This window comes from Candidatus Omnitrophota bacterium, from assembly GCA_040755155.1.
Taxonomy (GTDB): domain Bacteria; phylum Hinthialibacterota; class Hinthialibacteria; order Hinthialibacterales; family Hinthialibacteraceae; genus JBFMBP01.
Window position 1 is genome coordinate 1 of sequence record JBFMBP010000070.1, and the last position, 57,671, is coordinate 57,671.

The 57,671-nt window shown below is 51.7% G+C and carries 43 protein-coding genes; 32 read left to right on the forward strand and 11 right to left on the reverse strand.

What is annotated here, in order from left to right; genetic code table 11:
• Window positions 1-236: 236 nt before the first annotated feature.
• Window positions 237-776, reverse strand: a complete 540-nt coding sequence (gene msrB, locus AB1656_08750) for a peptide-methionine (R)-S-oxide reductase MsrB (protein MEW6235459.1) — start codon at window positions 774-776, stop codon at window positions 237-239.
• A 355-nt stretch (window positions 777-1,131) separates the two neighbouring features.
• Here msrB and AB1656_08755 point away from each other — a divergent pair, with 355 nt between their 5' ends.
• The 3 genes from AB1656_08755 (at window position 1,132) to AB1656_08765 (ending at window position 6,893) form a co-directional block, all read left to right on the forward strand.
• Window positions 1,132-3,174: a hypothetical protein gene (locus AB1656_08755; protein MEW6235460.1), complete on the forward strand. Its 2,043-nt coding sequence runs from the start codon at window positions 1,132-1,134 to the stop codon at window positions 3,172-3,174.
• A 287-nt stretch (window positions 3,175-3,461) separates the two neighbouring features.
• Entirely contained in the window at window positions 3,462-6,119 is a 2,658-nt protein-coding gene (locus AB1656_08760) for a carbohydrate binding domain-containing protein (protein ID MEW6235461.1), read from the forward strand.
• 150 nt (window positions 6,120-6,269) lie between these two features.
• Window positions 6,270-6,893 (forward strand): prepilin-type N-terminal cleavage/methylation domain-containing protein, encoded by a 624-nt coding sequence (locus tag AB1656_08765; protein MEW6235462.1) that lies wholly within the window; start codon window positions 6,270-6,272, stop codon window positions 6,891-6,893.
• Between the two features lie 17 nt (window positions 6,894-6,910).
• Here AB1656_08765 and AB1656_08770 read toward each other — a convergent pair whose 3' ends face one another.
• Complete coding sequence (locus tag AB1656_08770; protein MEW6235463.1) at window positions 6,911-9,148, reverse strand: alpha-N-acetylglucosaminidase; 2,238 nt, start codon at window positions 9,146-9,148, stop codon at window positions 6,911-6,913.
• A 218-nt stretch (window positions 9,149-9,366) separates the two neighbouring features.
• Window positions 9,367-10,515, reverse strand: a complete 1,149-nt coding sequence (locus AB1656_08775; protein ID MEW6235464.1) for an oligogalacturonate lyase family protein — start codon at window positions 10,513-10,515, stop codon at window positions 9,367-9,369.
• A gap of 130 nt (window positions 10,516-10,645) precedes the next feature.
• Between AB1656_08775 and AB1656_08780 the strand changes: the two genes are divergently transcribed.
• The 10 genes from AB1656_08780 (at window position 10,646) to AB1656_08825 (ending at window position 23,591) form a co-directional block, all read left to right on the forward strand.
• Entirely contained in the window at window positions 10,646-11,890 is a 1,245-nt protein-coding gene (locus tag AB1656_08780) for a Gfo/Idh/MocA family oxidoreductase (GenBank protein ID MEW6235465.1), read from the forward strand.
• Between the two features lie 158 nt (window positions 11,891-12,048).
• Window positions 12,049-13,101: an ABC transporter permease gene (locus AB1656_08785; protein MEW6235466.1), complete on the forward strand. Its 1,053-nt coding sequence runs from the start codon at window positions 12,049-12,051 to the stop codon at window positions 13,099-13,101.
• 52 nt (window positions 13,102-13,153) lie between these two features.
• Complete coding sequence (locus AB1656_08790; GenBank protein ID MEW6235467.1) at window positions 13,154-14,107, forward strand: substrate-binding domain-containing protein; 954 nt, start codon at window positions 13,154-13,156, stop codon at window positions 14,105-14,107.
• A 104-nt stretch (window positions 14,108-14,211) separates the two neighbouring features.
• Window positions 14,212-15,141, forward strand: coding sequence for a ribokinase (gene rbsK / locus AB1656_08795; GenBank protein MEW6235468.1), 930 nt, complete (start codon window positions 14,212-14,214; stop codon window positions 15,139-15,141).
• 291 nt (window positions 15,142-15,432) lie between these two features.
• Window positions 15,433-16,998, forward strand: a complete 1,566-nt coding sequence (locus tag AB1656_08800; protein MEW6235469.1) for a hypothetical protein — start codon at window positions 15,433-15,435, stop codon at window positions 16,996-16,998.
• Between the two features lie 30 nt (window positions 16,999-17,028).
• Window positions 17,029-18,990 carry a beta-L-arabinofuranosidase domain-containing protein gene (locus AB1656_08805; protein MEW6235470.1) on the forward strand — a complete coding sequence of 654 codons (1,962 nt, stop codon included), beginning with the start codon at window positions 17,029-17,031 and terminating at the stop codon, window positions 18,988-18,990.
• 140 nt (window positions 18,991-19,130) lie between these two features.
• Entirely contained in the window at window positions 19,131-19,346 is a 216-nt protein-coding gene (locus AB1656_08810; protein MEW6235471.1) for a type II toxin-antitoxin system HicB family antitoxin, read from the forward strand.
• Window positions 19,347-19,491: 145 nt separating this feature from the next.
• The gene (locus AB1656_08815; protein MEW6235472.1) at window positions 19,492-20,655 is read left to right on the forward strand and encodes an aldose epimerase family protein; all 1,164 of its coding nucleotides are present in this window, start codon (window positions 19,492-19,494) and stop codon (window positions 20,653-20,655) included.
• 74 nt (window positions 20,656-20,729) lie between these two features.
• Complete coding sequence (locus AB1656_08820; GenBank protein MEW6235473.1) at window positions 20,730-22,403, forward strand: sodium/solute symporter; 1,674 nt, start codon at window positions 20,730-20,732, stop codon at window positions 22,401-22,403.
• Window positions 22,404-23,000: 597 nt separating this feature from the next.
• Window positions 23,001-23,591 (forward strand): prepilin-type N-terminal cleavage/methylation domain-containing protein, encoded by a 591-nt coding sequence (locus tag AB1656_08825; GenBank protein MEW6235474.1) that lies wholly within the window; start codon window positions 23,001-23,003, stop codon window positions 23,589-23,591.
• Between the two features lie 16 nt (window positions 23,592-23,607).
• Here the strand turns inward: AB1656_08825 and AB1656_08830 are convergent, their stop codons facing one another.
• The 4 genes from AB1656_08830 to AB1656_08845 all read right to left on the reverse strand — a co-directional run bounded on the left by AB1656_08830 (window position 23,608) and on the right by AB1656_08845 (window position 25,655).
• A complete protein-coding gene (locus AB1656_08830; protein MEW6235475.1) occupies window positions 23,608-23,913 on the reverse strand; it encodes a type II toxin-antitoxin system RelE/ParE family toxin in 306 nt (101 codons plus the stop codon).
• Entirely contained in the window at window positions 23,913-24,131 is a 219-nt protein-coding gene (locus tag AB1656_08835) for an addiction module protein (protein MEW6235476.1), read from the reverse strand. Before AB1656_08835 ends, AB1656_08830 begins: the two co-directional genes overlap by 1 nt.
• Window positions 24,132-24,219: 88 nt before the next feature.
• Window positions 24,220-25,317: a tetratricopeptide repeat protein gene (locus tag AB1656_08840; protein ID MEW6235477.1), complete on the reverse strand. Its 1,098-nt coding sequence runs from the start codon at window positions 25,315-25,317 to the stop codon at window positions 24,220-24,222.
• A 119-nt stretch (window positions 25,318-25,436) separates the two neighbouring features.
• Complete coding sequence (locus tag AB1656_08845; protein ID MEW6235478.1) at window positions 25,437-25,655, reverse strand: hypothetical protein; 219 nt, start codon at window positions 25,653-25,655, stop codon at window positions 25,437-25,439.
• 734 nt (window positions 25,656-26,389) lie between these two features.
• Here AB1656_08845 and AB1656_08850 point away from each other — a divergent pair.
• Window positions 26,390-27,334 (forward strand): carbohydrate kinase, encoded by a 945-nt coding sequence (locus AB1656_08850; GenBank protein MEW6235479.1) that lies wholly within the window; start codon window positions 26,390-26,392, stop codon window positions 27,332-27,334.
• Window positions 27,335-27,440: 106 nt separating this feature from the next.
• Entirely contained in the window at window positions 27,441-28,139 is a 699-nt protein-coding gene (lepB, locus tag AB1656_08855) for a signal peptidase I (GenBank protein MEW6235480.1), read from the forward strand.
• A 202-nt stretch (window positions 28,140-28,341) separates the two neighbouring features.
• Here lepB and AB1656_08860 read toward each other — a convergent pair whose 3' ends face one another.
• The 4 genes from AB1656_08860 to AB1656_08875 form a co-directional block, all read right to left on the reverse strand.
• Window positions 28,342-29,745, reverse strand: a complete 1,404-nt coding sequence (locus AB1656_08860; GenBank protein MEW6235481.1) for an HD domain-containing phosphohydrolase — start codon at window positions 29,743-29,745, stop codon at window positions 28,342-28,344.
• A gap of 147 nt (window positions 29,746-29,892) precedes the next feature.
• A complete protein-coding gene (locus tag AB1656_08865; protein MEW6235482.1) occupies window positions 29,893-32,373 on the reverse strand; it encodes a DUF3365 domain-containing protein in 2,481 nt (826 codons plus the stop codon).
• A 274-nt stretch (window positions 32,374-32,647) separates the two neighbouring features.
• Window positions 32,648-36,739 carry a PAS domain S-box protein gene (locus AB1656_08870; protein ID MEW6235483.1) on the reverse strand — a complete coding sequence of 1,364 codons (4,092 nt, stop codon included), beginning with the start codon at window positions 36,737-36,739 and terminating at the stop codon, window positions 32,648-32,650.
• A 582-nt stretch (window positions 36,740-37,321) separates the two neighbouring features.
• On the reverse strand, window positions 37,322-38,368 hold the full coding sequence (locus tag AB1656_08875) for a hypothetical protein (protein MEW6235484.1): 1,047 nt from the start codon (window positions 38,366-38,368) through the stop codon (window positions 37,322-37,324).
• Between the two features lie 253 nt (window positions 38,369-38,621).
• Between AB1656_08875 and AB1656_08880 the strand changes: the two genes are divergently transcribed.
• The 17 genes from AB1656_08880 (at window position 38,622) to AB1656_08960 (ending at window position 57,602) form a co-directional block, all read left to right on the forward strand.
• Window positions 38,622-40,040, forward strand: coding sequence for a cytochrome c (locus AB1656_08880; GenBank protein MEW6235485.1), 1,419 nt, complete (start codon window positions 38,622-38,624; stop codon window positions 40,038-40,040).
• Window positions 40,041-40,094: 54 nt separating this feature from the next.
• Window positions 40,095-41,522: a c-type cytochrome gene (locus AB1656_08885; protein ID MEW6235486.1), complete on the forward strand. Its 1,428-nt coding sequence runs from the start codon at window positions 40,095-40,097 to the stop codon at window positions 41,520-41,522.
• A 456-nt stretch (window positions 41,523-41,978) separates the two neighbouring features.
• Window positions 41,979-42,170: a Flp family type IVb pilin gene (locus AB1656_08890; GenBank protein MEW6235487.1), complete on the forward strand. Its 192-nt coding sequence runs from the start codon at window positions 41,979-41,981 to the stop codon at window positions 42,168-42,170.
• 120 nt (window positions 42,171-42,290) lie between these two features.
• Complete coding sequence (locus AB1656_08895) at window positions 42,291-42,806, forward strand: A24 family peptidase (protein MEW6235488.1); 516 nt, start codon at window positions 42,291-42,293, stop codon at window positions 42,804-42,806.
• Window positions 42,806-43,231 carry a TadE family protein gene (locus tag AB1656_08900; protein MEW6235489.1) on the forward strand — a complete coding sequence of 142 codons (426 nt, stop codon included), beginning with the start codon at window positions 42,806-42,808 and terminating at the stop codon, window positions 43,229-43,231. Before AB1656_08895 ends, AB1656_08900 begins: the two co-directional genes overlap by 1 nt.
• Before the next feature lie 206 nt (window positions 43,232-43,437).
• Entirely contained in the window at window positions 43,438-44,301 is an 864-nt protein-coding gene (cpaB, locus tag AB1656_08905; GenBank protein MEW6235490.1) for a Flp pilus assembly protein CpaB, read from the forward strand.
• Window positions 44,302-44,465: 164 nt separating this feature from the next.
• Window positions 44,466-45,833, forward strand: coding sequence for a type II and III secretion system protein family protein (locus tag AB1656_08910; GenBank protein ID MEW6235491.1), 1,368 nt, complete (start codon window positions 44,466-44,468; stop codon window positions 45,831-45,833).
• Between the two features lie 38 nt (window positions 45,834-45,871).
• A complete protein-coding gene (locus AB1656_08915) occupies window positions 45,872-47,125 on the forward strand; it encodes a pilus assembly protein TadG-related protein (GenBank protein MEW6235492.1) in 1,254 nt (417 codons plus the stop codon).
• A gap of 4 nt (window positions 47,126-47,129) precedes the next feature.
• Window positions 47,130-47,837: a hypothetical protein gene (locus AB1656_08920; protein ID MEW6235493.1), complete on the forward strand. Its 708-nt coding sequence runs from the start codon at window positions 47,130-47,132 to the stop codon at window positions 47,835-47,837.
• Window positions 47,834-49,036: a pilus assembly protein TadG-related protein gene (locus AB1656_08925; protein MEW6235494.1), complete on the forward strand. Its 1,203-nt coding sequence runs from the start codon at window positions 47,834-47,836 to the stop codon at window positions 49,034-49,036. Before AB1656_08920 ends, AB1656_08925 begins: the two co-directional genes overlap by 4 nt.
• A 10-nt stretch (window positions 49,037-49,046) precedes the next feature.
• Window positions 49,047-50,279, forward strand: coding sequence for a hypothetical protein (locus AB1656_08930; GenBank protein ID MEW6235495.1), 1,233 nt, complete (start codon window positions 49,047-49,049; stop codon window positions 50,277-50,279).
• A gap of 180 nt (window positions 50,280-50,459) precedes the next feature.
• Window positions 50,460-51,797, forward strand: a complete 1,338-nt coding sequence (locus tag AB1656_08935; GenBank protein MEW6235496.1) for a CpaF family protein — start codon at window positions 50,460-50,462, stop codon at window positions 51,795-51,797.
• The gene (locus AB1656_08940; protein MEW6235497.1) at window positions 51,794-52,765 is read left to right on the forward strand and encodes a type II secretion system F family protein; all 972 of its coding nucleotides are present in this window, start codon (window positions 51,794-51,796) and stop codon (window positions 52,763-52,765) included. Before AB1656_08935 ends, AB1656_08940 begins: the two co-directional genes overlap by 4 nt.
• 2 nt (window positions 52,766-52,767) lie before the next feature.
• Window positions 52,768-53,688, forward strand: a complete 921-nt coding sequence (locus AB1656_08945; protein ID MEW6235498.1) for a type II secretion system F family protein — start codon at window positions 52,768-52,770, stop codon at window positions 53,686-53,688.
• 15 nt (window positions 53,689-53,703) lie between these two features.
• The gene (locus AB1656_08950; GenBank protein MEW6235499.1) at window positions 53,704-54,333 is read left to right on the forward strand and encodes an OmpA family protein; all 630 of its coding nucleotides are present in this window, start codon (window positions 53,704-53,706) and stop codon (window positions 54,331-54,333) included.
• Between the two features lie 63 nt (window positions 54,334-54,396).
• Window positions 54,397-55,785 (forward strand): ATP-binding protein, encoded by a 1,389-nt coding sequence (locus AB1656_08955; protein ID MEW6235500.1) that lies wholly within the window; start codon window positions 54,397-54,399, stop codon window positions 55,783-55,785.
• 197 nt (window positions 55,786-55,982) lie between these two features.
• Window positions 55,983-57,602, forward strand: a complete 1,620-nt coding sequence (locus AB1656_08960) for an EcsC family protein (GenBank protein MEW6235501.1) — start codon at window positions 55,983-55,985, stop codon at window positions 57,600-57,602.
• Window positions 57,603-57,671: the final 69 nt, after the last annotated feature.

Consider the following 57,671-nt stretch of genomic DNA (forward strand, 5'->3'; position numbering starts at 1 on the left):
GGACGTTGAGTTCAAACTCCATGCGCCGATGAATACGGTGGTGGAATGCGTCTACCGCAACGGGAAAGTCGAACGGCTCGCTGTAACGCCGCCGGAACGCACCCAAAACGTAGTTATAAAACAGTGATGAGTGACAAGTGGTTAGTTGTAGGGTGGGATCAAAGCGAAGCGCAGCCAACAGCGACAAGGCGACATGGAGATATGGCGATATGTCCCACAGTCCCCCAGTCCCAAAATCACCGCGTTGCCAGTTTCAGGGAAGCGGAGTTGATGCAATAGCGCAAGCCGGTGGGCTGAGGGCCGTCGTTGAAAACGTGGCCGAGATGGGCGCCGCAGCGGCGGCAAACGATTTCGGTGCGTTGCATACCGTGGCTGTTGTCGGAATGTTCTTCGACGTTTTGCCCTTGGATAGGTTGATAAAAACTCGGCCAGCCGCAACCGGAATCGAATTTTGCGTCCGAGCCAAAAAGTTCCTGGCCGCAAGCGGCGCAGATGTATACGCCCGGCGTATTCGTACTCCAATACGCGCCGGTGAAGGGGCGCTCCGTACCTTTTTCCCGCATGATATAGAACTGTTCGGGAGTGAGAATCTTGCGCCATTCTTCGTCGCTTTTTACGATTTTATCCGGCATTTTATTCTCTCCTGTTTTTGCAACGGCGGCTTGAACGGCGGAAGCGCTTTTCTTCTCCAGTTTCATTTCCTGCTTATCCGAACGGCATGCGGTTAGAGCGGCAGCTAATACGATTATCGCAAGCGCAATGTTTCGTGTCATCATCGAATCGCCTTTATTCTTTGCCATGCTTTCGCTTTCGATTTCTTTATCTTATCATCATACCATCTCATGCCGATTTCGGCCATGAGATAATCATTCATGTTATGCAGCAAGCGTTCTCTCGTCCTCATAGTTTTGTTGCGTTATTGAATCACGGATAGTACGGATTCTTTTGGATTTCACGGAAAAATCGTTCTCATAACGCGATCCTTTGCGTCAAAGTCTTTTTTTCGTGTTTTTCTTTTTCATTTCGTGGTTTCGTGATTCAATACGATAAACAAAATCCCCTTACCGTTTTTTATTGCGCGTAATATGAGTTATCATCTTTCCATCTCGCGCCGATAAATGGAGTTTAAAAATGATAAAATGCAACCTGAGAGTATTCATAATCGCCATCCTTACATTAACCGTCATCGCTTCCCAAATTCTTGCCAGCGATAATTCTCAAAATCCCGATCCCTGGCGCGCTTTGCAAACCATCGAACGCAGCGTTCCCGATGCGGGCGATCATCCTGGCAATGTGTTTTTGGAAGGCGAGAACGTCGTCATCCCTCAACCTTCCTCTCTTCCGGAAAACGCAAATCAATGGCGCATTGTTGACGATAAGGACGCCGTCATCAAAAGCGGCGACCTTCCAAAAGAAAAAGATGCTCCCATTCATTGCGGGCTTTTGGGCATTGGATGGTATCGGATCGAATGGCTGGACGAGAAGGAAAGTTGCGTCCATTGGACGGCGGCGGCGGTTTTGGCGAAGTTAAAAGCGCCGATTCCACAGGATTCGCCTGTCTGTCTAGACGGCGCTCATTCCTGGTTCGCCAAAAACGATCCAACGAAGCAGGAACAATTGTCGCGCTTGGCCGCTCTCGCGGGAGCCAACTGGATTCGCGACCGCCTGCGCTGGAGCGAAATGGAGACGGGGCCGGATCAATATGCGGAACATACGACCTACGACGACGCGGCGGAGATTCAAACGCGTTTGGGATTGAAAGTCTTGCAAGTTTTTCACGATTCCCCCGCCTGGGCTGTGGAAGAGGGATCGAATCAGGGGCGCTTTCCCCGCGACTTAAGGATTGTTTATAACTTTTGCAAAACCATGAGCCAGCGCTTTAAAAATCGCGTGTTGGCGTGGGAGCCATGGAATGAAGCCAACATAAAGAACTTCGGCGGACATACTGCCGACGAGATGTGCTCCATGCAGAAGGCGGCCTATCTCGGCTTCAAGGCGGGCGATCCTCAAGTTACTGTCTGTTGGAACACTCTGGCAGGCGCCGGAACTCCGCCTTTCGCCAAAAGCATATTGGAAAACGAGGCTTGGCCTTATTTCGATGCGTTCAATATCCATTCTTACGATTGGACGGACGCTTACGAAGCCCGCCGCCAACCGGCGTTGAAAGCCGCCTGCGGACGGCCGATCTGGATGACGGAGTGCGATCGGGGCATCCATTGGCAATCGGGAGCGCCGGAATACGACCTTTCGCGCCGCGACGAAATATTGAAAGCGGAATTCATCGGCCAATCTTATGCGCAAAGCCTGTTTGCAGGTTGCCAACGCCATTTTCATTTCATCCTGGGGCAGTATATCGAAAACAACATTCAGTTCGGCCTTTTGCGCCGCGATCTTACGCCGCGCCCCGGCTACTGCGCTCTCGCCGCCGTAGGCCGATTTTTTGCGGGCGCCAAGTGTATAGGAAAATGGAAAAGCGCTGACAATCCCGACATCCATGTCGTCGCTTTCCGCTCTCAGCCGGACGGCTCCGAGCGGGATGTCTTAATCGCCTGGACGGAAAAACAAGCCGATTGGCCGGATCGGGGAAACGCCGCCGCCGATTGGCCGCTGCCGAAAACGCTGAAGATCGAAGGAATTTTCAATTATTTAGGCAGACCTTTGGGAAAAGAAATTCCTGCAAAATTAACCTCGGCGCCGCTGTTTATCCTGCTGCCCAAAGGCGAATCGCAAAAACTGGAGTTTAGACCGCCTTTGCTCGCCAGCGATTATCGTTCCGGCGAGGCTTCGCCCATCGTCATGCAGTTGCGAATGCCTATTCCAACCATCGTTCAAATAGAATCCGGCCCCTGGATCCATGAGTATGAATACATAATCGAAACGGACAAGGAGATCGAACTGCCGCTCTATGTTTACAATTTCAGCAGCGAACCGGCGAAGGGTTCCGTCGTATTGGAACATGCGCCCGAAGGATGGAAACTGAAGCCGGAGCGTTGGGATGCTTCCATCGAACCGATGGGCATGACGCGCCTGACCGCCCATTTGCTTAAACCATCCAGCCCTAGCGATAAAAAAGCGGATACTTGGATCAAACTGCGCGGCGATTTCGGCGAAGCGGGGAAATCCACGCTTGCGTTTCGTATGATTTCTACTCCCGATGAGGGATACGACAATTGAATCTATATGGCAATTAATGGATATTGTTGACTATTTATGGCAATTCCATACCATGAGAATCCTTCATTGAATTGATTGGATGATATGTATCTCAATATAATGGAGTTATAATCCAATATATTTTTATTTTCGTCCTCCTCGAACCTTAAGATAAAAGAAATATTTCATCTATCTTTATTAAATAAATGATACTTCTCTTGACAAAGAATTCACTATTTTGGTAAATTCAGAACGATTTTGACTTAATCGGCTTAAACTTTATTACTCTAATTAAGGGAGAGAGACAAATGAAACGATTGGGATTCATGGCGGCGGCATCATTTCTATTGATTGTTTCGCAAAGCTGGGCTTGGGAATTCAACCAAGATGGAAACAAGGAAGGCTGGATGATCGGCCAGGCTATCAAAAGCCTTGAAGTCAAAGACGGCAAAATGATCGCATCGGTGGCGGCGGGAACGAACGATCCGTTTATCAACGGTCCCTTCGGTCCTTACGACGGCGACCGCATCACGGGCGTCGAAATGAAAATGAGATGGTCCGCCGACGTCTCGAATACCGGCGGCAAGTCGGTTTATTATTTTCCCGCCGCCGGTTCGCATGGCAGCGCGGATTACGCTATTCCCTATCCAGGTGAATGGATTATTGTCTATATCGATCTTTTGACGGCGCAGGGCGGCGACAGTCCCCAACCGTGGGGCGGAGAAATCAATTCCATCCGCATCGACGTCGCCGATAACGTTCCCGAAGACTACACGGTGGAAATCGATTGGGTGCGCTTCGTCGACGGCGCCATCGAAAACGACAATTTCGAACTAGGCGACCTTTATCCTTGGAAATTAGTCGGCCAGGGAACCATCGATTCGTTTCAAGTCAACGATAAGGATTGGTATTCCGAATTTTACAATGTAGAAGCAACCGGACTTGGCAGTGACAAATATCACGGCGTTTCTCAATCCATTCTCGGCGGCCTGGAATTTGCGAAAGGAACTTCCGTCGCCGTCGTCGGCGCGGCGAAAATCCCCGCTGGTTCGTGGGACGCCAATTCCACTCTTTGGTTCCGCATCAGCGAATCTAATGGAACCACGGAAAATAACAGTCCGCCTATCGAAGTCAAAGTATTCGACCAATGGTTCGAATTCGAAAGCCGCTTGACTTTGCAGTACGAACCCGCCGAGCGCAAGAAATTGGACGTAGAACTCTATTCCAAAAATCCATCGGGCAAATCCTTTTTCTTCGACGATATTTTTGTGGATATCCAAGAGCCGAAAGAAGAGGAAGAGTATTGGGCCTGGCCCAATTCCAATTGGGAATTCAATACCGACGGCGATTTCGACGGTTGGTCCAAACCAGGCTGGACTTCCATTAGTTCTATGGAAGTCGCCAACGGCGTTTTAACGATTCATATCCCCGCCGGGGCCAACGATCCCGTCATCGAAGGTCCGGCCGGTCCCTACAACGCGGATAAGATGACGGGCATCGCCGCCCGGATGCGCGTATCGTCGGGCGCCAGTCTCGCCGGATGGGCAAATTATTGGTTCCCCGTCGTCGGAGGACATGCCTCGAAAGGATATACGGTTCCCGTGGAAGGCGAGTGGTTCGTCCTTTACCAGGATTTAAGCGATACGTGGGACGGCTGGTTCAATAATATCCGTTACGATTTCGGCGATTTTTCCACGGTGGATTACACGGTGGAAATCGATTGGATTCGTTGGGTGGACGAATCGATCGACAATAACGGATGCGAAGGCGATCTAGCGCCGTGGCGGCACGAGGGCGCCGGTTCCATCGCCGATTTCGCCCTCTCGAAAGAGAAAAAGTTTTCCGGCGAATCGTCGCTGCAAATCAAAGGTCTGGGCAGCGATCAATATCACGCGGCGGTGCAGGATATCGAGAAGGGCTTGGAGATTCCCAAAGGAGCGACGGTAACATTGAGAGGCTATTATTATGTTCCCGCCAGTTCATGGGACGCCAATTCCCACATCTGGTTCCGCGTTCAGGAGTGGAACGGCAAAGCGGAAAACAACGTAGGCAGCATTCTGAAGCCGGAAGCGTTCGACGCATGGGTTCCCTTCGAGCATAAATTGACCTTGCAGTTCGATCCCGGCGAACGCATCCAGATGGCGATTCAACTCTATTCCAAAACGCCGGCTGGAACCTTCATCTACGCCGACGACCTATTCGCTACGGTTTACGCCGCGCCATTGATAGGCGGGTGGCCGGTCAACGCCGTCAAACTATCCCCGGGACAAAATATCGCCATTGACGGAAAGGTCACGCCGGAAGAATACGCTGGAGCTCAGCCGATGGTCATGAATTCGGAGACCTTGTCAGGCGCCGCAGATCCCTATTTCCCGGAATACGCGCACGCCGGAATCAATCCGCCCAGCGCCGCCAAGGCAACGTCATTGGATGATTTCAACGCCGCTTACTATTTCATGTGGGACGATCAATTTTTCTACGCCGCCGTATCGGCTCAAGACGACAATTATTCCTACGTAGGTCCCTATCCCAACGGTTCGGACGCCTTGCAATTCGTCTTCGCCGAAACGCCGGACGAAACGCTGTCAGTTATGATGTACATCCCCACTATCGCCGCTGACAAGGGCGATGGAACTATTGACGCCAAGAACGATTTCGACGGCTGGCTCAAGATCGACATCATGGCTAAATCCACTATCGCCGCCAGCCTCGATAAAAATACGCAGGATTGGGCGGTGGAGATCAAAATCCCTTGGACGGCGATGCAGGGCGATTTCACCAACGACATCTTCCCGCCTAAGACGGGAGACATGGCGGGCTTCGCCGTGCTTTCCATCGATTACGACAACGGCATTCTCGATTGGTTCGGATGCAACCACTCTTCTTTCCCCTGGCAATCGCTAGGGGTGGAACGCATCTACTTCATCGAACGTCCCGTTTCCGTGAAGGATTGGTCATTATTCTGATTTATGCAAAAAAGAGGTAAGAAAAATGGTGGGCTACGCTTCGCTTTGAGCCCACCCTACACAATTGATTCCTTGAAATCGCTAAACGAATTACAATATCCCGGACTTGCAGCGTCATGCGAGTCCGGGATATTTATGCGAGGAGAGATAATGAACGCTCAAAGAAAAGGTTTTACGCTGATCGAATTGCTCATCGTCGTGGCCATTATCGGAGTCCTAGCGGCCATCGCCGTTCCCAATTTCTTGAACGCTCAAATCCGCGCCAAAATCGCCCGGACGCATTCCGACTTGAAAGCCTTCTCCACGGCGATGGAAATGTATTTTCTCGACGGCAACGAATACCCGTGGGGCAATTTTCCCAATTCCGTCGGCGGCTTTACGACGGCGAGCCTTACTTGCTTATCTACTCCGGTCGCCTATCTTTCCTCCGTCATGCAAATAGACGCTTTCGGCGAGGGTTCCTGGACGGCGAACGGACCGACCAATAAAGATTACTACACCTACGTCAATTACAACGGCTTTTGGGCGCGCAACGATACAAGCGCCCAAGGGTATTTCAAAAACAATCATCCCTATTTCAAAGGCTACGGCATGGCTAGTTTCGGGCCGGACAAACGGGACTCCGGCGGCGTCTGGGGCACGCTGTATTATAAGATCGGCAACATGACAATATGCAATTCAACCCTGTACGGTCCATCCAACGGCCTCGTCAGCCTGGGCGATATTTGCCGCTACGGCGGCGAGGCGCAACTGACGACGGCGGGAGGTCAATAACCGCTTTCCACAATCCGTTATTCGCCGCCGGAATTGTTCTTTTCCACCCAACAATATTTCTTGAAATATTTCTCGAAGAACTTGCGCGCCAAGGCGGCGGGATCACCGGTTGGAGCGGAGGGATAGGATTCGTTTCCATGCGTCCAATTCTCTTCCCATTGCCGCACGTCCCGTTGAAACGCTTCCTCATCGAATGGTTTATTGTCTCGTAAAGACATATTCAGGCGGTCGATCAGCATCCGCCAGCGGGGAAGATAGAATCCCGTAATCAATCCAGACCATTCTTTGCGGGCGTAATCGTGCAGGTCGGAATCGCGCCCGCCCCAGAGGGTGAGCACATTGCGAGCGTTCCATTCGCATTGGCGCTTTTCTTTTTCGTCGCCGCCCCAGCGTTTGGCGTCTTCCAGCCATTTTCCCAAGAGAAATTCTTCGCGGGACGCCAATAGTTCGTCCAAGTCCTTAAAGAGTTGCAAGAAATCCTGCGAAGCCGAGGCGAAAGTTCTCTTATCCTTTTCCTGGAAAGCGGCGATCATGCGGAGGTTTAAAGGATCCGAGAGCGACGATAAAACCTGGCGAGTAACATTAACCAAATCGAATTGATAACTATCCACTTTCCCAAGTTCCCTCGAGCATTGCAGCAATTGTTCCCAAGCCAGGGCAATTGTAAGCGCTTCGGATGGAATATGCGCGGCTTCCAAAGTAGCAGTCCCGCTGGAGATGGCGGGACGGGCGCAAATCGCCGAACTCGTCCGGGACGCGCCGGAATATGCGGAATTCAGTAATAATTCCCATGCTTTTTCTGCGGGAGGAAGCCGGCGTCCGTAGCGCCGATGAGCATATTGCGCCATCCATTCGCCGAGATCGACAGGCTGACTGCGCCAAGCCATTTCCGTCATGAAATCGAAGGCGGCGGGATTGTAATCAAGTCCTTCCTGGATCATGCCGATTCCCGATAGTCTGCCGCGCTGGGGATCGTTCATGGCGGCGAAAAGGTCTTGGTTGATTCGCGGCAACCGCCCATGAAGATGAACCGTGTTTCCGAAATTTTGCAGGATGCACCAAATCCACGGCTGGCCGTAGAACGATTCCGTTTGATTCCACACCGGCGATTCGTCGCAGTAAAGATCGAGGACGATCAGCCGTTCGCCGGGGACGGATTGCAGAAACGCTTTCGCCTGCGGCGGCCGCCAAAATTCTCGATTATTGTAGAAAATCCATCCCTGCATTACCCATACCGCCAGCGGATCGGCGGCGGCCATCGCCCCGCAAATCGCTTTGCCCATCGCATCCAGAAATTGGGGATCGCTACTGGGCGGCGTCATTTCGATAAAGGTATCGGCGGCGTACAGATGATCGCTGCCGAAGAGTTTCGTCTGCGCTTCGACGAAACTCTTGCCGATGCGCGCAAACAATGGATCGAGCGGATCGAGAAAATAAGTATCCCACTCGATCCAACGAATTTTCTGCAATTTGGCGTCAGGAAATTTTTCTTGAATCGCTGGGGGAACATGGCCGGTGAATCCCTGCAAAACCGGCGTCATGCCCAACTCGCGTTCCCGCGCTAAAATTTTCTGCTGCAATTCCGCGCGCCGGTCGATCCAGTCCGCCGCCAAGGGTCCGCCCCAGCCGTCGAGACAGCCCATCCAGCCGAAGGGCAGATAAGGCGGACCGGCGAGAAAATCCTCCAGCTGCTTCTCGCTCAAACCCAAATCGCGCAGTAAAATCCGCCATACCGCTTCTTCCCCCGTAACCGCCAGCGGCATATTGATTCCATTAAGCGCCATCCAGTCGATCATGCGCTCCCATTGCGGCCAATCCCACCACGCCAGCGAATAGCCGAAGCAGCAATAGTTGAAGAAATAACGATAGCGATGGGGGCTGATTTGGCGGATTTTCTTGTCCACGGAGGGTAAGGGATCGGGAAGATTCAATTGCGAACCATTCCAGGAAAAATCGGCGCGGGCGTAATATTTCAGATACCAGTTCAACGCCGAGCAAAGAGCCACGCCATTCGAACCGCGCAAGATAATCTTATGGTCTTGGCTTTCGATTTCGAAAACGTCTTTCCCGTCTTCCTGCGAGATGGATTCCATGACGAATGCGCCAGCCTGCTTTGGAATCAATCGCGTCAACACGCCATGCGCCGCTTGGATCGCGTCCTTCTTCTCCTCTCCCTTGGCATTTAAGGCTACGACTGCCAAGCCAAGGATAGCCATAAATAGAAATGCAGTTTTTTTGTTATATTTTTTCTTCATTTTCATGAGCCTCGATTCGTACTAGATTGTTGCGTATATTGCGTTATTGAATCACGGATTTCGCGGATTCTTTTGGATTCCACGGAGAAATCTTTCGTACTGCGTGATTTCTTACATCAACCGTTTTTCTTTTCTTTTTTTCGTGTTTTTCTTTTTCATTTCGTGCTTTCGTGATTCAAACGGCAATAGTAAGTGATTCCTTAAATTACCCATTGCGCTTACATTCGATTATAAAAAAAATCTCTCGGAATTTCTACAACATAAACTTGCGAATATCCACTGCGGTCGCTGGTAAATGCAGCGTAACGGCGCGACGGGCTGAACGAGGGATGAGGATGCGTCCATTGCGGCCCGTAAACCGTATCGGTTTTCATTTCCATCCAAGTACTTTCGGCGGCGGCGCCGAGGCCGCTGCAGCGGGCGGCGGCTTCGAAATCGGCTTTCTCCGCATAGCGCGTCTTCATCCACTGCGAACCGGCATTGCTGCTTTGAGGAAAGCAAACGGTCGTGCGCTTGCCCGTGGCCGTTTCCACCAGCTGCAAGCCGATGTCGGGATGATTAGTATCGCAGAGAATATAGCGCCCGTCGCGGCTGGGGCTGATATGCCAGGCGTTGAATTCCGCAATCGTATGAATCTCGCCGTTGGATAGGTTCATCCGTTTAATGGCGTAAGGCCAATAGACGAAAACCAAATCGCCCGTATCGCCCAACCAGGTTTCATGAACGACGTATTCGTCATTAGTATGCGAGTATAAGCAACGCAGACCAGTTCCATCACGTCGGATGAGGTGCATTCGCGGCGCGGGATCTTGAGCGAATTCGATGCAATTGGAATCGGTAGGGTGGAATTGGGGATGAACAATGACGTTCCGTTGGCGATAGACGATCGACGCTTCGCCGCCCTGCGCCGAGCATACTGCAATTCCGTTTTCTCCCTTTAAGCGAATAGCGGACGTCAACCAACGCCCATCGGAGGAAAGATCGACTTCGCCCAGTCTGCCGCCGGGAAACTGCGCCAAAGTTTTTTCCGTTAGATCGTCTAAATATAGAGCGACGATTCGATCCGCTTGCGTGAAATAAACGATGGTTCCGTCATGGGAAATAACGGCGGAAAAACTGTTTATATCCGCCGCATCCGTCAATTGCAGTATCGTCCCTACGGGAAAATCCGCGCAGTAAAAATTGGCCGTTCCATTGCGAAATCCCGCAAAAAAAAGATGCTTTTCGTCCGGCGAAAAGGATGACGTTAAAAAATACAAATGATGATGAATGCTGGGATGATTCGTGATTTGCCAAACAATTGCGCCGGTGCGCTCGTCTTGCGTCCGTTGAATTTCTCGCGGCCATTCCCTGCCCTTGCCGTTCACGTTCGCAGCCTCCGTAAAAGAAATCGTCACTACTATTAACAGACGCCCTCCATATCCTTCAAGGCGCTATTACGGTAGGATAAAAAAAAATGAATGGCTATTGCCGATAACTTATTCGAGGAGAATAACCATGCAAGCGAATCATTCCACTCGCCGCGTTTTTCTATCCGCCGCCGCCGGGACGCTGGGGATGTTATCCACTACCGCCCTGGCGCCCGCCAGCGTTTTAGGCGCCAACGACCGGCTGCGCATCGCCATCATCGGCTGCGGGGGACGCGGGACGTATTTGATGGAAACGGCGCAGAGTTTGGATAAAGAATGCTCTGTGGAAATTGCAGCGGTTTGCGACGTATCCAAGAAAGCGATGCAAGCGGCGGCAACTAAGGCGGCTAATGCGGCAGGCCGCCAGCCTTTCGCTCATCAACGATATAGAGAAATCCTTTCCCGCAACGATGTGGACGCCGTCATGATCGCCACCGCCGATTTCGCCCACGCCCGCATTCTTACGGAAGCGGCGCTGGCGGGCAAGCACGCCTACTGCGAAAAGCCTATGTCCAACAACATCGCCGACGCCAACGCGGCGGTAGACGCCGTCGAAGCCAAGAAGGTCATTTGCCAGGTGGGTACGCAGCGCCGCAGCCATGTTCCCCATCATCAAGCGGTGGAATTGGTACGCTCCGGCGTTCTCGGCATTGTTTCTGAAATTGAATGCCAATACAACCGCTGCGAAGGCAGTTGGCTGCGCGATTATTCCGGCGTGCAAAAAGACGATGTGGATTGGGATCAATTTCTCATGAACTTGCCCAAACGGGAATTCGATCCTTGTCGCTACCGCTGCTGGCATTTATTCAAGGATTATTCCATCGGTCTTGCGGGTCTGCTCGGCGCTCACGTCATCGACGTCGGCCCTTGGTTCATGGACGATCCGCTGCCACTCTGCGCCAGCGCGGAAGGCGCGACGCTGGTTTGGAAAGAAAAACGCGAGCAGTACGATACATTGGAAAGCGTCTTTCAATTTCCGAAAGGCTTTCTCCTGTGCTTCACTTCCCGCCTGGGCAATTCCGCTGGAGGCACCGAAACGCAAATTCGCGGAACCAAGGGAACCTTCGATACGGCGACGCTGACGGCGTCCGGCGAGGGCGGGGGAAGAGACGCCATTAAAGAACCTATCAAGATCAATCAGGTAGGCTTCCCCGACTGGAGCGACGCCAAGCCGCATATTAAAAACTGGCTCGACTGCATCCGCAGCGGCAAGAAGCCCAACGCCGACGTCCACGCGGGATACTCGCATTCCGTGGCGTCCATCATGGCGCATCAAGCCGCAGACCTAGGCCGCCGCTTGCGCTACGATCCTGCAAAGCGGGATATCGTTTAGCGAAGATTCTTCACAAACGCCAAGACGCGAAGCGGGATGGCCTCGCTTCGCGCCGGAACGGCGTTCTAGAGCGCATTGACTCCACACCGGCGCTTTGATAATCTTGCTCGTAATTTAAAATCTTTCTCTATCATTTCCATTCGAGAATTTTTAATAGCATGATGAATATCCGGCGTTCGTTCGATACGTTTGGGATGGGGCTGATCTTCCTCGTCCTTTGCCTCTTTTTTTGGACGCAATCGGACCGGTTTCTCACGCCGCAAAACTTTTCCAACCTGCTCGTTCAATCCACCGTCAACATCATCATCGCCACGGGTATGACCTTCGTGATCTGCGCGGCGGAAATCGATCTATCCGTTGGTTCTTTACTAGCGTTATGCGGCATGATTACCGCCTTTACGCTGCGCTGCGATCCGGAAACCGGATTGAATCTGCCCATGAGTTTTGCGGGATACGTTCAAAGCGCCTTGCCATATCTTTTTCCCGGCGTCTTCGGCTGGTGGCTGTTGGCGGGAGGACTCTTTCTGGTTATATCTCTGCTGCCAGGGATTCTTGCGGGATTGTTGACGGGTTTGATGGTCGTAAAGTTCAGCGTCCCTAGTTTCATCGTCACGCTGGGGCTGATGATGATCGACCGAGGATTAGCCCGCTATCTCACCAACGCCCAGCAAATCACGGGGATGCCCTTGCCTTTCATGACTATCGGTTCGGGATGGCTGCAAATCGGAGGGCGCGATATTTTGCCCTATTCCGTTATTATTGCATTCTCCATCGTTATCATCGGCGCGTTGCTGCTTTCCCGCAGCCGGTTCGGGCGAAACATCCTCGCCGTGGGCGGCAATATCCAAGCCAGTTATCTCAGCGGCGTTCCCGTGAACCGAACCCGTTGCCTGGCGTTCGCCGTTTCCGGATTCTGCGTAGCGGCGGCGTCCATCGTGCAAACTTCGCGCATCTTCATCGGCGATCCCAACGCGGGCGAAGGCTACGAACTCAACGCCATCGCCGCCGTCATTATCGGCGGCGCCAGCCTATTCGGCGGAAAAGGGTCCGTCTTGGGAACGCTCTTCGGCGCGCTTATTATCGGCGTTCTCCGCAACGGCCTCGACCTGATGGGCGTAACCGATCACATTAAGCAGATTGTCATCGGCGCGATGATCGTGTTAGCCGTACTCCTCGATTATTACCGCCGAAAGTTATATCGTTCCGCATAGATCATTAAGACGCAATTCTTAAAGATAAGAAAAAATTGGAGGACATAGCACCATGATCCGGCGTCAATTTCTGGCAGGCATGGGCGCGGCTTTGGGATCCGCCGTCCGCGTATCCCCCGCCTCGGCCGCCAGCAAAAAATATCGCATTGCGCTCGTTATGAAAGCGCTTTCCAATCCCTTCTTTCACGCTATGGAATTAGGAGCGCGGGAAGAAGCGGAGAAGCTCGGCGTGGAACTGCTTGTGCAGGGAACGAACAAAGAAACCGACATCACGCAGCAAGTGAGCATCGTGGAGAATTTCGTCACGCAGCAGGTGGACGCCCTCGTCATTGCGCCCGCTAGTTCTTCGGGCCTGGTTCCGGTTCTCTTCCGCGCTCAGTCTCAAGGCGTTTACGTCGTCAATATCGACAATCCCCTCGACGAAGCTGCCAAAAAGCAGATTCAACTGCAATGCCCCTTCATCGGCTCCGACAATGCGCTGGGCGCTTCGTTAGCCGTCCACGATCTCATCGCCGCGATGGGAGGCGTTGGCGAGGCCGCCATTCTGGAGGGCATCCCCGGCGTCATTAACGCCGAGTTGCGCAAAAAAGGCGCGATGAGAATCTTCGACGCCGAGCCGCAAATCAAAGTCGTCGCTTCCAATACGGCGGAATGGGAGACGGAAAAGGGCTACAGCGTTTTCACCAACATCCTCACCGCCCATCCCAACATCAAAGGGCTTTTCGCCGCCAACGACAACATGGCGCTCGGCGCCATCCGCGCCATCGACGCAGCGGGAAAAAGCGGTCAGATCGCCGTCACTTCCTACGACAATCTGCAACCGGCGCAGGAAGCGATTCTGGGCGGAAAGATTATTTCCACCATCGAACAGCATCCCGAGTTGATGGGAGCATACGGGGTCAGAGCGGCGAAAGACCATCTCGACGGCAAGGAGGTTCCCAATTATATTCCCACGCCGCTGGAAGTCATCGATTACCGCTATTTGATTCTCAACAAGAAAAAATAAATTCGGCGGCGTTCAGCATGTAGGGTGGGCTCAAAGCGAAGCGTAGCCCACCAACTCCTTCTAAAGGTGTTTCAGAAGAGTAACGACGAACAAGGATTCCTTCTATGGGAAATATCTACGTGGTTGGCAGTTCCAATACGGATATGGTGGTGAAATGCAAATCCCTTCCTGGTCCGGGCGAAACGGTTCTAGGCGGCGAATTCGTCCAGGTTCGAGGAGGCAAAGGCGCCAACCAAGCGGTCGCCGCCGCTCGTTTGGGCGGAAACGTCTCTTTTTTTTGCCGCGTAGGAAACGACGCATTTGGACTACAAAGTTTGGAAGAGTATAAGAAAGAAGGCATCGACGCTTCGAACATCGTTGTCGATAACAGCGGCGCTTCGGGCGTAGCGTTGATCGTCGTCGACGGCAAAGGCGAAAACTACATCGCCGTAGCCCCCGGCGTCAACGCCAACCTGAGGCCGGACGACGTAGAGCCGCTGCGCTCCCTGTTGAAACCGGGGGACGTCGTCCTTATGCAATTGGAAATTCCGATGGATACTGTTATGCGCGCGGCGCAAATCGGCGATGAAAAAGGGGCGCTCGTCATTCTTAATCCCGCTCCCGCTCCCGCTAAAGGATTGCCAAAATCCATCTGCCATTGCCTCGATTTCATCCTGCCCAATCGCCATGAAGCGGAGGCGCTCGTCGGCGCGAAAACCGTTCCCGAAGTCATGAGCCAGGGATTATTGGAAACCGGCATTACCAACGTTATCATCACTCTCGGCAAAAGCGGCTGCATATGGTCCAACAAACACGGCGTCCAATCCTTGCCCGCCTATCCTGTGAAAGCCATGGACTCGACGGCGGCGGGTGACGCCTTCGCCGGAGGGCTGGCTGTCGCCCTCACCAAGGGATGGAGCGTTCCCAAAGCCATTCAATGGGCGCAAAAAGCGGCGGCGTTATCCGTCATGCGGATGGGGGCGCAAACCTCTCTTCCCACGCTCGAAGAAATCGATAATTACCCATTTCCTGATATCCCAGAATATAAAGAATAACCATCGATCCGAATAAAACGAAAGAAGGGATCAAACCCGCTGGCTTGATCTCTTCTTTTTTTATAGGGATAGCCTGGATCGATCCGTCTCATCCACGCTGCCCAGACGCGGCAGGAACCGCCTTCTTTACGAGAGGCGTCCCAAATTACAAGAACAGTTGACAAGACAGGATATTTTATGAATTAATCATGCGGAATGGCGATTACGAATTACGCCATGTATTCCATACAGATAAACGTAGAGGAAAGCCGTCAACCTATTCGAAATAAAACTTCGGGAAGGAGAATCGTAATGAACCATCATCCATCGCAAACAGGTTGCGCTCACTGCCTTATGAACCGCCGTAATTTTCTCGTGAAGGGCTGCCTCGCCGGCGCCGGAGCGGCTGGAATTCTGGCGAATCCCAACCAGCTGCTGGCGGAAGATAAAAAATCTAAAATAAAAATCCGGATCGTCTATTCGCTGCATGACGTGGTTCAGCCGGGACCGGATTGGCCCAACGTTGGATTCAATTTCGCGCCGGTTATGGAAAAAATCGCTAACGAGCTAACTCAACGTCTGCCTCATTTCGAGTTCGCGGCCTCGATGGCTAAAGGAGAACAGGAGGCGAAAGCGATCCTGGAGCAGGATCGCGCGGCGGACATCGACGGCTACCTGGTTTATCAGTTGAATTGCTGGAATCGCGTCGTCCAGACGATAGCGAAATCGGACAAACCGGTTCTCTACGCCGATTTCCAATTCGCGGGCAGCGGCGGATTCCTAGTTTATTCCGCGGATTTCCTGCGTCAAAAAACGGCCAATGTAGGTTTCGTCGGCTCATCGAAAATGGAGGATGTGGCGGCAGCGGTCAGATGTTTCGAATTCGTCAAAAAAGGCGGCGCTCTCGCCGACTTCGCCGAGAAGGTTAAACAAACGCGAATTGCCCGCACTCCTAAAGCCGGACATCTTTCCTGCCTGCCGGATCCGTTGAAAACGCTCGATCCCGATCATTGCGTCCAGCGTTTGAAGGAATCGAAAATCCTGGCGGTGCGCGATCAAAATTCCGGTCCCGGCGAAGCGATTTTCGGCATTCCCCTGGAAAGAGTATCCTTCGCGGAAATCAACGACGCTTGGGAAAAAGCGGATAAGGATCAAAGCCGGGAAATCGCCGCTCGCTGGCGCAAGAACGCCGCCGAAGTCATCGACATTTCCGACGACACCCTAACAACCTCCGCCGCCATGTATCTGGGCATGAAAGACGTTTTGAAAAAACATAACGCCAATGCGATCACCATCAACTGCCTGGGAGGATTCTACGGCGGGCATATTCACGCCTATCCTTGCCTGGGATTTCACGAATTGAACAACGAAGCCCTCGTTGGCGGCTGCGAATGCGACACGTCCTCCGCAGCGGCGATGACGGCGATTAGCGCGTTGACGCAAGGCCGTCCCGGCTACATTTCCGATCCGGTCATCGATACGTCCAAACGGCAGATTATTTACGCCCATTGCGTCGCGTCCAACAAAGTTTTCGGCCCCCAAGGCCAAACCAATCCATTTACGATCATGACCCATTCGGAAGACCGCCAAGGCGCATCGGTGCGTTCGATTCTCCCCTTGGATTATTTGACGACGACGATCGAATTCAACCAATCGCGAAAGGAAATACTTTTCCATCAAGGCAAAGCAGTCGCCAACGATCCCGACGACCGGGCATGCCGCACGAAACTCTGCGTTGAACCAGCCGGCGACATCGAAAAACTCTTTACCATGTGGGACAAATGGGGCTGGCACCGGGTAACGGCCTACGGGGATTTAAAAGAATCCCTCTATGCTCTCGCCGACCGAATGGAATGGAAAATCGTCGAAGAAGCCTAATAGTATGCTTCGCCAAGAAAGATCACTCTTATGTTACGTAAAACAATAAACGTCTTTCTATTCGTAATCGCCGCCTTTCTCGCATATGGCGAAAACCAAGTTCCCGCCGTCGCTAAGGAACCGACGCTGCAAACCCATTTCACGCTTCTGCCTTTGGGCAGCGTCAAACCCAAAGGTTGGCTGAAAGATCAGCTGACTGTGCAGTCCAATGGACTTACCGGCCATTTGGACGAGTTCTGGCCCAGTCTCGCCAAAACGGCGTGGAAAGGCATGGAAGGCGGAGAAGCGTGGGAGCGCGGCCCTTACTACTTGGACGGGCTGGTTCCGCTCGCCTATCTGCTGGACGACCAACGCCTCATCGAAAAAACCAAGCCCTGGATGGAGTGGATTCTCTCCAGCGGACAGGAAAATGGCTGGTTCGGACCGCCGCAGAACAAGGACCGTTGGCCCATTTCCGTGGCGCTGAAGGTTTTAGCCCAGTATTACGAAGCGACGCAAGACGGCCGCGCTTTGGAGATCATGAAGAATTATTTCCATTATCTTCATGACAACCGTCCCGACTGGCCTGATGAGGAATGGCGGGGCGTGCGCGCGATGGAAAACGCCGTTGCCGCCCACTGGCTCTATAATCTGACCGGCGAGCCGTACATCCTGGAAGCCGCCGATTCCATTTTCCGCCATAGTTACGATTGGACGGCCTTTTTTTATCGCTTCCCCTATCCCTTCCAAGTCCTCGCCGAGGGCATCCACTATGGGCATCCCTCACACATCGTCAATCTGGGCATGGCGGTTAAATATCCCGGATTGCGATATAGGGAAACGCATCGCGAATTCTATAAAGAGGCGCTTCACAGCGGCCTGGAAAGTTTGGAAAAACATCACGGCCAGGTTGGGGGGCGCTTTGCGGGCGACGAACATCTCTCAGGACGCCATCCTTCCCAAGGAACCGAACTGTGCGGCGTTGTGGAACTGATGTTCTCGCTGGAAAATCTAATCGCCATCATCGGCGATCCCGCCTTCGCCGACCGTTTGGAAATGCTGGCCTACAATTCCCTGCCTGGAACCTGCACTCCAGACTTTTGGGCGCATCAATACGACCAGCAAGCCAACCAGGTTTTATGCGACATCGGCAAGCGTCAATGGAGCACCAACGGCGATCAATCCAACATCTACGGCCTGGAGCCGAACTTCGGCTGCTGCACCGCCAATATGCACCAAGGCTGGCCTAAGTTCGTCAAGAGCCTCTGGATGGCGAACGGAGATCGCGGTCTAGCCGCCATCGCCTATGGTCCCTGCGAAGTGGAAGCGACGGTCGCCGACAGCGTGGCTGTAACTATTACAGAAGAGACGGACTATCCTTTCTCTGGAGAAGTCCGCTTTGTCGTCAAACCCAAAAAGCCCGCGGCCTTCCCCCTGCAATTGCGCATTCCCGGCTGGGCCCAAGGCGCGGTTGTGAAAATTGGCGATGCGGCGATTTCCGCCGAGCCGGGGACGTTCGTCACCCTGGAATGCAAGTGGAAAAAAGGCGATGTCGTCATCCTTTCTCTGCCGATGGATTTGCGATTGGAACATCGTTACAACAACGCCGTCTCCATCCTGCGCGGTCCCATCTACTATTCGCTGAAAATCAAGGAACGATACGAAAAGATCAAATCGTATCACGATCGCCTGCCAGCCGCCGATTGGGCCATCTATCCCGAATCGCCTTGGAATTACGCGTTATTGATCGATGCGGAAGAAAACCAAATTCATCCCATTAGCATAGAAACGCAGGCCATTCAAAAAATCCCCTTCGAGCAAAAGAACGCTCCGGTTATTCTCAAAATCAAAGGCCAGGCGCTGCCCGATTGGAAGATGGAGAGAAATTCCGCTGCCGCTCCGCCGCAAAGCCCAGCCGTTTCTAACGAGCCGGTAGCGGAATTGGAACTGATCCCTTACGGCTGCACCCGCTTGCGCATTACGGAGTTTCCTTATATTGAGGGAGGGAATTGATTAAGGCGCGTCTCTAATGCAGGGTAGGCTGCGATTCATTTTCAGCCTACCCTGCTAGAATTGAGAAATCAGGCGTAGAAAAGAATCCAGCGCTATAATAAAGAAACAGCATAGATCGATTCCCGATGAGGAAAAAAGAGATGAGAAACGAATTTACCGCGATCATTGAAAAGGATGATGAGTGGTATATTGGTTATTGTCCTGAAATTCCTGGCGCCAACGGACAAGGACGAACGCCTGAAGAATGCCGGCAAGATCTTTCGGCAGCCATCGCATTAATTCTCGAAGACCGCAGGCAGGATGTTTTACGAGCAATTCCCTCCAATGCGATCTATGATGTTGTGATCGTAACATAGAAAAAGATAAAGCGATCGTCCAAGAAAACCTTCCGGAATCCGCCTGAGAATCTTGCCATTTTTCTTCCCTTCCTCCATCATGAAGGAATAAAAGGATCGTATCCGAAAACCGGCGGCTCCGCCGCCAACTATCCGGGAGGGAATAATGAAAGTTTGGAAAAAATCCGCACTTTTCGCCATCGCCGCCATGCTATTGCTTGCCATCAGCGTTCAAGCGTCGGAATCCTCAGGAAAACAGGAGAAGATTACGTTGAACAAAGCGCCTTTTGGAAAAACCGCCGACGGCAAGAGCGTCGATCTCTATACGTTCGAAAACGCGAACGGCGTCAAAACGTCCGTCATGACCTACGGGGGCATCATTACCAGCCTCCTAGTCCCCGACAAAGACGGCCAGTTCGAAGATATCACCCTCGGCTTCAACTCGCTGGAAGGCTATTTGAAGGGGCATCCCTATTTTGGAGCGCTTATCGGCCGCTTTGGAAATCGCATCGCCAAGGGTAAATTCACCCTGGGCGGCAAAGAATTCAGCCTCTTCGTCAACAACGACGTCAACGCCTTGCATGGCGGCCAGTTCGGTTTCGACAAAAAAGTATGGAACGCCAAAAAAGTGAATGTTGACGAAGGTCCCGGCCTGGAATTGACCTACGTCAGCCAAGACGGCGAAGAGGGATATCCCGGAACGTTAAAATGCAAGGTTGTCTACAGTTTGAATAATCTGAACGAATTGAAAATCGATTATTTCGCCGAAACGAATAAACCAACGCCCCTCAACCTCACTAATCACGCTTATTTCAATTTAACCGGCCATAAAGAGATGGAAAGCATCCTCGATCACGAGTTGATGCTCAATGCGAAATTCTACACGCCGGTCGACGATACCCTGATTCCCACCGGCGAAATCGCATTCGTCAAAGGCACGCCTTTCGATTTCGCCGAACCGATGCAAATCGGCGCGCGCATCGCCGCGGACGACGATCAAATCAAGAAAGGCGGCGGTTACGATCACAACTTCGTCCTCGATAAAACCGAAGCGGACGCCCTGAATCTGGGCGGGCGGGTGTTCGAACCGAAATCGGGCCGCTTGTTGGAATTCTTCACTACGCAGCCGGGCGTGCAATTCTACACGGGGAATTTCCTGGACGGTTCCAACATCGGCAAAGGCGGACAGGTCTATAAGCATCGTTTCGGTTTTTGCCTGGAGACGCAGCATTTTCCCGATTCCCCCAACCACGCCCATTTCCCCTCTGCGATCCTGAAGCCGGGAGAATCTTACCGCGAAACGACAATATATAAATTCTCCACAAAATAAGAGAACCGCGCAACGGATAACCTCCCAACGAGGAGAGGAATAAATCTTCCAGGAAAGGGATAAGGAACGCTAGCATGAACACGCCTCCTCAAGTCGGCTTAGTTCTTCTCGATTACGTTGTTTTTTTCGCTTATTTCGCGGTAGTCATCGGCGTAGCGCTTTGGGTTTCGTTCCGGCCGCGCGGCCATGAACGGAATACGGAAGACTTCTTCCTCGCCAGCCGGGCGCTGCCCTGGTGGATCATAGGAACCTCGCTTATCGCTTCCAATATTTCCGCCGAGCAAATGATCGGCATGACCGGTTCGGCGTTCGCCGGGGGATTGGCCGTCATTTCCTACGAATGGATGGCGGCGGTAACGCTGCTCATCGTGGCCAAGTGGATGCTGCCCATCTTTCTGAAAATGCGCATCTATTCCATGCCGCAATATCTAGAGCAGCGCTTCGATTACCGCGTCAGCATGGGACTGGGCGTATTCTGGCTGTTGGTGTACGTCTTCGTCAATTTAACCTCGATCTCCTATCTTGGCTCGCTGACGCTGCAAAATTTGATCGGACCTCAATTTCTGGCGATAACGGGACATGAATTCAAACTCATTTACGGCGTAATCGGGCTGTTCGCCATTTCCTTCATTTATACGTTGACGGGCGGCCTCGCCGCCGTGGCCTGGACGGACGTCATACAGGTTTTCTTTTTGTTCGTCGGTGGTTTGGCGGTAACGTATTTCGGACTGAACCACATGACGGAAAACGGCGGAATCGTAGCGGGCTTTTCCGAACTCTGGACGAAAGCTCCGGATCATTTCCACACCGTCATGCCCTGGAATCATTCTCTGTATCCGTGGATCGGCGTTTTCATTGGAGGCATGTGGGCGGCCAACCTCAGCTATTGGGGCTGCAACCAGTACATCACTCAACGGGCGCTGGCGGGTAAGAATATTCAGGAAGCGCAGTACGGCCTGGTTTTCGCCGCTTTCCTCAAAATGATCGTTCCCATCGTCGTGCTGCTGCCGGGTATCGTGGCGTTCGCTCTCTATTCGGATCAGATTGCAAAGCCCGACAAAGCCTACGCCGTCCTGATCACCAATTTGGTTCCGGTCGGCTTTACCGGTTTGATTGTCGCCGCCATCGTTGCCGCCATCATTTCCTCGCTCAATTCGATGGTCAACAGCACCGCCACCATCTTCACGATGGACATCTATCGCAAACTCAATCCCAAAGCGACGGAAAAAAATCTAGTGTGGACGGGTCGGTTGACTTCCATCGTCGTCGTATTGATCGCGATTCCCATCGCTCCGTCGCTGGGCAACCTGGATCAGGCGTTTCAGTACATTCAGGAATACACAGGCATGGTCTCTCCCGGCGTAGTAGCCATTTTCTTCCTGGGCTTATTCTGGAAACGCTGCACGGCGGCGGCGGCTATGTGGATGGCCATCCTCACCATCCCGATTTCCGCTTTCCTGAAGTTCATGCCCATGCTGATGCGCGCCTACTTGCCGGACGTTTTCTCCGGCCTCCAAATTGCGGGATCGATCGCGGCGTTTCACGACGCGTTTCTCAATCGCATGGGCGTCGCCATGCTGCTGATCTTCCTCATCGGCTATTTCCTTTCCATTGAAACGAAACACGCCGCCCATGAAGATATAAAACTCGTAGGAACCGACGCCGCCTTCCGGACTCCGGCGTTGTTCAACGTATTGTCGATTTTAATCCTAGGTGTTCTGACAGCTTTGTATTTGCTCTTTAGGTAAGAACGATTTCTTGGGATCGAAACGAAAAAACGCCTCGCGGCGCTGGCTGCGGGGCGGTTTTTTATCAGGAACTGCTTGTTGCATTTCTTCTTACTAACTCATGTTACGCGCCTGGGAGCGCGGGCGTCTCGCCCGCAGGTTGGAAGAACCTTCCCTTAGCGGCGTAGAAGTTACATTTATGGTTGCGTTTTTGAATCGCAAAACCGCGAAAAGGCGCGAATTCCACGAAATTTTTGAATCACGGATATCATGGATTCTTATGGATTTCACGGAAAAATCTTTCTCGCAGCGCGATTCCTTACGTCGAATGTTATTCTTTTCCTTTTTCGTGTTCTTCATTTCATTTCGTGTTTTCGTGATTCAATCGAAGAGAGTAAGAGATTCCTTTAATCATCCATCGCGCGTAACATGAGTTACTAATTATTTCTGCCTTTATACGATAATAGTCTCCCTTTTCTAAGACAATTTCTATTCTTCTGGAATTGAAAAAAACTCTTGTGTTTATAATTTCTTTCCGTTACATTGGAATAAGATGATTTATGAATTCTTATTTTTTATATCTAGTTAGACCGATTTTCCAGTACGGAAGGTTGGATTATGAAAAACTCGATAGGCTTTACTTTGATCGAACTTCTGATTGTTGTGGCTATTATTGGAATTCTAGCCGCCATCGCCGTTCCTAACTTTCTCAACGCCCAAATTCGCGCAAAAATATCGCGTTCCATGGCCGATCAAAAAACAATGGAATCGGCGATCTTGCAATATATGCTCGACGCCAACGACAATCCTCCTCATTCCCATGAACCCAATCAAAATTATTGGCTGACAACGCCAATCGCTTATTTATCCAGTTTTTTATTCGATCCTTTTCAGGATACTCCTTTAGCGAAACAGTTATTTTCCTCCGACCTCACTTATCATAAGAAGCAGCATCATTGGGATCCGCTTGATAAACGATATTGGAGCAGTTTGACGCTTCAAACGCTCGATCCATCCAAGGATCCGGAGTTTACTTTTTGGCTTCAATCCATTGGATTTATTTTTGGCATGGGGCCATCAATGAAATATACAGGTTCCGCCGGAACAGGTTTTACTTTCGGCGTCGCTTTCATTCCCTATGAACCGTCCAATGGATTAGTCAGTCTAGGAATCATTCGCCGATACGTTCCTGGAAAGCCTAAATTATAATCTTCATCATAAAATGTTAGGCGTTATTCATTCTTTTTTTTGAGAGATCGGGATTTCTCTTGCCATGTATTACAGCAAGGACTATTACCTTCTCGTCAACGATAATGTATAGGATTTTGTATGGAAACTTTTTAATGAGGCATTTTCTGACGTCTTTGTATTCTATGGGGTGCGCAAAAGGGATTCTTTGTATGAAATGAAGGCTGGAATCAACTTGCAAAATAAAATCATAACCTAATCCCTTTCTTTTATCCTCATACCAAGAAAAAGCATTCGTTAAGTCATTTTCCGCCTCTGGCCTGATAATGACTACATATTTCATTATTCGCTCACGATCCTTCTATAAACGACATTCCATGGCGAACCCGCTTCCGGATTTTGGCGATATTTTTCCAGCCGCTCATCGATAATATTTTTTTCCTCTTGGGTAAGTTCCACCGAATCCGCTTTTGCGGATATCGTATCCCAAATCTCCTCGACCAATTGGATTCTTTCGGGGATAGACAATGCAAGAGCATCTGTTGCGGTTATTTTCTTCATATTTTCCTCTTTCATTTTTACGCGCCATAACGAATAAATGTTTCGTCTATTCGAAATAAGAAAAATTGCCTCTTTTCACTCATCCCATTCACCGAATCGCCAACAGCGCGCGGTAGAGATTACGGCTGTCTTCGTCGGGAGATGTCTGCGCTTGCTTGGCCAGTTGGTACAATTGGTATTGAAAATCCTTATCCGTCGCATAAATTTCGTCAATTGTTTGCTTGATTAACGGCAAGCCGCCAGCTTGATCCATCGCCTTTTGCAACGTCTTTCCCGCTTGAGAATACTGGCCGTTGGCGAACTGCGCAAAGGCTAGCCGCACCGCAATCGGCTTCGCTTGGGGATAATGCAGCGCCGCCGAGCCGTATTCCAGCGCCGCTTCCCGGTATTGCCGCCGTTGGAAGAGCGCATCCCCCTGCCGCACCAGCTGCATTACGGGGCCGGAATCGCGGTTGCTCATGGACGGCGCTGGCGCAGGAATGTCCGAGGATAGGTTTTCTGGAGGAGAAGATGGAAGATCGGGGGACGACGATTCTTCTTTTCGATCGGTAATGACATCACCTGAGGGAGACAAATCGTATTGGAGATAGTCCTGTTCGTCTTCCAAGCCCTCTTCTTCCGCGAGAGATTCCGCCGAAGAATCGTATAAAGGCCATGCCGGCCGCAACGCTTCCTGAATCCATAGGGGATAGGGAGGCTGAATCATCATGCGCACCCATTGGCTATCGACTCCCGAAGCGGAACTCCCGCCCGCGCTTTGCGCAGCGTTGCTTGGCGGCGAGTTCGACGTTCCCCCGATTCGTCCAAGTTCCCCTGCGGCTCCCCACTGGGAGGCTTCCATATTCCGTCCGCCGAGAACCATCCCATCTCTGTAACTTCCCATAAGATTTTTGCGAAGCAGAATTTCCTCGTAATTTTCGCGGTAACGTTCGCTGTAAGGGATGGTGGAGTCTTTCTTCTTACTCTTCGCCCTGGGTGGGGTGGAGGTATGGCCTCCATTTCCCTCAGAGGTGGATTTTTTCGGCGTTTCTATCCCGGATGCGGTTTTTTTGCTGTTTCGAACGCTCGGCGACTCCATGACGCTGCGGCCTTCCCTGTATCCAACTCCCAACTGCCCCGAACCATTGGCCGGAAAGAATAAAAGGCACATGGCTATAGCTACTATGGAGAAAAATCGATTCGCCATGATCCAGCTCCCTCCATCAAGACGCTTTAGAAAAGCCGCCGCATCCGGCAATCCTCTCGTCCTTTCTTTTTCAATCCAAAACAATTAGTAACCATCAATTTCAATATTATAGTGAAGATTCAATCAAATTTATATTCCGTTTTTTCCCCTTGCTCCAGTTCTTTGATTCCTATCAATATCTCTTTAATAAGCGAATGCGTCAAATCCGGATTCTCTTCGGCGCATTTGCCCAGACGCGCCCAATGCTCAATTTGGCCATCAATCGATCGATGATCTATCTGGCCAATGGCTTTGGCCTCATTAATAAGTTCATCGAAAATCTTTACGGCTGTCGTCATGATCTTTACCTATCACTTAATTATAGCATTTTGATATTATTATTCACTTTTTAGTTGTCAACGATTCAGTTTGCTCACTCAGGATATTGGTTCAATACCGCTCGAAAATACGGCGAAAAGTCATGAGTGATACTAGGGGCAGCATATCCAGCGCGATGAGTAAGAACATCCATTCTGACAACGCGTATCTCTGGATGGTATCTATCCGGATAAGCCGATGGATGATCGTACATCTGCTTCAATACGTGGATTGGAATGAGATACCAATGTTTCTCATCACCGCAAATCCATAACTCGTATTGGGCACGCAAAGTATTTGGATTAATATTAAATTTGTAGTTACCTGTTCCAGGACTACAGTATCAAGCATGGACAAATACGCCTCGCAACTGGTACGTCTCGCGACCGTACAGTACTGCTGTTGATCTTGGAGCGATCATTTCGAAAACCGCCTCTTTAATTCGGATTTGCTCAGGTTGTGATGATTTATACGCCATCGGCGCCTCTCGCGATTGAATTACTTTCTATTCATCCGCCCATTTTCATTCTTCTTCAATAATTATAATAGAAAAAAAACGGTATTTAATCAATTCAATATTGCTACTGATCCCGAACCCCCGTCTCTTTCAATCTCAATATGAAAACATTGCGGCTAGCAGTCCATTTTCCCCATAGAAGCCAGGCGCCGATTCATTATAGAATAAAGCATATACTTATTACGGGGAGAATCGATTATGGAAACGAAAATCGTATTGGCGATCGGCGAGACGCTTTGGGATTTGCTGCCCAGCGGCGAAGCTTTGGGCGGAGCGCCGTTCAATTTCGCATACCGGGTCAACTCGCTAGGACATAAGGGCATGATGGTCAGCCGCCTGGGACGAGACGATCTCGGCCTTGAAGCGCATAAGAAAATCCTGGAATTGGGTATGGACGATTCCTTTATGCAATGGGATAAGGAACTGCCCACCGGAACTGTGCAGGTGAACCTGGCCGATCAAAACCATCCCGATTTTTACATCGTTCCCAACGCCGCCTACGACCGGATCGAAATCACCAGCAGCCTGCTGGAAATGGCGGAAAGAGCGGATTGCGTCTGTTTCGGGACGCTGGCCCAGCGCTCGCCCGTCTCGCGGCGCACGGTGATGAAATTGTTGGAGGCGGCGGGAAACGCCCTTAAACTTCTCGACATCAATCTGCGCAAGAATTGTTACGGCGAAGAAACCATCGCCGCCTCGCTGGAAATGGCGGATATTCTGAAACTGAACGATTCCGAAGCCGGCTATTTGCGGAAATTGTATTCCATACAGGCCGCCGGCATAGACGGCTTTTGCCATGAGATCGTCCAGCAATGGTCTTTATCCCATTGCCTGGTTACTCTGGGCGAGAAAGGTGTATTCGCCCAGGCCAGAGATTGCGAAGGCATCTACGTTCCCGGCTTTCAAATCGAACTAGCCGATTCCTGCGGATCCGGCGACGCCTTCGCCGCCGGCTTCATCGCCCGCTATCTGGAAGGGAACGCGTTGGAGGAATGCTGCCTTTTCGGCAACGCTTTCGGAGCGTTGACGGCCGCCCAATCGGGAGCGACGACGCCCATCGCGCCAGAAGAGATCGAAGCGTTTCTCAATGCGGATATTCCCCGCCTCTCCGATCCGGAGTTGGACTATTTTCGCGTAGGCTGACGCCGCCATCGATTGCGCATCTTTCGAATCGCGTGTTACAATACCTCAAGGGGAATCGTTTTGAGAAAAAATGCGTTTGGAAACGGACATCGAAAGAGGGCAGCTTATGACGAGCGAACTGCGGAAAAAAATCTGGAATTTTTGCCGGGAATGGGTTGCGCCATTTCTTCTCATCGCGCTGGTTGTTACTTCGTTTCGTTCCGCCATCGCCGATTGGAACGACGTGCCCACAGGTTCCATGAAGCCGACCATCCTGGAAGGCGACCGAATTTTCGTAAACAAACTCGCCTACGATCTGAAGATTCCCTTTACCACCTGGCATGTAACGGAATGGAGCGCCCCGGCGCGGGGGGATATCGTGGTTTTCTTCTCGCCGGAAGACGGCAAACGATTGGTCAAGCGCGTCATCGCTCTGCCGGGCGACATCGTGGAATTGCGAGACAATATGTTGTATTTGAATAACCTGCCCTTGAATTACGAACCGTTGGAGAAAGAAACCATCGATCAAGTCGAACCGGATTTACAATCCCGCTGCCAATTTTTCTGCGAGAATCTTATCGGTATAAAGCATCCCGTCATGATCGATCCCTCCCGCCCGGCCATGCGCAGTTTCGGTCCCGCCGAGGCGCCGGATAATTGTTATTTCATGATGGGAGACAACCGGGACAATAGCGCCGATTCGCGATATTTCGGCTTCGTCGAACGCCGCCGCATCGTGGGCCGCGCCAGCCGCGTGGCGCTTTCCGTCGACCGCAACGATTATTACCTGCCTCGCTGGGATCGATTCCTGCGCAAATTGCCTTAAGCGGATTTATAGAAACGCATTGTAAAATTAAACGATAAATTCCCTCGCTGGAACAATTCGGGAAAAGATCAAAGGCAGGCTGCGCCATGCCTTTGCCACCCCGACAACATCTTTGAGGGGAGGGCGAGGCTCCTGCCGAGCTGTATAGATACAATGGTTCGCCAGGAGGCTCACCCTCCCATCGCTATAATAGTATCATGATTTATATTTTATCGGCGTCGTCAAACAAGGGCGCTTTCAATTGCAGGCAAGCGTCAACGACTTCCGGATCGTAAAGAACGCCCCTATTCTTCACGATCTCCTCAAACGCCTTTTGCTCGCCGAGGGCGGGCCGGTAGGGACGATGGGAAGCCATGGCTTCCACCACATCCGCCACGCCGATGATTTTCGCCTCCAGAATAATATCGCTCCCTATAAGTCCATTAGGATATCCCGAGCCGTTCATTCGTTCGTGATGCTGCAAAATCATGCGATCGATCGGCCAAGGAAATTGGACATGCTTCACGATTTCATATCCTTCCCGCGCGTGCATCTTTATCAAGTTGAATTCCTCTGCTCTTAATTGGCCGGGTTTGCTCAATATTTCGCTGGGGACGTAAATCTTGCCGATATCGTGAATCAAACAACCTAAATTCAGCCCTTCGCGGCGCTCGCCATTCACCCCCATGACTTTAGCGATTTCCACGGCGAGACGGGCGGCGCGCTGTTGATGGCCAGCTGTGTAAGGATCGCGTTTTTCCACCGTCATGGCCACCATTCGAATCGTATGTATCAACGTCGTATGCAGCCGGTCGAAATAATGGCGGCTTTCTTCTTCCAGCCGTTTGCGTACCGTGATATCCCTGGCGATGGCGGCGACGTATTCTCCCGTTTCCAGTCCTACGTAAGCCAGCGAGATTTCCACGAAGAAATTTTCGCCGGATTGGCGATGGAAAAGGGTCTCTATTTCCGGGAGTTTACCGTTTTGCAGTCTCTTAACCGTCTCCTCCCACGTCGCTTGATTGAAAGTGGGCGAGAGATCGAACATATGTTTTGCCAGCAATTCTTTTCGCGAATATTCCAATTTCTCGCACGCCGATTCGTTGCAATCGGTAATTTGGCCGGTGCGCGCATTGAGTATAAAGATGAGATCGCTGCTCAGTTGGATGATGGCTTGAAATTCCTTGTTGGCCCGATCGATATCCCGAAAGGTTTTTTCCCGTTCGCGGCGGATATGCAAGCCCCAAAGGCGGCTTTCGTGATACATGGCGGCATGTTTCAAAGCGCGCTTCAAACCTTCGATTTCAATCGTATCTTTTTGAATGTAATCGAAGACGCCTTCTTTGACGGCTTCGACCGCCCGATCCATTTCGGCGTAACCCGTAAGTATAAGAATGGCGGGAGCTTCCTCGCGCTCCATGATCTTCCGCGCCAGTTCGATCCCCGAAGGAGCGGGCATCTTCACATCGAGAACGAAAACCTGATGCGATCGTTCGCGAACGCGCTTCAAGGCCTCTTCGCCATTGGCGGCAAGATCGACGCTCCACCCCAATTCCAAGCCAACTTTCTCGACGATCGAACGGACGAACGAGTCGTCATCGGCAATGAGAATACTGTACGATTTCATAGGCTTCCCTTTTCTCAACGCCTTAATCTTCGGTCATAGGCATAGAAGAAACCAATAGTGTGATCCCTCTCATTCTAAGCATAGAAATAATTCATTCCAGTACACGATCGACAAATCCTGCCCTATCTTCACGAATGAATTCCATGCTTATTGTATTTGTCTATTCCCATCTTTCCTCGGCAGAATAATCGTGAATTTCGTTCCTTTCCCCGTTTCGCTTTCAACCCTGACTCCGCCGCCGATTTGCTTGACAATTCCATAAACGGTAGAGAGACCGAGACCCGGCCCTTGCCCCACTCCCTTTGTAGTAAAGAAAGGTTCGAAAATGCGGGGCATAATTTCCCGATCGATTCCGCAGCCGGAATCCGCTACCGTCAATATTACATAGTCGCCGGGTTGGATATCTTCATCGGAGGGTATGTCTTCTTCGCGATAGGAAACGTTCTTCGTTTCCAGAAATATTTTCCCGCCCTGCGGCATGGCTTCGCGGGCATTGAGAATCAGATTTACGATGGCGTGTTCCACTTGTCCGCGATCCGCATCGATTAGTCCCAGTTCGGAATCGAGATGGAAGATTATTTCGACGTCGTCTTTAACCATAAGGCGCAGCATACCCTTCATATCGTTCAATAAGTCGTTCAGATTCGTCCGTTTCAATTGAATAATCTGTTTGCGACTGAAGGCCAGGAGATGCCGGGTGATGGCGGCGGCGCGGTTTCCTTCATTCAGCACGTCGTTGAGATCCTGATAGAGAGGATCGCTGGGATCGAGTTTCTGCAAGGCGAGCGTGGAATAGCCGATGACGGCCATCATGGAATTGTTGAATTCGTGCGCTACGCCCCCGGCGAGTCTTCCGACGGCTTCCATTTTTTGCGCTTCGATGAGCCGCGCTTCCATTCGCTTTCGTTCCGTAATATCGCGGGCGATGCTCAACGCCGCTTGTTTTCCTGAATATTCCACAAGGCAGCTCTTCACTTCCACGGGAAAGACATCGCCATTTTTGCGCCGATGCTTCGCTTCGAAGAAAAGACATCCATTCCGGCGCAACTCGTCGAACGCTTTCGGGGCATTTTTATCGATTCCCTCCTCGACGATGTCCTGCAACAGCAAGCCCAGTAATTCCTCGCGGTTGTATTGCAGACTGTCGCAGGCCGCTCGGTTGACATCGAGCATAGACCCGAACAAATCGTGAATAAAAATGGCGTCGCTGGCGCTGTTGAATAAGGTTCGATACCAGTGTTCCGACTCCCGCAACGCTTGTTCCGCCTTCATTTTTTCGGTTACATCGTCATAGATGGCGATAATCTCATCGTTTGGCAGTTTATAGACATAATTTTCCACCCATTGGGATATCCGCTCATCGCTATAAAGCGAGAGCGGGTGGCGAATCGGTTTGCCGGATTTCCATACTTTCTGGAATACTTCGAAAAGCCCCAATTGGCAGACGCCGGGAAACACGTCTTTTACGCTTTGGCCGACAATTCGATCCCGCTGGACTTGACTGGATTTTGCGCCCGCCTCGTTCATATCCACAAAAATAAAATCGCCGCCGTCATCCTCGGCTCGATAAACGGCGGCGCCGCTTCCCATATTGTGAAAGAGTTCCCGATAACGCGCCTCGTTATCTTTGAGTTCTCTCTCCATGCGCCGGCGTTGTTCCATCTCCTGCGTGAGTAGTTTATTGGCGTTCAGAAGATTGGCGGCGCGCTCTCGGATTTTATCCTCCAAATGATCCATGTGGTGGCGCAGATTCAAAGACATCGCATTGAACGCTTGCGCGAATTCTCTCAATTCTTTGCCGAAGGGAAGCGGGATTTCCTTGCCGAGATGCGATTCGCCGGTGGAAATTTTCAACGCCTCATCGCGGATCGACGATAAAGGCGCAAAAAGAAACCGGCGATTCAACCAATATTGGAAAAGAAAAAGAAAACCGAGAAGCAGCAAGAGCAGACTGGAAAGCGCCCAGGAGAATCGTCCGGCCTCGCGATACGCCTCGGATAAGGGAATGCGCAAGGAAACGGCGGAAACCACTTCCCCCACATGGCGTTGGAAACTTCTATCCGCGCCATACCGATCGATCATCTGCCGGGGCGCATTCGCCGGCTCGCTATGGCAACGGAGACACGATTCTTCCATCGTTTCTCCCCGGCGCAGAAAAACGAAATAAGGCTGGCCGTTATAACGGCGGATGTCGGACTGCTCCAACAATTTGGGATTGGTATTTAAATCGCTGAGGAACGATTTCTCGTATTCGTCCGCTTCGTTTTCGGGACTGCGCGCATTAATCGCGCATTCTTTATAGTAATAATCCGTATCCGTCAGTTCGTCGAAATATTTTTTAATGATCCGGATGGCATAGGTCGAAGACATCCAAACCGGTTCGAAATAATCCTCTCCTCGAAAAGGTTCGCTTAATTCGAACAATTTCGGCTTTAAATCGCGAGCGAAAAAGGAATGGATCGCCAAATTGTGTTCCAGAAGCAGCCGGGCTTTGAATTCCGCTTCCATCAACGCCTGCCGCCGCATATTGATATTGACGAGAATGACAACCAGTACGGCGGCGGCTAGAAAAACGAAGGCAGTAACAATATTGACAATAACGCGAATATTCCATTGTGTTCCATACATCCGCATTCTTATTCCTCTATCCTCTTTGCCTTCCAACAGCATAATAATACCAACCTGCATTGAGATTGTCGCTTTTTATCCCTCTCCCAAGATTGGGAGAGGCTAGGTGAGGGTAGATAGGATTAGACTTTTATTTCCCTCACCCTAGCCCTCTCCCAAAGGGCGAGGGAATTTATAAGCAACAAACCTCACGCAGGCTGGTATAACATTCTTCTTATAAACAGCCGTCCTGCGGGCGCGCCGATTCCTGCTTCCATCGAGTTATGGAGAATAATCACGAAGCCTCCAGCGTTTCCCTCACCTTGCGCAGCAGGTCGTCCACGATAAACGGTTTTTGCATAAAGACGAGGTTCTCCTCCAGAACGCCGTGATGCACAATGGCATTTTCTGTGTAGCCGGACATAAAAATCGTTTTCATTTCGGGGTAGCGCGCGAGAAGTTGGCGGGCTAAATCGCGTCCGTTCATGCCGGGCATCACGACATCCGTTACTAAAAGATGAACCGGCCCCAGGTATTTTTCGCAGATTTGGAGAGCCTCGCCGCCGGAGTTCGCCGTTAAAACCGCATAGCCTTGATAATTCAGCGACCGCGACACTAAATTCCGCACCGACGCTTCATCCTCGACGACCATAACGGTTTCCCTGCCCTTCAACGACTCAAAAGGCGTTGGCGGCGCCAATGGTTTCTCTTCGGCGCCCTCAATTCGAGGCAAGTAAATTTTGAAAGTCGCGCCTTTCCCCGGTTCGCTGTAAACCCAAATATATCCATCGCTCTGCTTGACGATGCCGTAAACGGTGGCCAATCCCAATCCCGTTCCCTTCCCGACCTCTTTTGTAGTGAAGAAGGGTTCGAAAAGACGAGAACGAGTCTCTTCATCCATGCCTTTTCCCGTATCGCTGATGGCCAACATCACGTAAGGTCCCGGCTTGACATGGATATGCGAGAAAACATACGCTTCGTCCAAAACGACATTTTGGGTTTCGATCGTGAGTTTGCCGCCTTGAGGCATGGCGTCGCGGGCGTTGACCGCCAGATTCATGATGATTTGTTCGATCTGTCCGGGATCGGCTTTGACGATTCCCTTCGCAGGATTCGGCAAGGTCGCTAGTTCGATGTCTTCTCCAATCAATCGCCGCAGCATTTTATCCATACCAACGATCACACGGCTCAGATCGATGTATTGCGTCTGCAAAACCTGTTTGCGGCTGAAAGCCAGAAGTTGGCGGGTGAGGGCGGCCGTGCGGTCGCCTGCTTTTTTGACTTCCAAAATATCCTCTTGCGCCGGATGATCCTCCGCCAGTTTCTTCAAAGCGAAATCGCAATAGCCTTTGATAGCCATGACTAGGTTGTTGAAATCATGGGCGATGCCCCCCGCCAAGCGGCCAACCGCTTCCATTTTTTGGGCTTGTCTATACTGTTCCTCCAGCAACTTACGATCCGTAATATCGAATACATAACCTCGGATCCCGGTTAATTCGCCATTTTCTCCGAATATTCCGATGAGATTTTCGATAGTATTGACGATCTTGCCATCCTTGCGGCGGAGAGTTCTTTCGAAATTGAGCAACCTTTTCTTTTCTTTAAGAAAGTCCAAAAATTGCACCCGATCTTTAGGATTGAGATAAATGTCGCGCGCATTCGAACCAAGGGCCTCATCAACAGAAGCGAAGCCGAAGATGCGGACGTAGGCGGGATTGCAATCGATGAGGCGGCCGTCGGCGGCGTTGATGAAGTCGCCGGTCAAATCGTCCTCGAAAAATTGGCGGTAGCGTTCTTCGCTCTCCCGCAAAGCGTCCTCGGAACGCTTCTGCTTCGTAACATCCCAGAAAAGAATCTGAATGCCGACGATTTTTCCCGCCGCATTATATAAGGGCGTCTTCATCACCTGGACATAAATTCTTTCGCCGCCGGGAATTTGATGCTCCTCCACGGTTTCGAAAATCTCGCCGGTTTCGATGACGCGCCGATCGTCGCGCAAATACTTATCCGCCAATTCGGGAGGGAAGAAATCGTAATCGGTTTTGCCGACGATCTCTTCCAACGATTTCCCCATCTCCTTGCAGGAACGCTTATTGGCGAAAGTAAAATGGCCTTGCAAATCTTTGCGCAGAATGCATTGGGGCAGATTTTCCACAAGGGAATGATAAAGCGCTTCAGAATCCAAGATTTTTCTTTTCACGAGTTCGCGGTCGGTGATGTCTTGAACGGTTCCGATCATGCGCACAGGTTCGCCGGATGATCCATACATTATTTCCGCATGTTCATGAACGATCCGCTCGGATCCGTCGGGACGAACGATTCGATGATCGAGATCGTAGGGCTTGCCTTCGAAACGGGCGGCCAGAGACGATCGTTCCACAAATTCCCTGTCTTCGGGATGAATTATCTCCAAAAACATTTCATAAGTCAGGAAGCCGTCTTGCGGAGGCAAGCCGAAAATGCGAAACACTTCATCCGACCAGTGAAGTTGGCCTGTGGCTTCGTCCCATTCCCAATGGCCGAGATGGGCGATGCGCTGCGCTTCGGAAAGGCGCGCCTCGTTTTGTCTTAAAGCATCCTCCATCTCCTTATGCTCTGTAATATCGAAACAAGAACCGATATATCCGGCGAATTGGTTGTCCAAATCGCAATAAGGCCGGCCAATATCGAAAATATATCGGTACTCGCCATCGTATCGACGTAGGCGGTATACCATTTCAAACGGTTCACGGTTACTAAATGCGCCAAGATAAATACGCAGACACCGATCAATGTCGTCAGGATGGACGCCCTCAGCCCAACCATCCCCTATTTCTTGTTCCATAGTCCTCCCAGTGAAAGATAGCCATACTTTATTGAAATAATTGCATTTCCCGTCTATTCCCGAACGCCAAATCATAGCGGGAAAATCTTCAAATAATTTGAGATAGAATTCGCGGGCTTGAAAGACGGATTCCTCCAATTTGCAGCGCATCTCTTCCATCTCGATATTGTAAAGAGCGAAGGCGATGTCGTCGGCGATTTCTTGGATCAGGGATTGATCTTCTACCTCGGCGGCATAATTCTCCGGTTCGGCTACGCTCATCAAACCGTAAATCATCCCTTCGTGTTCCAAACGGATCGTCAGAGCTAAACGGCGGGAATTATCCGTTTTGGGAATAACGCCGCAGAGGGAATAGGGATCGTCGGATACGAAGACGCCAGGTTGGGAAAGCGCCTTGCGCGCGCATTCTGGCGCGTCGCCCCGATCCATCCGTTCCAGCATCCGTTTAAATTCTTCGCCCAAACCCGCTGCCGCCGCTATTTGAATTTTTCCGTCTTCATCCATCAAAACGATACAGGCGTGATGAAAACCCTGCGCCTCCACAAAACAAGCGCAAGTTTTATCCAGAAGCTTTTGTCGATCTTTTTCTTTCGTAATGATTTGATTGATCTTACGGATGGCGCGCAGAACGGAATTGAGATGCAGGATTTTTCTCTCCGCGCGCTTGCGCTCGGTAATCACGTCGAATACGGCGACAATGTACTCTTTTTGCGGACTATAGACCGAGATCGAAAACCACATATTCAGAGCATCGACATACGTTTCAAACTTTTCGGGAACGCCGGTTAGAGCCGTTCGCCCGTAGATTTCAAACAGATTAGGATCCTTTTCTCGTATTCCCGGAATGACTTCGGATACTTTTTTCCCAACGACATTTTTCAATCCAGTAAGAGTCTCAAAGTTCCGATTCACTTCAAGATAAACGAAGTCAACCGGTTGATCATGCTCGTAAAGCATCTTGCAAAAGGCGAATCCATTCAGCATGTTCTCGAATAAAGAACGGAAATGCTCTTCGCTATCCCGCAGCGTCTTCTCCGCCCGCTTACGCTCGGTAAGGTCGCGGAAAATGCCTTGGATCAGTTTCTTGCCCCCTAGTTCGATGACGTTGGAACTGATTTCGACGGGGATTTGGCGGCCATCGCGATGTTGGATGTAATATTCTTTTGTAACCAATACATTGGATTTTTGGGCGGCGTCTTGAAATCCGCGTTGGATTTCTTCCATTTTGTCAGGAGGATGCAAGTGACTGTAATGATGGCCAATTATTTCCTGCGCCGGACGTCCGATTAATTCCTCCGCTTTCTTATTCGCTTCGAGGATGATGCCCTTCTCCGCGTCGGCGACGAAAATGGCGTCATTGGCGGACTCCATTAAAATCCGGTATTTTTCGTCCGTACGATCCATTAATTCCTGCATACGGCGCCGCTCGTTTTCTACAAACGCCCTCGAACAAACGAGCGCCTGCTCTTCCAATTTCAATTCGAACTGGCGGCGTTCGGATTGCGCAATTCGCAATTCTTCCTGAAGATTTTGGATCAGTTCTTCGGCTTCGTTTAGTTGCATGTTATTTTCCTAGGCTCATCAGGAACTACCGCCTTTTTGGCTTTTGTTGCGAATGGAGAATTACAACATTGATTTTGGGATTTTCTGGATTGAAATGAAAAAAACTAAGGATAATTAATTACGAACATCGTAATACAGAGAATGTCGCCAACGAACACAACCAAATATGCAGAAATCCCTTATACCCCAAAATTTAGAAAATTTGGGTAATGAATTACGAACAATTTATTCTTGATCTTGAGGCTCTTGCAAAAAGGATAAAGTCTACGCTTTATTTCTCCCCCCAAGTTTGGGGGGAGTTAGAGGGGGGGTGATTTTATTAGGCTTAAGAAAACCCCCTCCTAAACCTCCCCCACGCTTGGGGGAGGAATTATGGAGTTTTGCAAGAGGCTCGATCTCTATAATAAATTGTATCTCATCGATGGGAAAAGACTAATTTTCTTTATAAAAATCGAGAATAATAATTCCAAAAAGATCGTATCGGCGCAAATAATAGAAAAGAGACTCTCAAAGAAAGAATCGGAAAGGAGGGAAAATTCGCGTTGTACGCAAAAAAAGCGCCCACCGCGGGCGTCCGGCGTTTTACCCGCGCCAAGGACGGGGGCGATTTTTCACTTCTGCTTTCGCCAATGTTTTTTGGGCGATGAGAACGTCTTCCACGATCTGAAAATCGAACATGCCGACGGCTAGGAAATCGGCGCCGTTCTTAAAGCAGAATTCGAATGCGGAATCGGGGCGGATGGCGCCGGCGGCTAAGGTTTTGAACGCAATCCAAGGCTGCTTCTTTTTGGCCATGATTTCGACGGTTTTATCCGGGAATAAGTCGAAGATATTGTCGTGAAATTTGTTGTGATCCAGATAGTGCGTACTGTCGACCGACCACGGTTCGCGTTGTTCGCGGGGTTGCGCCGACCAGTATTGGTCATGGTGGAAGGTCTTGAAATAATAATCGGGCACGATGCCGAAGGCTTCGGCCTTTTCGATTGCTTTAACGTCATGGCAGCCAAGACCGGCCAAGTAACCCTGTTTTTTTATGTATTCGACGCCTTTGGCGATAATTTCAAGTTTCTTAGGATCGCCGCTTCTAATCGTATGTTCAGTATAGCCGCCCTGGGTGTAGAGCGTGGTCGCGCCTTTATCGATGCTCATGTCGATCCACTCTTTAAAGCCTTCCCAGAAGGGATCGTCTAAGTACTTCCAATCCTGCCGCACGCCGACGATCGTCTGGATTCGGCCTCCTCTTTCTTGCTTGTATTGATTGATAAAGTCCAATTGCGTAGGATCGGGCGAGCAGGTATTTATGCCGTATTCCTCCATCATTTCCAGAGTATCGAATTGTTTTTCCTGAGTCAAATAATGGCCCGCCAGCTCGGAAACGTAAAGCAAATCCCGTTGATGGCACCAACCGCTGATAATATTGCCGCCGCCGATGAGGCGGCTAATGGTCAAATCGCCGATCTTCCCCGCCGGCATTTTAGCGTCCGATGAAATCGGCTTCGCATCTTTGGCTTCACTGGGATTTTGCAGCATTGCCAACAATTGCCGTTCTTCCGGCCCGCGCACGCCCAACGCGGCTCCGGCGACCATGGATTTTCCCAAAAAACTGCGGCGATCGATCCGGCATGCCATTTTCTTGCCTCCAAAGCGGATGAAATGAGTTCCCAAAATCGTTTAATCATCTCACAGAATCCCCTTGCCCGTCAATTGTTTTCTTCTCCAGAAAACGGGAACCAACAATCCAGGCGATAAAACAAGAGCGTCATGTTTCTTTTTGAATAGTATTTTTCAATTTCTTCTATTATCATATATCTTTCATTTTGAAATTTTTTCTCCATCTGGCAAAACGAACAAAACCATAAAAAAAGAAGGAGCGTTCCTCTTCATGGACTTGCCGGTATTTCATCTCGATTTTTTCGGCAATCGTATCTTGATCGGAATCATTGCCATCGTTCACGTCTTCATTAACCACCCCATGGCCGTAGGAGCCATGCCGCTGATTACGCTGATGGAGTGGACGGGAAAACGAACCGGCGACCGCCGGTGGGACGATTTGGCGTACAAAATCCTCACCGTCTGCTTTATTGTCACTACTAGCCTCGGTGCGCTTACCGGCGTGGGCATCTGGTTTTCCACATCGCTCGTCAATCCCTACGCCATCGGCAGTTTGATTCATATCTTCTATTGGGCATGGTTTACGGAATGGATCGTTTTCTGCGTCGAAGTGATTTTAATTCTCCTTTATTATTTATTATGGAAAAAATGGGAAGGGCCTTTAAAGAACCGCCATATTATCCTTGGCGCCGTTCTCTCTATCTCTTCCTGGCTGACGATGGCCATTATCACCGCCATCCTGGCTTACATGATGGATATCGGCGATTGGAGGTTGGGAAAAGGGTTGCTCGCGGCGATCATGAATCCCCTCTATTTGCCCCAGCTGGCGTTTCGAACGCCGCTGGCGATGGCGACGGCGGGCTTCTTCGCGCTGCTGTTGACGTACTTTTTCCTAAAGTACGATGCCGTTTTCCGCGCCTCCGTTGCGCGTTGGATTTCCATCTGGACGTTGGCGTGGCTGCCTTTTTGTTTGGCGGCGGGGATATGGTATTGGCGTATGATACCGGATGCATTGACGCAAAATTTAAACGTAGCGGTGGCGACCCAGATTTTCGAAACCCATTACAATCTGATCCTGGTTTCGCTCTATGTATTTATTCTCCTGGCGTTGCTCTTTTTATTATGGGTTGTCATCAAGCCGTTGCAGGTTCCGCGCTATGTTTTGTTGATTCCTTTCATGGTAGGGATTCTCACGCTGGGTTATTTCGAGCGGGTGCGGGAGTTTCTCCGCAAACCCTACGTCATCGCCGACTACATGTATGCGAATGGAATCCGGGTCGACGACTATCCCCTGCTTAACCAGCGGGGGATTCTGCCCTACGCCGTCTACGCCCGCGAAAAAACCGTAACCGACGAGAATAAAATTCTAGCCGGAAGAGACGTCTTTATGATCGCCTGCACCCGCTGCCATACGACGAATGGAGTGAATGGCATTCTGGCGAAATTCCAGAATCTCTACGGCCCCGGCCCCTGGGATGCGGAGACGATGGCGTTGTATATCCGGGGCATGCACAATGCGCGTCCTTTTATGCCGCCGTTTCCCGGCAACGACGCCGAGTTGAACGCGCTGGTTCAATATCTTCTTACCCTGCGGCAATACCCGATTCCGCTGAAAGGAGCGCAAACGGCGGACGCCGTCCCGCCGCCAAACCTTTCGCACGCCAACGCCGGCGCGGATTCGCGCTCGTAGATTTATTTTACTTTTAGGAAAAGAAAGGGCGTATTAATGGAAAACTTCCCAGCGATGCCTATCCCTCGAATGATTCCGCTGCCTTTACCCGCCTCCGCCTATTTTTTGCAATATGCCATCGTCATCCTTTTTTTACTGCATATCTTTTTCGTCAATTTAATGGTTGGCGCCTCGATTCTTTCCGTACTCTTCGAATATCTCGGTTGGAAAAAGCCGGATTACGATCGGCTAGCCCGCGAAGTGGCGGATACGATTACGGTCAATAAAAGTCTGGCCGTCGTACTGGGCGTGGCGCCGCTGTTGACGATCAACGTGCTATATACGATCTATTTTTATACGGCCAACGCACTAACAGGCTTCGCCTGGATCATGGTAGTTCCGCTAGTAACGATCGCTTTTTTGCTGGGATACGCCCATAAATACAGTTGGGACTATCTGGCGGATCAGAAGGGGCTGCATATCTCCCTTGGCGCGGGAGCGGCTTTGTTATTTCTCATTATTCCCTTGATTTTCCTGGCCAATATCAATCTCATGCTCTTTCCCGAACAATGGTTCAAGGTTGACGGCTGGCTGGCCGCCCTGGCGATTCCCAATGTCATTCCACGCTATTTTCATTTTCTGCTAGCCTGCTTCGCCATAACGGGATTATTCTTCGCCGGGTATTTCAGCCGGGCGAAATATCCCGTGGAAACCGTCTTTCGCGAATTCGACCGCCCGGCCTTGCGGCGATTGTTTTACAGCATCGCCTTCGGCGCCACCGGGGCGAATTTCTTGGCCGGACCGCTGCTTTTCCTCACGCTGCCTGCGAATGGACTTAGTTGGCTGCTGATCCTGGCGATTCTCTGCGGCGCATCTCTGGCCGTTATGGCGGCGGTTCTGTTGTGGCGGGAAATCACCCGTCCGCAAGCCGACTGGACGCCTCGTTTTTATTGGATTGCCGGACTTCTTATGGGAACCGTCCTCTTTATGGGGACGGGAAGGCACCTTTACCGCGAAAACGCCGTCGCCTGGCATCGAACCAAAATGGCGGAAGAGACGCGAGTTTTCACATCCATGTCGGAAATTGCGCGATGGCGAGCGTCGCAGGGATTAGGAATGCCGGGTGAGGAAGCGCTGCCGCCCGGCGAGAAGGTTTTCCGTAACGTTTGCGCCGCCTGCCACGCCCTGGATCAGCGTTTGGTAGGCCCACCGCTTAGGGAAATCGCTGCGGCTTATCTTAACGATCCAGCCGGGATCGTCAAATGGGTGAAGAATCCTGGGAAAAAACGCACGGATTATCCGCAAATGCCCGCCGTGAAATTGACGGAAGCCCAATATCAAGACGTAGCGCGTTACATTCTGGAAATAACAGCCCCCAAGAGCGAAACGGAAGCGAAACCGCAAGAGACAAAGGGCGCCGCCCCACCTCAAAGCGCGACCTCGTCCAAAGAACTGATTCCCAACTCGCTGATGCCAGCGGCGCCGGATAAAAGCGGCCAATAAGACGCCGACGTAACGATTATTGCAAACTTTTTTCTCATTTCAAAAAAAATCAAGAAAATTAATCCCCAAAATTCGAAGCCTTGATCGTTGGGGATTTTTTTAATATCTACTTAAAAATCAATCGGTTGTTTGCTTAAAATCAAATCGAAATGTGGTTTGGATTTTTCTCCGTTTAAAAAAAATGAGAAAAAAAATATAAATTTTATTGACAATTTGATAAATTCGTGCTTTACTTAGTGCAGTAAGGAAAACCAAGAGAAAAAGAAATCGAATCGGCTTTCAAATAAAAGAAAAATAAAAATCGAATAGAATTTAAAAAATATCATGAAAGCAATATCCATTAATCATATATTTCATTGCAAAAATGTAACGGAAGAGGGCGGAATTTTTTTTGGATTTTATCCTTACTATCTGAGGTAAGGAATACTATTCACTAATGTGAGAGGAGTCAGTATCATGAAGAACACATGGAATGCAGTGAAAAGTTTCGTTACATCCGAAGATGGTCCCACCGCTGTCGAGTATGCCGTGGTCGTGGCGTTGATTATCATCGCCGCCGTCGTTGGCATTGGCGCCGTCGGTACGGCCTTGAACACCTGGTTCCAAGGCGTTGGCGATTCCATTGATGCCAAGAACCCCGCTTTCTAATCGAAGCGCGCGAAGAGGGAGAGTTGCCGGGACGAACCGTAAGCCATCTTTTGCCAAGCGTCCTTCGCCGCAGCTCTCCCTCCTCTCTTTTTTCCCGCCCACTCGACAAGGAGCAAAATCATGAGACCCGAAATTGTTACAGCCGCTGGCGTTTTAGCCTTAGCCGCTTATATCGATTGGAAAGAACACCGCGTACCCAACTGGCTGACGTTCGCCGCCTGCGGATTCGGCTTGGCTTATCATGCGCTTATTGGAGGCGTGGACGGACTGGAATCCGCTCTTCTCGGCGCCGCCGCCGGATTGGCTACGTTGATCGTTCCCTACGCATTGAAGGGCATGGGCGCGGGCGACGTGAAGTTGATGGCCGCCGTGGGCGCCTGGGTGGGCGCGGAAATCACGCTGCATGCTTTTCTTTGGATCGCCGTTTGCGGCGGATTGATGGGCGCCTGGTCCATCCTGAGAAGCCGGGAAGTGAAAGAGCGGCTGCGAAACGCGGTTCTGGCGGGTAAAAATCTTGTTACGTTGAACGATCTGGACGCAGGAGCGCAGAAGGCTCCGGCGAAGATTCTGTTGCCTTACGGCGTTCCCATCGCCTTCGGTTTTTACGCCTACTTCCTGTTTGGAGGGCTAATCTAATGAAAACGTTGCGAACCGGAAAGAAATGGCGGGAAGAAAAGGGATCGTCAACGGTGGAATTTGCGCTGGTTCTTCCCGCTCTCATGCTCGTTATTTTCGGAATTTTCGAATTCGGACGCATGTTCATGACGTATCAAATGCTGAATTCCGCCGCTCGCGAAGGCGCCCGCGTCGCCTCGCTGCCAGGCGCCGACAATGCGCTGGCGCTGCAGAAGATCGAGGAAGAACTGGCGGGAGCGGGTTTGACGCCGGATAGTTACGAATTCACGCCGGCGGACATCTCCACCGCCAGCCGCAACGATCCGGTTACCGTCCGCGTACGCATCCTTTACGATTCCATCGCCTGGATGCCGGGGTTTATCCCTGGCTTAAGCGGCATGGAAATGGAAGGCGTCGTCGTCATGAGAAAAGAAGGTTTGAATTGAGTAGCTCATGTTACGCGCGAATACAGTTTTCTTATGAATTTGCAGCTTTTCCAATCCCTCTCCCAAGATTGGGAGAGGTTAGGTGAGGGTTGATAGGGTCGAGTTTATCTCCCCTCACCCTAACCCTCTCCCAAAGGGCGAGGGGATAGAATTGCGTAATATAAGTTAAATCGTTTCATTCGCATTGTGCGCAGGAGGATTCCATCATGTCGAAAGCGGCTGCGATTCTCGTTCTGTTCATCGCTATTCTGTCCGGTCTTTTCGCCAGCGCGGCGGTGATGAAATACGTTCAAAACCAGCGGCGGACGGCTTCCTCGTCGGAGGCGGGGCCTTTAACGTCCGTGGCCGTCGCCCAAAAGGATATCCCGGCGGGAACGGCGATCCTCGCCGAACATGTGATGGACGCTACTCACCCAAAGAGTCTTATCCCGGCCGGAGCGATCGATTCCCAGAAACTCGCTCTGAACCGGATGGCCAAAACCGCCATTTACAAAGGCGAAATTCTTGTGCAGGAACGATTGACGGAGCCGGGCGCTCCCAGCGGCCTCTCCTCGCTAATCCCCGAAGGACAACGGGCGATCACTTTGCGCGTCGACGATACGATCGGCGTGGGAGGCTTCGTCCAACCCGGCCATCATGTCGATATCGTAACGACCGTCGATCTTCGGGGAGAAACGAACGAAACCGTCTGCAAAGTGATCTTGCAAAACCTTCAAGTCATCGCTACGGGTCAGGAAATCGATCGCAAAGACCGCAAAGAAAACGAAAAACCCAAAACCGTTCCTACCGTCACCGTACTGGCGACTCCGGAACAAGCGGAAAAATTGACCTTGGCCGCCAACGCGGGCGTCATCCGCCTTATCCTCCGGAATTTCAGAGACAATGCGGAAGAAATTACGAAAGGCATCCGGCTCTCCAACCTCATCGCGGATGCGCGGCCTTCCTTGCCGCCGCCCGAACCGGTTCAGATTCAGGAAACGGCGAAAGCGCCGGAAACGCCCGCCAAGAAATTCTCCATCATAGAGGTCTATCGCGGCGCGCAGAAATCGGAAGTGGCTTTTGAAAAATAATTCGTCCCAAACGATCTATCACGTGTATTTTTATTGCGATTCATGTTTTGAATATAAAGAACTGTTATGAGGATTGAGGTCATGTTTTCTATTGAAATGTTTTGCCATGACTCTGAAAGGCGCGCGATCCGAGCGCGGCGCCTTTCGCAAGCGGAGAAATCGAAATGCAGGCAAATCGTCGTCATACCCCTCTTTTTCCCATCGCCGTCTTCTTGATAATTGCAGCGGCTTCCGCCCCGGTTTGGGGGACGAACTCCATCGACAAACTGCTTCCCAACAACGAGTCCCTCGAAATCCCCGTCAAGAAATCCTCCCTGGTGAAATTGAAAACGCCCGTGGATCGCGTTTCCATCGTCGCCCCGGAAATCGCCGACGTCAACATCGTCGATCCCAAGCAGATTCTAATCACCGCCGCTTCCGTGGGCGAAACCAGCCTGCTGCTCTGGACCAAAGACGGCCAAACCCGCGCCATCGACGTGAAAGTCGTATGGAACACCAAAGCGATACAGGACGCCATTCAAGCCATTCTGCCCGACGAAGCCATCGAAGTGGTTTCAATGGAAGGAGGCGCAGCGCTGAAGGGAGAAGCGCATTCCCTCGACGCCGCCGATCGCGCAATGGAAATCGCCCAATCCTACGTCCCCAAAGTCATCAATATGATGACGGTTCCCGGATTGCAGCAAGTGCTCTTGAAAGTGAAGATCGCCGAAGTAGCCAGTTCGTTCCGCGATGAAATGGGATTCAATTTTATTTATCACGGGGGTTCCATCCAAGGCGGATCGCTTTTAGGCGATCTGATTACGGGCGATATGACGCAAGGGGGAACTGTAGATATGAGCGATGTCGTAACGCTCTTCTTCGGCCTCCCCAACAGCGACGTCAAAGGATTTCTTCAGGCGCTGAAGTCGAAAGGCTGGATTCACATGTTGGCGCAGCCGAATCTCATCGCCCGCAGCGGCGAAACGGCCAACTTTTTAGCGGGGGGCGAGTTTCCCATTCCCGTCGTGCAGGGCGGCGCTTCCACCAATGCCGTCACGATCGAGTACAAGGAATTCGGCGTTCGCTTGCAATTCACGCCGACGGTAATGGACGCCGAATCGATCCATTTGGACATCTCGCCCGAAGTGAGCGATCTGGATTTTTCCACCGGCGTCAAAATGGGCGGTTTCATGGTACCCTCGCTCATCACGCGCCGGGCGCATACGGTGATCGATTTGAAGAATGGACAAACGTTCGCCATCGCCGGACTGATGAGCCAGAACAAACAAAAAAATACGCGGAAAGTACCGGGAGCGGGCGATATCCCCATATTAGGAGCCTTATTCAGCGGCAAAGAAATTTCGCAGAAAGAGACCGAGTTATTAATTATGGTCACTCCCCATCTAGTCGCGCCCTTGGAGAATGGGGAGACGATGGAAATGCCAACACCGCCCGAACTCGTTCCATCGTTAACCTTGCCCAAAGAAGAAGCGAAAAAAGAGAGCGAACCGGCGAACAAGAAGCCGCGTTCTCTTAATCATAAAGGAAGATGAAATTTTCGAGGCCATTTATCGAGGAGAGCAACAAACTCATGAAAACGCGCACACCAAACCAAAACGGCTCGGTTATAGTGCTGGCGACCATCTGCATGACGCTTATTATGATGGCCGCGGCCATGACCATAGACGTAGGATTGATGGCGGCGTCGAAAAGCCAATTGCAAAACGCCGCCGATTCCGCCGCCTTGGCGGGAGCTGCGCAACTGGTGGATGAAGGCGCATTGGCGGGAACGCCGGATCAGACGGACGACGTGATATCCGCCCGCAATTTCGCCCAGGAATTCGCTGGATACAATGAGGCGGCGAAAGTTGCTCTTCAACTCGACCGCAACGACGGCAATCTTGCCGATGGCGGCATCGTCGCTGGATATCTGCAAAATCCGCTCGACATGAACAGCCTTTTTCAGTCGGAGGGCGTCAGCCAAATCAATTCCATTAAAGTCTCAGCCAACCTCTCTCAGGACATCAACGGCCCCCTGGCGTTGTTGATGGGCGCCTTTGACGGTCCCGACTCCGTCGAAATCTCCACGCACGCCATCGCTACCATCGACGACCGCATCGCCGGATTCTCGCTCGGCGCGGGAGAGACGCTGCCCATGCTGCCCTTTGCGGCTTACGAAGGAACATGGAACGCCTCGACGGATGGCGTAAGCGATCAGGATAATTTCCGCGTCGTCGACGGCGTCGTATCTTCCGGTTCGGACGGCATTCCGGAAATTACGCTTTATCCGTACAAATATTATGTCGGCATCCCCGGAACCAGAGGCAACGTAGGTACGATCTTCGTCTCGGCGGTCATAGGAAGCACGTACGTCCAGAATCAAATCGCCAATGGCATGAACCAAGAGGATTTGGCCGCCATCGACGGACTAGAAATGACCGATGACGGTTCCGGCGATTACGCGAAATGGCTGCCGGGTGAGAATTGGATGTCGAGCAGCTGGCATACGGCGCTGCGCAACATCAAAGGGCAAGCTCGCATTATGCCCTTGTTCCGCTCCTTCAGTTCCAGTCCGCCGATCGCCCTCGCCAATCCGGACGATGTAACGTTGGAAGAGCATCTGGCGAAAACGGCGGCGGGTATGGAAGAGATTTGTTGCGCCATCCAGTATTATTACGAGACAGTAAAATTCGAAGCGGTTACGGTCATCGAATCTTACTGGCCCTCCAGCGACAGTTCAAAGCGCTTCATCGTGCAACCGGCTCAGATGACGACCGAAAAAGCCATCTTCAATCCCGACGCGCCGAGTTCCGGCCTAGTCTATACCCTTTCCCTAACGAGATAGGATCATGAAACCAACGCTTCGCCTCCTATGCGCCTTATCTCTGCCGGTTCTGGCAACCGCCGCCGCTCTGCTGGCGAGAGCGGGATGGGATGGCGATTTTTCAAAAGAGCAAGCCCCCAGCCATTCTCGATGCGCTGTTCTCATAAGCAATGATTCTTCCGAGCGGCATCTCCAGAATCTGGAAGCGGCGGAAGCGGCGCTGCGGCGATGGCATTTCGACGACATTGCCGTATTAGGAAAAGTAACCGTTCCAACCGCCGCTGAAGTTCAACTCGCTTTATCCAACGCCAAGAAACAAGACCGGAATCTTTCTTTGCTCTATCTCACCGGCCATGGAAGCCTGCGATTCAGCGCGGAACATCCGGAAGGAATGCCGATTCTCATGCTGAAAGATCGTCCATTGACGGCGGAGAATTTGGCGCAGAATCTGGGAAACGGCCCATGCGCGATTTATATCGATCAGTGCTATTCGCCCGCATTTATGGACGAACTCGCTCGCCGGTTGCGGGGGCAATTTCTCCTGCTTTCCGATAAAAACGCAGAACATTCCACTGCTTGCTGCGCTCCTTTCAGCGGACGTTTTTGGAATGCGTTAACCGAATCAACAGGCGAGCCGTTTTTTAAACATATCAATTTCGTATGGGATAAAACCTGTTCCGATGGAAGCCGCATCCTCTTGGGAAAATCGTTAAATGGGAGACTAACGCCATGAAAACGAATCAAAAAGGCTCCATCATTGTTCTGCTAGCCGTCTGCATCACGGTTATTATGATGTCGCTGGCCATGACGGTAGACATAGGGTGGATGGTCCTGGCCGAAGGCCAGTTGCAGAACGCCGCCGACGCCGCCGCTTTAGCGGGAGCCTCCCAACTGCCGGACGAGGACGTTCTTTATGGTACTCCAGACCAAACCGACGATATCGGCGACGCCCGCGATTCGGCGCAAGCCTTCGCGGCCTACAACAAGGCGGCTAACGTTTATCTCCAAGTCGATCGCAACGAGGATAATTACATCGATGGAGGCATCGTCGCCGGATACATACAAAATCCTTTGAACATTAATTCTTCTTTTCAAACGGATGAAATCCCCGAATACAATTCCATCCAAGTTACGGCAAAATTAGCCAACGATCTTAACGGGCCATTAGCCCTGCTAATGGGATCGTTTTCAGGAATGCAATCCGTCGAATTGCAAGCGACATCGACAGCGACGATCGACGACCGCATAGCGGGCTTCGAAGTGGACGTCAACGAACGTCTTATGATGCTGCCTTTCACTGTCTATGCCGACGCTTGGGACGAAGCGGTGGATGGCGGCCATCATCCCGCGGATTGCTCCTGCCCTCATGAACCCGACGAAGACGATTATTCTTACAGCGAAGAAAGCGGCGTACTTCACCAAAGCGACGGTATCCCGGAAATTTCCATGTATCCCAACAACCAAGACGTATGCACTCTTCCTTGGGCGCCGGGCAATTTCGGCACGATAGACATCGGCCCCTCCAACAACTCTACATCGGATCTTATCGATCAAATCGAGAATGGAATTTCCGGCGCAGATTTGGAAGCCATCGGCGGCATGATCCTAACCGATGAAGACGAAGATGGCGTTTATTCCAAATGGCTGAACGGCGATACCGGCGTCAGCGCCGCGATAAAATGCGCTTTTGAAGCCATAATAGGCCAACCGCGCATCCTTCCCTTGCATCGAAATCTGACGGGAACCGGCGATGGGGCCATGTACGAAATCGTCCGCTTCGCCGGCGTTCGCGTCGTGGACGTCAAAATGACGGGAGCGCTCGATAACCGATGCGTCATCGTACAAACTTGTCCGATCGTCTCCTCCAACGCCGTCTTCAGCGCCAATGGCCCGAAATCGGGAATGATCTTCGCCGTATCCATCACGCGATGAGGCAAAAACCATGCTGCGAACCAAGCCAACCGGCCAACTATCCATCTCATCCGCCCCGTTCCGCGCCGCCCTCATCGACAGCGACCGCGACGAACTGGCGCGCAGTTCCAAAATCCTTCAATCCACCGGACAGATCGAAATCGCGGCGGAAACCGCCTCCTATTCCATCGCCTTCTCGATCGTCGAACGCAGCAAGCCCCAATTCGTTTTCATTTCCGCCGACGAAGAGAGCCTTCTCTTAATCGAAAAAATTCATCATGCCTGCCCCGGCGTCAAAATCGTCGCCATGGGCAGCCGCGAGGATGCGGAACTGGTTCTGCGTAGTTTCCGCTCGGGCGCCGACGAATATCTCATTAAACCGTTGCAGCCGGAAGAACTCGCCAGCGTCTGCGAACGACTTCACAGCCGCGCCTCCCAACCCGCCAATGAACCGGCTTCTCTTGGCCGCGTCGTTGCTTTTTGGGGCGGACGCGGCGGCTGCGGCGTTACGACCTTGGCCTGCAATATCGCCCATGCCCTCAGCCAGTCGCAACCGACCATCCTGGTTGACCTGCACGCCGGTCAAGGCGATTTGGGCGTTTATCTCGACGTACAGCCGTCATTCTCCTTGCGCGATCTCAGCGAATCGGACGAGCGGTTCGACGCCACCCTGATCGACAGCGTAACCATTGAGCACGAAAGCGGCTTGAAACTCCTGCTCCAACCGGACGACGGCCATTCCAATTTTTTCCAGGAAGATTCCGTTTGCAGCCTGGTGGAATGCCTGCGCCATCGCTACGCCTTCGTCGTCCTCGATCTGGGCCGCGACAACGAAATCGCTTCGATGGTGGCGCCCTTCGTCAACGATTTCTTTCTCGTGATCACGCAGGATTTGCCATCCGTTTTTCTTTCCGTCCGCAAATTGCAATTCCTATGCGAAGCGGGATTCGATATGAATCGCCTCGTCATCGCCGTGAACGCTTATACGAAATATTCTTCCGTCACTTTAAGCCGCATTGCCAAAACGCTGGGCAAGAAAAAAATCGTTACGATTCGGGACGATAAATGGAAGGTTCAATCCGCCATCAACCAGGGCGTTCCCCTGAGCAAGATCTCGCGGCGAGGCAAAGCGGCTAAGGATGCCGCTGCGCTGGCCAATACGATTTTACGTCAGGAAGCCATCCCCTTTCTCAAGCCGGAGAAAGCCAACGCCATCGAACTGAAGCCGCTGGCGGAAGCCCGGCTGCTGCAAGTGGGCGGATGACGCGCCACCCTACCGAGGAAAGGAAAATGGTGGGCTACGCTTCGCTTTGAGCCCACCCTACACAACTGTATCGGGCAGAAAAAGTAGAAGAGCCATCTTGGCTCTTTCTTTCGCCAATCAAGAGGCTGGAAGCCTATTCTATTCTGAGGGCGTTTCAAAAGAGAAAACAGGGACAAGATCATGAACAACGCCGCCGCCAATCTTAAAACCATCAACGCCGCCGACCGGTTGTCGCGCATTCAGGATTTGAAATCGGAAATCCACCGGCGCTTGATCGAACGGCTGGACCTAGGACAAATCAACGAACAAAACAAGGATAAGGTCAAGCAGCAGGTTCGTCCCGTTTTAGCGGAAATGATCGCCGCCCAGCCCGCCGCTCTCAACGGCCGCGAACGCCAGGAAATGGCGGAAGAGATTCTCGACGAAGTCTTCGGTTTCGGTCCGCTGGAGCCATTGTTGAAAGACCCCGAAATTTCCGATATCCTTGTCAACAATTTCCGGGAAATTTATATCGAAAAAAAAGGAAAATTGCAGAAGGCCGAGTCCCGCTTCCGCGACGACCGCCATCTTCTTCAAATCATCGACCGCATCGTTTCCCGCGTCGGACGGCGCATCGACGAAACCATGCCTATGGTCGACGCTCGCTTGCCCGATGGTTCGCGCGTCAACGCCATCATCCCGCCGTTGGCTCTAAACGGACCCGCCATGTCCATTCGCCGCTTCGGCGTCAATCCGCTGAAAGTGGAAAATCTTCTGCAAAACAAATCCATCATTCCGGAAATGGTGGAATTTTTGGAAGGCGCCGTGCGCGCCAAGCTGAACGTTGTCATCTCCGGCGGCACCGGATCGGGTAAAACAACGCTGCTGAATATTCTCACTTCCTTCATTCCCGCTTCCGAACGCATTATCACCATCGAAGATTCCGCCGAGTTGATTTTACAACAGCCTCACGTAGTGCGGCTGGAAACACGCCCCGCCAACATCGAAGGCCAAGGCGCCATCACCCAGCGCGATTTGCTTTTCAATACGCTGCGGATGCGGCCAGACCGCATCATTTTAGGCGAAGTACGCGGCGCCGAAGCGCTGGATATGCTGCAAGCGATGAACACCGGGCACGAAGGCTCGCTTACCACTATTCATGCCAACACTCCTCGCGACGCCATGAGCCGCATCGAGACGATGGTCTCTATGGGCGGGCTGGAAATCCCCATGCGCGTTATCCGCCAGCAAATCGCGTCCGCCATCAACATCATCGTGCAAGCCTCGCGTCTGCTGGACGGAACACGCCGCATCACTTCAATTGCGGAAATCGCAGGGATGGAAGGCGAAGTAATCACCATGCAGGAGATTTATAAATTCAAGCAAGAAACGATCGACTCGGAGGGGAATGTCCACGGCGCCTATGTCGCTGCGGGGGTGCGGCCAAAGTGTATGGCCAAGTTGGAAGCGGCGGGCATCCGCATTTCGCCGGACGTTTTTCAACCTGGCGTCAAAATGCGCATAGGAGAAGGCTCATGAACGAACTGACCATCGGCGCCATCGTCTTCGCGGGCACAGCCGTTTTTGTTTTCGGCGTCGCTTATTTCGTTTTCAACCTTCTCCATTCTGAAAACGTCGTTGTAGGTAAACGCTTCCACTCCGTCCATCGCCAGATGCAATCTTCCCTTTCGCAAGACCAACAATTGGCTTTATTAAAAAAAGAGAACGATTGGAAAAAATACGAATTTTTTTCCGATTTCCCCCCATTTCTCAACCTGCCTCTCTTGTTCGAACAAGCAGGCCTGAACCAGGACGTCAGCCGATGGATGATGGCGACGGCTGGAGTTGCGATATTTTTAGCTTCGATGTCGCTATATATTTCGGCCAATATACTCCTAGGTTTCGCCGTATTCGCCGGAAGCGTATTCGTCTCCTATCTCCGCATCCTTTGGAAGCGCAAGCGCCGCCTAAGAGCCTTCGAAGCCAACCTGGCGCAGTGCCTGGAAATCATCGGCCGCTCTCTGCGCGCCGGTCATCCCTTCTCGATGGGGCTGCAAATGACGGCGACGGAAATGCCCGCTCCCATCAGTACGGAATTCAGCCGCATCTACCGCGAACTTCAGATGGGGCTGCCGCTCGAAGAATCGCTGCGCAAAATGGCTGCCCGCGTTCCGCTTTTGGATATTCGATTTTTCGTGCTTTCCATTTTGATTCACGATCAGATCGGCGGCGATTTGGCGGAGATATTGGACAACCTATCCCGCGTCATCCGCGACCGGTTCAAAGTCTTGGGCCAGGTGCGGGCGTTGACGGCGGAAGGGCGCATGTCCGGCTGGGTGTTAAGCCTATTGCCCGTATTCGTCTTTCTCGTCATTCTATGCCTGAATCCGAAATATATTCTGTTGCTTCTCAACACGGAAATCGGCAACAAAATGTTGACCTCCGCCGTCGTCATGCAGTTTTTCGGCATTCTCATCATTCGAAAAATCGTCAATATCAAGGTGTAATCATGGAACTATGGATTGGCGCCATCGCTTTTTCCGCAATTTTTCTATCCGTTGTTGGAACATCTGTCCTATTCGGCTTCCTCAAGCATCCCGTCGACGACCGGCTCGCCCGCTATGGTCGCCGCCAACCCGCCTCTGGAGAGACAGCCTTCATCGACGCGGGCCGCAGCAATTTGATATCCTCCATCGGCGAACGCATCGCGCCGAAGGATCCCCTCCAACGCAGCGAAAGCAAGCAGCAGCTGGCGATGGCGGGCTATTACAGCCGCTGCGCCTATAACGCCTATTGGACGATGAAGATCGTTTCCATTCTAGCCATGCCGCTTCTCGTAATCCTTATCTTCGCCATTCAAGGAATTCCTCTTTCGCGATCAACGCTGCCTGCGCTTTTCGCCATCGGCGGCGGCTTGTTTTTGCCGGATTGGATTCTTGGTTTCTTCAAGCGCCGACGCCAGGAGCAGATTTTCTGCGGATTGCCGGACGCGCTGGACTTGCTCGTCGTTTGCATCGAGGCTGGTCTGGGACTCGACGCGGCGCTGCAAAAAGTGAGCGAAGAGTTTCATATCAACAACCGCGTCCTCAGCGAAGAATTGAACATGACCTGCGCCGTCATCCGCATGGGCCAGCCCCGCGCCGACGCGCTTCACGATCTGGGCGAACGCACTGGCGTGATTGAATTGAGAGCGCTGGCCGCCGTGCTCACCCAGGCCGACCGCTTCGGAACCAGCATGGGCCAGGCGCTGCGCGTCCATTCCGACGACATGCGCACCCGCCGCCGCCAGCGGGCGGAAGAACTGGCCGCCAAAACCACCGTGAAACTGCTGTTCCCCCTCGTATTGTTTATATTTCCATCGATCTTCGTCGTGCTCGGCGGTCCCGCCGTGATACGCATCATCGACACCCTTATGGGGAAAGTCATTTAACCGGGAGGTTTCGCCATGAAACGCTTTTCCATCCTAATGTCGAGTCTGATTCTCTTTTCCGCTTGTCAATCCACGCAGCCGGACGTTTTTTCCCGATCCGCCGGCAATTCCTTCGGCGCCGCCGCGCAAAAGCCGTTCGACGAGATGACGGCCAACGCCCGGCCCGTAGATCCTATCGCCGGATGCATCTATTTCGGGAATAACCAATCCGAATTAAGCGCCGCCGCCAAGGCCGAGCTGAATCGCATCGCTTCCCTTCTCTCCTCGCGTTCCGGTTCGGCGATCGTAGAAGGCCACGCCGACGGCGTCAGCGAAAAGGATTCCAATACGCGTTTGAGTTGCGAACGCGCTCTCGCCGCGGCGAATTATTTAGCGAACGCGGGCGTTTGGGAGGAGCGGCTCGTGGTTCGCGGCTTCGGCGAGAGCCGTCCCGCCGCCAACAACGAAACGGAAGCCGGACGCGCTCTCAATCGTCGCGTCGTCGTTAAAACGTTCGCTCAAGGGGACGGCATGACCGGCAAGGAAGCACTCATCGCACAGAAGAAAAAAATGAGTGAAGAGAAAACGGAATCATCCGACTCCGGCGCCTCCTCTCTCGACACGATGCTGCAAGCGTTAGGCGGCGGGGAATCGGAGGGAAAATAATTTCTCCCCTCATCCTAACCTTCTCTCAAAGGGAGAAGGAATAACTCGGAAAGCGATGATGCAATGTCCGATACGATCCCAACCATAACCAACGATTCTGCGGATGACGAATCTCTTGAGGAAGATTATCCCACGGTCCCCTTTCCTTTTTTCGAAGACGACGGCAATAGGCCCTCCTCCCCCGCTTGCCTGGAAGAAGTAGGATTGTCCGCTTCTTTTCTTAGCGATTTAATCGTCAAGCATCTGCATCGTTTTGGCGTCCTCACTGGATTGGAAATCGCGGAGAAAATCCGCCTTCCCTTCCCACTTCTCGAACCTTTATTGAACGAAATCATCATTCAACTTTATGCGGAGAAGAAAGGCGGACAGGGATTGGGCGCCGCCAGCGACCGTTTTGGACTGACCGACCGGGGACGGCGGCACATTCAAGATTTATTGGCGCTGGATACCTACATTGGCCCCGCGCCCGTACCTCTCGATCAGTATTGGAGCTATATCCAAAAACATCATCTGCACAGCATCCGCGTTACCGAGGCGCTGCTGCGGGAAGCCTGGTGCGATTTCATCGTCGACGATTCTCTCTTCCGCCAAATCGGTCCCGCCATCCGTTCGGGTAAATCCTGCTTCCTCTACGGACCTCCGGGTACGGGAAAAACGACCTTCGCCAAGAAAATCGCCCAATTTTACAACCAGCACGGCGGCCCCATCGCCGTACCCCATGCTCTTTTTGCAGGCGGCAGCATCATCCGGGTATACGATCCCATCCATCACAAGGAATTGACTCCTTCGGCCGCCGATGCGAATCGGATATTCAAGAATCAGGGCGGCGACCGCCGTTGGGCCTTATGCCGCCGTCCGGCGGTCATCGTTGGCGGCGAACTCGAATTATCCATGCTGGATTTGCGCTACAATCCTTCCACCCGCTATTACGAAGCCCCGCTGCAAATGAAAGCCAACGGCGGACTGTTGATTATCGACGATTTCGGGCGCCAAATGGTTCAACCCAGAGATTTGCTCAACCGGTGGATCATCCCCTTGGAAGAACGGCTCGACTACCTGACCCTGCATACGGGTAAGAAATTTTCCATCCCCTTCGAGCAGCTAGTGGTCTTCGCCACGAATATGAATCCCATGGATTTGGTGGATGAAGCCTTTTTGCGACGCATCCGTTATAAGATTTATATCGGCGAACCATCCGCCGTAGTCTATAAATCCATATTCATGAAAGAATGTCATAAAAAGGAACTGGAGATCGCGGAAGCCGATCTCGACGAAATTATCCGCCAATGCTATCTGCCCGCCAACCGTCCGCTTCGCGCCTGCGATCCCCGCGACATCACCGATCAAATCGCCGATTATTGCGATTTCAACGAACTTTCGAAAACTATCCCTTTCGATTTATTGAAAGCCATCGTCGCGGCTTATTTAACGGAAATCAATGTTGGATCGTAGGCTAATGTCCGAATCCGGATTTTTCAGAATGTAAGGATTATCAGGATGGTTAACTATCTTTTATCCTGAAAATCCTGGACATCCCGATTCTGACAATCTTGTAATCCGTCCTTCCCATCGTTTTCCTTCTTCTCTCTTCTATTACCCTTCTCCACTATAATGGGAACAATGAACTCATCCTTTTATCGAGGATTGAAATGAGCTTTATCGATATTCCCATGCCTTGGCTGCTTTTCGCGGTTCTGATGCTGTTCGCGGCGCTGGGCGTTTTCATCGCCGCACGCAGCGCCTGGAACTTTACGCGCATCCTTTATCTTCTGCGTCCGGGCGCGAAGATAGCTTCCTTAGCCGATCTTGAAAGCAAAATCTCGCGACGCATCACTCTCGCCGACCGCAAAGCGCAAGAACTGATCGACGGAAAAGTGCGCCAAGTTACGCGCTCGCTCAAGACCACATCGTGGATGGATCCGGCTCGCCTTATGGACGAATGTTTTCAACTCGTATGCGATGTGGCTCAGGTTTATTATCCCACTTCGCCTCATCCCGAATTGGAAGTGACTATCGTCGAGCTGCTGCATCTCAACGAACGGATTTCGAAGGAACTGAATGTCCTCATCGCGCCGCTCAAGCCGCTGCATCAAGTTTCCGTATCCAACATTCTTACAGCCAAGGATTTGTTCGACAAAACGCACGAGATCGTGGAAAAAAAAGGAATGCGCGCGGGGCGGCGCATCGCCAGCGGCGTATGGACGGCTATCAACGCCCTAAATCCGCAATACTGGATCAACAAGGCGATATTCAAGGGCGCTTCGGAAGCCGTGGGACGAAAAATTCTCGCTTCGGCCTATCGCATCGTTGGCGCCGAAGCCATCCGCGTCTATCGTTCGTCCTCGACCTTCAACCTGGACGCCGCGCTGTCGCTGGAGGACGAAGAAGCGCCCATCGCCGCTGCGGCTAAGCCGGAACTAGCCGTAGAATCCGCGCCCGAAATCGAAGCCGCCGTCATCGAACCGGAAATCGCTTTAGAAATGGATGTAGAAGAGGATATGGATCATTCCACCGCTCAACCGGAAGAGAAAGACGATAAAAAGACGAGGTTTACGAAAATCGCAATACAGACCTTTAGTAAATTCATCGAAGGCTCGTTGACGCTATGGGATAAATTATCCAAGCCGGATTCTGTCATCGCCGCCTACCGCAAGAAGAATCCTCAAGTGGAGACGTTATCCTCCATTCAAAAACTTCCCATCGAAACCATCAACAAAATGTCTTCCCGCTATATCCACAAAGGAGCGTGGCTCTCGGCGGCGGAAGGAACCATCACCGGCTTTGGCGGCATGTTCACCATCGCCGCTGACGCCGTTTCGCTGCTGGCGCTGCAACTTCGCGCCATTCAACAGGTCGGCTACTGCCACGGCTTCGACGTTTCCCGCCCAGACGAAAAAATCTTCGCCGTCAAATTGTTGGCCGAAGCCTATTGCCATCCTGCTACAGGCGAAAGAACAGCGCTGCTCAAGGAGATGCGCATGGCCGCCGATCTGCTGCGAGGCAAGTCGCCCTTAGGTTATTTGCAGAAGCAGTTGTTCTTGAAAGGAACGAGTCAAATCGCGCAAAAGATCGGCCTGCGCCTGGGAGGGGAGAAAACAGCGCAGGTTATCCCCTTCCTGGGCGCCGCGGTGGGAGGGATCATCAACCGCAAAATCACCAAGGACGTCGCCCTCATCGCCCAAGACGTTTACCGCGACCGCTTACTGAAATTGCGTGGAGAAAGCCAACCGCCGGAAGAAGCCGCAGCGCCCTCCGGCGGGATGGGGTGAGGGAACAAATTACGGATATTATTATACTTAATTCTACCCAGAGAATTTAATTTATGGTGAAAACGAATA

Bases quoted from the DNA above. Each gene is read 5' to 3' on its own strand.
- AB1656_08890 (MEW6235487.1), top strand. From the start codon at position 41,979: ATGAAGAACACATGGAATGCAGTGAAAAGTTTCGTTACATCCGAAGAT.
- AB1656_08935 (MEW6235496.1), top strand. From the start codon at position 50,460: ATGAACAACGCCGCCGCCAATCTTAAAACCATCAACGCCGCCGACCGG.
- AB1656_08835 (MEW6235476.1), bottom strand. From the start codon at position 24,131: ATGAAGAAAATAACCGCAACAGATGCTCTTGCATTGTCTATCCCCGAA.
- AB1656_08950 (MEW6235499.1), top strand. From the start codon at position 53,704: ATGAAACGCTTTTCCATCCTAATGTCGAGTCTGATTCTCTTTTCCGCT.
- AB1656_08900 (MEW6235489.1), top strand. From the start codon at position 42,806: ATGAAAACGTTGCGAACCGGAAAGAAATGGCGGGAAGAAAAGGGATCG.
- AB1656_08930 (MEW6235495.1), top strand. From the start codon at position 49,047: ATGCTGCGAACCAAGCCAACCGGCCAACTATCCATCTCATCCGCCCCG.
- AB1656_08820 (MEW6235473.1), top strand. From the start codon at position 20,730: ATGAACACGCCTCCTCAAGTCGGCTTAGTTCTTCTCGATTACGTTGTT.
- AB1656_08875 (MEW6235484.1), bottom strand. From the start codon at position 38,368: ATGGCATGCCGGATCGATCGCCGCAGTTTTTTGGGAAAATCCATGGTC.
- cpaB (MEW6235490.1), top strand. From the start codon at position 43,438: ATGTCGAAAGCGGCTGCGATTCTCGTTCTGTTCATCGCTATTCTGTCC.
- AB1656_08840 (MEW6235477.1), bottom strand. From the start codon at position 25,317: ATGGCGAATCGATTTTTCTCCATAGTAGCTATAGCCATGTGCCTTTTA.
- AB1656_08825 (MEW6235474.1), top strand. From the start codon at position 23,001: ATGAAAAACTCGATAGGCTTTACTTTGATCGAACTTCTGATTGTTGTG.
- AB1656_08830 (MEW6235475.1), bottom strand. From the start codon at position 23,913: ATGAAATATGTAGTCATTATCAGGCCAGAGGCGGAAAATGACTTAACG.
- AB1656_08790 (MEW6235467.1), top strand. From the start codon at position 13,154: ATGATCCGGCGTCAATTTCTGGCAGGCATGGGCGCGGCTTTGGGATCC.
- AB1656_08765 (MEW6235462.1), top strand. From the start codon at position 6,270: ATGAACGCTCAAAGAAAAGGTTTTACGCTGATCGAATTGCTCATCGTC.
- AB1656_08865 (MEW6235482.1), bottom strand. From the start codon at position 32,373: ATGTATGGAACACAATGGAATATTCGCGTTATTGTCAATATTGTTACT.
- AB1656_08805 (MEW6235470.1), top strand. From the start codon at position 17,029: ATGTTACGTAAAACAATAAACGTCTTTCTATTCGTAATCGCCGCCTTT.
- AB1656_08770 (MEW6235463.1), bottom strand. From the start codon at position 9,148: ATGAAGAAAAAATATAACAAAAAAACTGCATTTCTATTTATGGCTATC.
- AB1656_08895 (MEW6235488.1), top strand. From the start codon at position 42,291: ATGAGACCCGAAATTGTTACAGCCGCTGGCGTTTTAGCCTTAGCCGCT.
- AB1656_08910 (MEW6235491.1), top strand. From the start codon at position 44,466: ATGCAGGCAAATCGTCGTCATACCCCTCTTTTTCCCATCGCCGTCTTC.
- AB1656_08880 (MEW6235485.1), top strand. From the start codon at position 38,622: ATGGACTTGCCGGTATTTCATCTCGATTTTTTCGGCAATCGTATCTTG.
- AB1656_08755 (MEW6235460.1), top strand. From the start codon at position 1,132: ATGATAAAATGCAACCTGAGAGTATTCATAATCGCCATCCTTACATTA.
- AB1656_08925 (MEW6235494.1), top strand. From the start codon at position 47,834: ATGAAAACGAATCAAAAAGGCTCCATCATTGTTCTGCTAGCCGTCTGC.
- AB1656_08870 (MEW6235483.1), bottom strand. From the start codon at position 36,739: ATGCAACTAAACGAAGCCGAAGAACTGATCCAAAATCTTCAGGAAGAA.
- AB1656_08860 (MEW6235481.1), bottom strand. From the start codon at position 29,745: ATGAAATCGTACAGTATTCTCATTGCCGATGACGACTCGTTCGTCCGT.
- AB1656_08955 (MEW6235500.1), top strand. From the start codon at position 54,397: ATGTCCGATACGATCCCAACCATAACCAACGATTCTGCGGATGACGAA.
- AB1656_08845 (MEW6235478.1), bottom strand. From the start codon at position 25,655: ATGACGACAGCCGTAAAGATTTTCGATGAACTTATTAATGAGGCCAAA.
- AB1656_08800 (MEW6235469.1), top strand. From the start codon at position 15,433: ATGAACCATCATCCATCGCAAACAGGTTGCGCTCACTGCCTTATGAAC.
- AB1656_08960 (MEW6235501.1), top strand. From the start codon at position 55,983: ATGAGCTTTATCGATATTCCCATGCCTTGGCTGCTTTTCGCGGTTCTG.
- AB1656_08945 (MEW6235498.1), top strand. From the start codon at position 52,768: ATGGAACTATGGATTGGCGCCATCGCTTTTTCCGCAATTTTTCTATCC.
- AB1656_08920 (MEW6235493.1), top strand. From the start codon at position 47,130: ATGAAACCAACGCTTCGCCTCCTATGCGCCTTATCTCTGCCGGTTCTG.
- AB1656_08915 (MEW6235492.1), top strand. From the start codon at position 45,872: ATGAAAACGCGCACACCAAACCAAAACGGCTCGGTTATAGTGCTGGCG.
- rbsK (MEW6235468.1), top strand. From the start codon at position 14,212: ATGGGAAATATCTACGTGGTTGGCAGTTCCAATACGGATATGGTGGTG.
- msrB (MEW6235459.1), bottom strand. From the start codon at position 776: ATGATGACACGAAACATTGCGCTTGCGATAATCGTATTAGCTGCCGCT.
- AB1656_08810 (MEW6235471.1), top strand. From the start codon at position 19,131: ATGAGAAACGAATTTACCGCGATCATTGAAAAGGATGATGAGTGGTAT.
- lepB (MEW6235480.1), top strand. From the start codon at position 27,441: ATGACGAGCGAACTGCGGAAAAAAATCTGGAATTTTTGCCGGGAATGG.
- AB1656_08885 (MEW6235486.1), top strand. From the start codon at position 40,095: ATGCCTATCCCTCGAATGATTCCGCTGCCTTTACCCGCCTCCGCCTAT.
- AB1656_08850 (MEW6235479.1), top strand. From the start codon at position 26,390: ATGGAAACGAAAATCGTATTGGCGATCGGCGAGACGCTTTGGGATTTG.
- AB1656_08760 (MEW6235461.1), top strand. From the start codon at position 3,462: ATGAAACGATTGGGATTCATGGCGGCGGCATCATTTCTATTGATTGTT.
- AB1656_08785 (MEW6235466.1), top strand. From the start codon at position 12,049: ATGATGAATATCCGGCGTTCGTTCGATACGTTTGGGATGGGGCTGATC.
- AB1656_08940 (MEW6235497.1), top strand. From the start codon at position 51,794: ATGAACGAACTGACCATCGGCGCCATCGTCTTCGCGGGCACAGCCGTT.
- AB1656_08815 (MEW6235472.1), top strand. From the start codon at position 19,492: ATGAAAGTTTGGAAAAAATCCGCACTTTTCGCCATCGCCGCCATGCTA.
- AB1656_08780 (MEW6235465.1), top strand. From the start codon at position 10,646: ATGCAAGCGAATCATTCCACTCGCCGCGTTTTTCTATCCGCCGCCGCC.